This is a genomic window from Candidatus Eremiobacteraceae bacterium (assembly GCA_035295225.1).
GTDB lineage: Bacteria > Vulcanimicrobiota > Vulcanimicrobiia > Eremiobacterales > Eremiobacteraceae > JABCYQ01.
Map to the genome: position 1 here is coordinate 1 of DATGJI010000056.1, position 57,671 is coordinate 57,671.

Consider the following 57,671-nt stretch of genomic DNA (forward strand, 5'->3'; position numbering starts at 1 on the left):
CGGCAAGATCTTCGTCAACTGCGCGACGGTCTCGCCGGAGATCCACGTCGAGGTGGAACGGCTGGCCAAAGCGGCGGGTGCGCAATCACTGGAAGCGTGCATGGCGAGTTCGATCTCGCAAGCGCGCGCGGGCACGCTTTATCTCATGTGCGGCGGCGAGCAGTCTGCTTTCGAGCGCGTCAAGCCAATGCTCGAGAAGATGAGCTCGTCTCTGCGCTACGTCGGCAAAGCCGGTGAAGCCGCTAAAGTCAAAGCGCTCGTCAACATGGTCATGAACATCAACACTGCGGGTCTAGCCGAAGGATTGGGTTTGGGTGAGTCCCTCGGCCTGGATCTGACCATGCTGCGCGAGATCTTCGCGCAGACCGGTGCCAACTCACGCGTCCTCGAGACCGACGGCGAGGACATGCAGAACCACGACCATGCGTGCTATTTCTCGGCGGCGCACGCGGCAAAAGATTCCGGCATCGCGCTCGACCTCGCACACGAGGCCGGACTGTCGCTGCCGCTCGCCGAGGCCACGAAGCGACAATTCGACGCGATGCGCGCGGCAGGACTTGGCGAGCTCGACAAGTCCGGCATCGCCGAACTCACCTTCGCATCGCGCCGCTCAGCCGCTGTGAAAACGTAACCCGTTTCTTACTGCACTCCCGCTCGACCACTGGAGGTCACGATAACCCATGGCAACCGCAACTTCCACGAAGTATATCCCGATCATCAGCTCTTCGACGATGGGTCCACTCGGCGTGGCGCATCTGCCTCGTTTGTGGACAAAACTCACGCTCGGCAATGCCGGCCTCCTACCCGAGGGTCACGATTATTGCGGTCAAGGATTTGACCAGATGACGATATCGGCTCTCGGTCTCGATCGCGGCAAAGTGATCGAATACGTCAAAGCGAGCAAACCCACGTACGTTCAGTTCGAGTCTTGGATCAAAGAAAACGGCAAGACCGATGCTGAAACGATCAAGAAGCACAATGCTGCCGTGCTCGGCTACAACCACGGGGACGATACATGCAAGCGTATCCGCGAGACGATCGGCCTTGATAACGCCAACGTCAAAGACGCGGTGACGCTGAACATCCTCGAAGACCTGAACGACCTGCACCAGCACGCGACCGCCTAGGGAAACCCACAAGTGAGGGCAAGCGATGCTTGCCCTTCTACGATTGACGGGGGCGAGCGATGCTCGCCCTACTACGGCTCGGCTCTATTGAGCAGTCGTTCGATATCTGCGGTGAAACGGTCGAACGCCGTGCGATGAAGGTTGTGTCCCTGATCGGGATACTGCCGGATGAACACATTCGCGCCGCCGCGGGCTTTCAACTCACGGAGATCGTCCGGCGACATGACAGAGTCCGCCGGTCCGGCCGCGAAAACCACAAGCGGCTTCGGGTACGCTTCGGTCTGCGCGAGGATATTCCAACCGCCTTCTTCCACTCGATTGTCGGACGCAAGTCGCGCGATCGGTTCGGCCGTCATCTGCCGCACCGCGTGCATCTTGCCTTCAATATCGATCGGCGGCCAGTCGGCCAGCCGTTTCCGTAGATCCTTTGCAAGCTCGTCAAAGGGCAGAGCGAAGTCGCGTTCGGCATCGTCGAGGTATTCCGACTGCCAGGTGCCAGGCATGACGCGCAAGACGGGATCAACGGCGATCACCGCTCCGGCTCTCGATGCAGGGCCGGCAAGAATGACGATCGCTCCGCCCCATGAGTGGCCGACGAGCGCAGCGATATCTCCGTCGACGTGAGCCGCGACGGCGTCGAGATCGCGAACACCCCGTTCGAGTGTCATCGGGCTTGTGAAGGCGGCGGAGTCGCCATGGCCGCGCTGGTCGTACGCGAAGACCCTGTAGGTTCCGGTGAAATGCTCTCCGAGTCGAGCCCACGCCTTGCGCGAACTCGTCATGCCGTGCACGCACAGCAGCGCAGGCCCGCGCGTCCCCCACGATTCCAGCGTGGTGTACGCACCGTCGTCCGACGTGATGCGCTTCTCCATGCCGAGCGCGGTTCGAGTGCCGCGCGCAGGGACCTCCGCACGACCCGGGCAACTTGCGCCGGTGACTTTCGCCCAGGACGTCAGAGCCGGCCTGACCGCGTCGCCGAAAACGCTTCCTTCAAAATATTTCTACGACGAACTTGGTTCGGCGCTTTTCGAGGCGATCTGCCTTTTGCCCGAATATTATCTGACGCGGGCCGAGGACGAGATCCTCAGACGGCACGCCGGCGAAATCGTGAAATCGGTCGGCGGACCGTTCGAGATCGTAGAACTCGGAAGCGGCAGCGCGTTGAAGACGCGCCACATCATCGCAGCCACGCTTGCAGATCAACCGTCGCTGACGTATCGGCCTATAGACATCTCGACATCCGCACTCGAAGCGAGCGCAGAAGCGCTCAGCCGAGAATTCACTTCGGTGCGCGTTGACGGCATCGCAGCTGATTACTTCGAGGGCTTGAAGCGGATCTCACGTCACGGCGGGGCGCGGCGTCTCGCGCTCTTCCTGGGCTCGAACGTGGGCAACTTCGAACCGCATGTGGCGGTCGAAGTGCTGCGCGCGCTGCGCAGAGTGCTTGCACCCGGCGACGCGCTCTTGCTTGGCGCCGACCTCCGAAAGGACCCCGCGGTTCTCGAAGCGGCGTACGACGATCCGCTCGGGTTGACTGCCGCGTTCAATCTCAACCTTCTCGCTCGGATCGATAGAGAGTTGGGCGGTGAGTTCGACCTCGACCTCTTCGACCATCTGGCGCGCTACGATGAGCCTCACGGAAGAATGGAGATGCACCTCGTCAGCCGGTGCGCCCAGACCGTTCGCGTTAGCGCACTGGAGTTAGAAGTGAAGTTCGCGGAGGGCGAGGCCATTCACACGGAATCTTCGTACAAGTACGATGAACCGACGCTGCGATCGCTTGGTTCCGGCGGCGGATTCGAGCTCGTCCAAACCTGGACCGACACCGGCAAACGCTTCAGCAGCAATCTCTTCCGCGCCGTCTAATTGTGGGGCGGACCTTCATGGTCCGCCGGGCGTCCCATAACGTGCAACCAAAAGGTTGCGCTTTGATGTGAGGCGTGATACACTCATGTGCAACCAGGAGGTTGCACATGGAATCGTCCACGGATAGAATCGAGAAGCATATCTTGCTGCGCGCGCCGCAGGAGCGAGTCTGGAGCGCCATCAGCGATTCGGCGCAGTTCGGCAGTTGGTTCGGTATGGAGCTGAACGGACCGTTTGCGGCTGGCGCGCACGTGACCGGAAAGATCAAGCCGACCACTGTTGATGCTGAAGTGGCGAAGATGCAAGAGAAATACGCCGGGACACCGGTCTCCCTTTTCGTGGAGCGCTTCGAGCCCATGCGGACCTTGTCGTTCCGCTGGCACCCGTTCGCACTCGATCCGGCCGTCGATTATTCCAAAGAACCTATGACCACGGTGACGTTCACGCTCGAGCAGGCTGAAGGCGGCACGATGCTTACCGTTATTGAGTCGGGGTTCGATGCGATACCGGTCAAGCGCCGGGCAGACGCATTCGAGGCCAACGAAGAGGGTTGGAGCTTGATCCTGCAGCTTGTCGATAAGTACGTACGGCTGCACCAGTCGTGAGCGTCGCCGCGATCCTTGCGGCGCTCGGCGATGAATCGCGTCTGCAGATCATCGCAAAGCTCTGCCGAGGTGGACCGCTCTCCGTTACCAACCTCGCGGGAGGCGCAGACATTTCGCGCCAAGCGGTGACGAAACACATGCAGGCACTTCACGAAGCGGGGCTCGTACGAAGCGAGCGGCGCGGCAGGGAGCGCATTTGGCAACTGGAGCCTAAGCGACTCGAAGAAGTCCGTCGCTACCTGGCAAAAATATCAGATCAGTGGGATCACGCGCTCATTCGGCTCAAATCGTTCGTGGAATGAGTGCCAGTGGAGGGGTCGACGCAGTCCGCTGTTTTACCCGATGCGGAGGCGGCGTTCAGTCAGCCGCAGCAGGCCGTCCACGACGAGCGCGAGCGCCACGCACGCGAGCGTTCCCGCGACGGCCTTCGGCAAATTGCTCTGGTCGATGCCGGCGAGGATCAGTGTCCCTAGACCGCCGGCATCAACGAGCGCGGCGATCGAGGCGATGAAGATCACGGCAACTGCCGCCACCCGCAGACCGCCCACGATCACCGGCAGCGCAAGCGGCAGCTCGATGCGCCAGAGCACTTGCGCGCCGTTCATACCGATGCCGCGCGCGGACTCCACCACTGCCGGATCCACGCCGACGATGCCGGCGACGACGCTGTTGGTGACGATGACGATCGCGTAGACGGCCAGCCCCGTGACCGCCGGCGCAAAACCGAGACCTAACGATGGCACGAGCAGCGCGAACAGCGCAAGGCTTGGCACCGCGTAGACCGCTCCCAAGAGCGCGAGTGCCGTGGGCCGGATGGCGCGCGTGCGCGCGACCAGGATGCCGAACGGAAGCGCCACGATCAGAGCGATCGCGAGCGCGCTTCCCGCGAGCTCGACATGCTCCAACAACGCGGCGATAACAACGTCCGGATGCGAGAACAGATACGACATCGGCTTAGGCCGTGCCCGCGCCGGGGCGAGCGGCGCGCAGAATGCCGGCAACGGTGACGACACCGCGCACGTCGCCGTCGTCGCGGACGAGCAATCGTGACGCGCCGTCCAACAAGAGCGAAAGCGCATCGCCGAGTGATGCATGCGATCCCACGAACGGTCCGTCCGCCGCGCCGCCTTCGCCCGCTGACTCCAACGCGGCGCTGACGGGGATCGCGCGCAATCGCCGCACGACGTCGCCCGCGCCGATCAAGTCCGAGACGAACGGCGTCGCCGGGCGCGCGAGCATGGCAAGAGGCGCCGCGCTCTGTTCGATGCGCCCGTCACGCATGACGATCAGCACGTCGGCGAGCCGGAAGGCTTCGTCAACGTCGTGCGTCACGAAGAGCACCGTGCGAGCGCGTTTTGCGTGCAGCGCGGCGACTTCGTCTTGCAGATGCGCGCGTTCGATCGCGTCGACCGCGCCGAACGGCTCGTCCATCAAGAGAATCGGTGGATCGGCCGCAAGCGCCCGTGCCAGACCGACGCGCTGCTGCTGGCCGCCCGAGAGCGCGCGGGGCCGCAGCCTTCGGTACTCAGCCGCCGGCAGATGGACGAGTTCAAGCAGTTCGTCGACTCGCCGCCCGATCTGCGCTTCATCCTGGCCCATGAGTCTGGGCACGGTCGCTATATTCTCCGCAACGGTCATGTGCGGAAAAAGACCGACATTCTGGATGACGTAGCCCATACCGCGACGCAGGCGCACGGGGTCGATCGTTGCGGTGTCCACGCTGCCCACATAGATCTTACCGGATGACGGTTCGATCAAGCGGTTGACGGTTTTGAGGAGCGTCGTCTTTCCGCAGCCCGACGGACCGAGGATCACGGCGAATGTGCCGCCCGGTATATCGAGCGTCACGCCTCTCACCGCCGGGCGCTGCGCGCGGCCGAACGTCTTGACGACGTCGTCGAACCGTATCGCCGGAGGGGATGTGCTCAACGCGACGGCGAGAGGACGACGCGCATGTAGAAATCGCGCGCGACATCGGCGGGGTCTTCGCCGTTGCCGTCCACGCGCCAGTTCATGCGGCGCATCGCCGGATCGGTCAGCAGCGGCGCGAGCGGGTCGAGCGCGGGCGCGATGTTGGGAAACCGCTTCAGCGCGTCGAGCCGCACGACCGGCGCGACTTGATACGGCGGAAAGAACTTCCGGTCGTCGTCGAGCACGATGAGCTTGTCGGCGTCGATCTCCCCGTCCGTCGCAAAGGCCAGCGCCACGTCGACCTGACCGGCGAGCAGCGCCTTGTATTTCAATCCGAGTGCTGTGACCTTGACGTCGGCGAAATGGAAACCGCCGTACGCGCGCTGCAGTCCTGGCAGCCCGTCGGGCCGCTGCAAGAATTCGACGCCCGCCCCCAGGCGCAAATGCGGCGCAAGGCGCGCGCACTGCGAGAGCGTGCGTAAACCCGTCTTCTGCGCGAACGCCGCCGCGACCGCAAGCGCCTGCGAGTCGTTCATGCGCGCCGGCGCGAGCCACGTCATGCCATACTGCGCCTCATACGCGGCCTTCACCGCATTGAAGACTTTCGCCGGATCGCTCATCGGCGCGCGTTTGAGCTGCACGACGAGCCCGGTACCCGTATATTCCGGGTAGAGATCGATGTCGCCGCGCTGCAGCGCTTCCATAGCGATCGGGGTTGCGCCGAGATTCAGATGACGTTCAACCCGGTAACCCGCGTGCTCGAGCGCGATCGAGTAGAGCTCACCGAGCACAAGTTCCTCAGTGAAATTTTTCGAGCCGACTTTGACCGACGCTGGGCGGCTCGCGCACGAACCAGCGAAGAGCGCCATACCCGCAATCGCAGACAGCGCAGAACCTCGCGACATGACGTGGGCGGACGAGTCGTTCTTTCGCATCATGACCTCGCGACCGCGAGGCGTTCGCCCGCGGAAAAAGCCGCCGCCGCCGCGACCGCAAGCAATGCAGCTAAGAGCGATCCGACGAGCAATTCAGCGGGTTGCTCGAGTTCGAGCCCGGCCATGATGATATCGCCGAGCCCGCCGGCGCCGATGAGCGTCGCAAGCGTCGCCGACGCGACGACCTCGATCGATGCGAGACGCAGGCCTGCAAAAACGACCGGAAGCGCGAGCGGCGTCTGCACGCGCCACACGATCTGCGCATCCGACATGCCCATCCCGCGCGCGGCTTCGATCGCGTAGGGATCGACACCGCGATATGCGATGTCTGTGTTGACGAGGATGGGCGGACACGCGAGCACGATCAGCGCCGTCAACGCGCTCGCGAAGCCGAGTCCGAGCCAAGGCAGCACGAAGGCAAGCAGCGCGAGACTCGGGATGACGCGCACCGCATTGACGCCTGTGATCACCGCGCGTCCCCACGGCCTGCGCGATGCCGCAACGCCAAGCGGAAGACAGATGGCGGAGGCCGCGGCGATAGCGGCTGCGCTCAGCGCAACGTGCTGGCGCAAAGCGACAGCGATGTCCGCACGGTGCGCAAACGCGAAATCAAGCGACTGGGAGACGAGATGCACGACGCGGCCGTTCTGCGGCGCGATGGAGGCTGCCTGGTTTGGTGAGAGGGTTAGGCGGGCTCGGCCCCGTGCGAGAACGGCTGCACGCCGTACGCGCGTCCGTGCCGCTCCTGCGCGACGTAGTTGGCGATCTTCATCCGCACTTCCGGACGCAGATCCATGAAACGCAATCCGCAGCGCGTCTGATAACTGCTCTGTTGCTTCAAGACGTAGACGACTTTTGCGGCTTGCTCAAAACGCAGCGTCGGTGAAAGATTGACATTGAGCACGACGCCATCGCCCACATGGAAGACGGTCGAAGTGCGAATGCATGCTCCGGTCGAGGAGAGATCTTCCAGCAGCGCCGGCTGATCGGTCGATGTCGATCCAAGCCGCATGCGCACCGGATGGCTGATCATAAGCCGAACGGCCTGGCGCGGGGTGCCGTGCTGTCCGCCGCGGCGGCCGCTGAAGACTTGGCGGAGAGAATCCATGAGCGACATATTTCGTCAATCCGTTGACTGCGCGACTCCGGTACCAGTGCGACTCTGCAACACTGCTCCGTGTGACGTGCATCATAGATTTGGGTCCATTGGAGTGCCAATCCTATAGGGCTGGCGGGGCAGAGTTGTTCCCTCCACGTCCCTACGTTGCCGATACCCTATACAATGAGCGCGCTTCGGCGGGCGGGGATTGAGCGTCCGCCCGCTCATTCTGAACGTCTTCGGGCGTCCCGCAATTCAGGTACGGCCGACTTAGCCGAGTCTCTGACATCGCTCTTCTCGCTCGTGACGCACGCTCGCGACGAACGAGCCGTCTTATTCGTGCCCCAGTCTGCGCGCGAACCGGAGTTACGCATCGCTGCGCAAGACGGAAACGTCGTGGTCGGCTACGACGCTCTCTCCGCTGATGAGGAACACGCACTCGCGTGTTGCGTCGCCGGCATTCCATCGCCTATGGCAGGCGGATCGATACAGCCCGTGCTCGTTGATGATGTCTGCGTCGCCGCCGTCGGCATCTCGCGCGCGTCAGCGACGGACCGAGACGATGTCGCGTTTGCCTCTCGCTCTCGGCGCGCCGCCGACCAAGTCGCCGCACTGCTGGAATTACAGCGCGCGCGCACGCGCAAAGATGGCGAGACGGCGATCAACCGCTTCAACATCCAGCTGAAAGGCGTCAACGACGTCAGCGCCGCGCTCCACGGCGCCGCGGACCTCAGCGCGGTGCTTCACGACACGCTTGTCTCGACGCTTTCGATATTGGATGCTGACGGCGCGGTGCTGTGGCGCTTCGATCCGCAACGCGGCGCGCTCAGCGCCGTGACGAGCGCGGGGATCGCACCGGCGGACATGACCGCCGCAGAACGCACGATCGGCGATGCCGCCGATAGCGCGCTTCGGCGATCGCTTGCGCGAGCGGAAATCGTCATCGTCGACGACATCAAGGCGAGCGATCTCGCTCCGGGCGTGAAACGCATCGCGGCGCAACTCGAATTGAATCAAGTAGTCGCACTGCCGCTGATGGACCGCGGACGCGTCGTGGGTGCGTTGGAACTCGTCTCGCGCGTCGCGCGTCGTTTCTCGCCCACCGATCTCGAGACGATGCGACTGGTCCAGGGGCAGCTCGCGCTTGCGTTCGGACGCGCGAAGATGTTCGACGAGATCCGCGATCAAAAGTCGACGCTCGAGCAAGTGCTTGCGGGCACAGCGGACGGCGTCTACGTCACGGCGGCTGACGGCTCACTCCTCCTCTGGAATGTCGCGGCCGCTCGCATCGCAGGGGTGCCGGAAGACGAAGCGATGGCGCAGGGCTACAGCGTGGTCAGCGGCGTCGACCGGCGCGGGCGCTCGCTCGAAGAGCTCGATCGCGCGGCCTTCGATGCAGCGTCGGCCGACAGCGCGTCGCGGCAGACGGTCCAAAATTACGAGGTCTACTTCGGCAAGACGTCACGCTGGGTCGCGGTTTCCGCGTCGCCGCTTCGCAACGCCGCGGGCGCGGTGACGGCGATGGTCCACGCGTTCCGCGACATCACGGCCGCGCGCGAAGTCGAACAGTTGAAGGCCGACTTCATCAGCACCGTAAGCCACGAACTGCGCACGCCGCTCACCTCGATCAAGGGCGCAACGGCGCTGCTCTTCGAGCAAGTGCCGGCGGATGCGAGCGGTGCGCTCGAACTGCTGCAGATGGTCCGCAACAATTCGGAGCGCCTTCTGCGGCTCATCAACGATCTCTTGGATGCGTCGAAGATCGAAGCCGGCAAGCTGACGATCCGCAAGCAGCCGTGCGACGCGACGCGCTTGCTCGAACGAGCCATAGCGGGCGTCGCCGGGTATGCCGAAGAGTACGGCGTGGCGGTGACGGCGGAATTCGCGCGCGGCTTGGCGCCGGTGGTGGTCGATCCCGACCGCGTCGAGCAGATCATGTCGAACTTGATCTCAAACGCCGTGAAGTATTCCCACCGCGGCGATGCGGTCATGGTGCGCGTGCGCTCCGATGGCCCGTTCCTGCGCGTCGATGTCATCGATACCGGCGTCGGAATACCCGCATCCGCTCTGCCCCGGCTCTTCGAGAAATTTTCGCAGGTCGATCGCGGCGGGCGCAATCGCCCGGGGACCGGTCTTGGCCTCGTCATCTCCAAGGGTTTGATCGAAGCGCACGGCGGCAGCATCTCGGTGTCGAGCACCGAAGGCGAAGGCACCACGTTTACGTTCACGCTGCCGTTCGCGAAACGGGGCGCAGACCGCGCATGAGCGCGGCCTCTCTCTATAGTATCCGTCAGCCGTGAAGAAGCGTCAGATCATCGCTATGGGCGGGGGCGGTTTCTCGTCGATGCCGGACGATCGCCGCCTCGACCGCTACGTGCTCGAGTCCACCGGACTGCCGCGGCCGAAGATCTGCTTCATCCCGACCGCAAGCGGTGACGCGCTGACCTACATCGAGCGCTTCTACAACACGTTTGGCGCGCTTGCGTGCGCGCCGACGCATCTCTCGCTCTTCGATCCGCCGCGCGCGGATCTGCGTTCGTTCATTTTCGAACACGATGCGGTGTACGTGGGCGGCGGCAACACAAAGAACATGCTCGCGCTCTGGCGCGAATGGTCGCTCGACCGGTTTCTGCGCGAAGCGTATGATTCTGGAATTGTGCTCTCGGGATTAAGCGCCGGTTCGATCTGCTGGTTCGATTCTGGCGTTACCGATTCTGTGCCCGGACCGCTCACGCCGCTTCAGTGTCTCGGCTTTCTGAGCGGAAGCAATTGTCCGCACTACGACGCCGAGCCCGAGCGCCGGCCGGCGTTTCACCGTCTTGTCTCTGAACGCGCGCTCCCCGCCGGCATCGCGACCGACGACGGCGTGGCGCTTCACTTTGTCGATGGGGTCTTGCAAACGATCGTCAGCGCGACGCCGACGGGTGCGGCGTATCGCGTTGAACCTTCGTCAAACGGCGCTGTTGAAACCCCGCTCGCCGTCCAACGCCTCCCGTAACCAATGTAGGGCGGGCCTTCATGGCCCGCCGGCGTACCGTTGTAGGGCGGGCCTTCATGGCCCGCCGGTGGACCATCAATTTAACCGGCGGTGGGGCGGCCGAGGGTTGTGATGTTGCCGGCGTTTCCGACGACGAATCTGCCGTCCAATACGAACGAGTCGTGCGCCGTACCGCGGCCGATGCGCTTATAGCGCTGCGCGCGGCCGGCTAGGCCTGCGTACGACGGCGCGGTGACATTGTTTGCGGTGATGCCGACCAGCGCCAAGGTCACTTCAGTCGGACCCGCAAGCGGATCTTCTCCGATGATCGCGAGATCCCGCGACACGTGAAGCGCAGCGATCTTCCGGTTGAAGTCTTCGAGGACGTGCCGGCCGATCTGCTCGATGCGGTCTTCGGCGCATAACGCGACGAAATTCACGCCGCCGATGTGACCGACGAACCCGTTCGCCGCATCGCTGTCGCGTGCCGCGCTGACCAGACAGTCGGCGAGCGCGCGGATGACTTCGTCGCCGCGGCCGTAGCCGTGGCGGTCGTTGTACGTGCGGAAATGGTTGATATCCACGTGGAGAAGCGCGAACGGCCGGCCGGACGCGGCGCGCCGTTCGATCTCGGCTTGGACGAGCGCTCTGCCCGGCAATCCAGTCAGCGAATTCGTGTGGCGCGAAACCGAGGCTTGGAATTCCGTCATCGTGTGCAGCAGATCGCGCACTGAGACCACGCCCGCGTAGACGTCGTTCTCCAAGACGACGATCTCATCGTAGAGCTCGGTGCGCCGGCGGTGCACGACTTTGCGCGCGACGTCGTCGATCGAATCCTTCGCGTCAACCGAGAGATACGAGTCATCCATGACGAGCCGAACGGGGCGCTTGGAATAGATGGAATAACCGAACTGATGCGAGAGCCGTTCGTAGAGTTTTGTCCGGCTCACGAGACCGACGGGCGCGCCGAACTCCGTCAACACGACGCTGTCCAGATCCGGATGGCGGTCGAAGATCTCGAGCACTTCGCTCGTATACGCGCTCGGGGGAAGTGCCGGCGCGCGCCTCGTTATGGTTCCGATCGCCAGGCGTTTGGGCGCCGGCATCGTGCGGCTGGCGATCGCGCGCTCGCGGATATACGCTGCGATCTCCTGCTTTGGTTCGACGAATGCCGCGGCCGGGCGGGCAAGCAGATACCCTTGACCGTAGTCCACGCCGATCTCGATCAGCGAAGACAACTCCTCGACGGTTTCGATTCCCTCCGCCAGCACGCGCGCATCGATGCGCCGCGCGAACATGATGATGGCAGAGACGAGCGCGTTCTTTGCGCGATCGCGGTCGATGTCGCGCACGAGCGCCATATCGAGTTTGATGAAGTGTGGCCGCACTTCGGTGACGGCGCGCAAGCTGTTGTGACCAGCGCCTGCGTCATCGATCGCCACTTTGAAGCCTTGGCGATTGTAATGGAGCAGCGTGCGTTTGAAAAGATCGAAGTCGTTGATCGCTTCTTTTTCCGTGATCTCCAAAACGATGCGCTCGCGCGCGAGGCGATGCTGGTCCATGACGTCGCGCGACAAACCCGCGTTGCGTTCTTCGAGCACGCCGGGACTGATGTTCAAGAAGAGGTAGCATCCGGCGGGCAGACTCGATGCGCTCGCGATCGCTTTGAAACGGCAGATGCGTTCGAGCTGACGTGTGAGCTTGCGAGTGCGCGCTGCTTGGAAGAGCGAGTCTGCGCTCTCGAGGTGCGTGCCGATGGGACCGCGCGAGAGCGCTTCGTATCCGAAGACGGTGCCGTCGGTCAGCGAGACGATCGGTTGGAAGACGGTGCGGATGCGGTTTTCATTGAGGAGCGCTTCGAAATCGTCTTCGTGCTCGGACGCGCCGGCCGACGACGGAAGGCGTTCTTCGGCCTGACCGAGGGGAAGCGGACCGAGTTGTTCTTCGCGGTCGCGAGCGGCAGGCGGCAATGGAGAAGTGCTGCCCATCAGACGGAGCAGCCAGCCGAAGCGATTCTTCACTTCGTCGCGCACGTCGTAAAACTGAAACCCCGTCTCCCGCAACCGGTGGCCGGCGGACTCCTGTGTGCCCGCCCATATCCTCTAAAAGTATCGGCGGATTTTGAGGCGCGCCTTAATCGGCCTGCCGAGTCGGCGGGCGTCCGAACGCCTGGAATTGGAAGTGGGACAAGGCGCCGCGGGCGATGAACCTCGCCCGGCACGGAGGCACGATTCAAGCGTGAAACAAGGAGCCTATCGGCTCACGGACCCGCTGGTCCGTGACGGCGGCGCTCTGCGCGTGGCGACGTGGGATGAAGCCCTCGATCGAGCTGCTCGCGGCTTTTCGGACGTCCTGCGTAAGTCCGGGCCAAAGGCGTTCGGCATGTTCAGCTGCTCGAAGACGACCAACGAATTCAACTTCCTCGCGCAGAAGTTCGCGCGGGCGGTCGTCGGCAGCAACAACATCGACAGCTGCAACCGCACCTGACACGCCCCTAGCGTCGCCGGTCTGGCGGCGGTGTTCGGTGCCGGAGGCGGCACCAATTCGTACCAAGAGGTCGAGGAAACCGACTGTATTTTCCTTTGGGGTTCGAACGCGCGCGAGACACACCCGATCTTCTTCCACCGCGTGCTCTCGGCGGTGCGCCGCGGTGCGAAGCTTCTCGTTGTCGATCCGCGCAAGACGGTGAGCGCGCAGTGGGCGGACACCTGGCTTGGTATCAATGTCGGCTCGGATATCGCGCTAGCAAACGCGATGGCAAACGAGATCATCCGTCTCGGTTTGGAACATCGCGATTTCATCGCAAATGCGACGACCGGATTTGAAGCGTATCGCGCGAGCGTGCAAGCCTACACGCCGGAACGCGCCGAATCCATCACCGGTATTTCCGCCGAGGTCATCCGCAGTGCGGCACGCGACTACGCGACCGCAGACAAAGCGATCATCTGCTGGACGCTTGGCATCACCGAACACCACAACGGCACGGACAACGTCCTCGCCCTCATCAACCTCGCGCTGCTCACGGGGCATGTCGGCCGCTACGGCAGCGGATTGAATCCATTGCGCGGACAGAACAACGTGCAGGGCGGCGGCGACATGGGCGCGATTCCCGATCGCTTGCCCGGATTTCAAGCGCTGAGCGACGACGATGCTCGGACGAAATTCGACAAGGCGTGGGGCGTGAAGATCCCGTCTGAACGAGGCTGGCGCCTCAACGAGATGTTCGACGCCGCCGAACGCGGCGAGCTGCGGACGCTCTACATCGTCGGCGAAAATCCCGCCGTCTCCGAAGCGGACCGCCACCGCGCGGAATCCATCCTCACATCGCTCGATCATCTCGTGGTGCAGGATATCACCTTGACGCGGACCGCTGAATTGGCGCACGTCGTCTTTCCGGCGTCGACCGGCTGGTGCGAGTCGGAGGGGACGGTGACGAACAGCGAGCGGCGCGTGCAGCGCGTGCGCAAGGCGGTGGATCCGCCGGGCAACGCGCGAGACGATATCGACATCGTCTGTGCAGTGGCGCGCCGGCTTGGCCGCGATCTCGGTTCGCCCACCGCTGAAGAACTCTGGGATGAGCTGCGCACGTTGAGCCCGATGCACGCCGGCATGTCGTACGCGCGGCTGGAGGCGCTGGACGGTCTGCGCTGGCCGTGTTACGACGAGAACCATCCGGGCGAGCAATTCTTGCACGCGCGGCTGTGGGAAAAACCGGCTCGCGGCCCGCGCGCGCCGTTCAGCGTCGTCGAGCACGAGCCGCCGTCGGACCCTGTCACGGACGAATATCCGTTGCTGCTGACCACCGGTCGCCGGCTGGACTCGTTCAATAGCGGCGTGCAAACCGGTCAGTATTCGTCGCCGCTGCGGCGCGGCGAATCGCTGGACCTCTGCCCGGAAGATGCGCGGCGCTACGGCGTCCGTGACGGCGAGCGCATTCGGGTCAGCTCGCGCCGCGGTTCCGTGGAAGTACCGGTGCGCATCGACGATACCGTGCGGCCAGGACTTGCGTTCATGACGTTTCACTTCGATACGCAGACCAACATGCTCACGATCGAGGCGAATGATCCGAAATCCGGCACCGCCGAGTTCAAGGCGACCGCGGTGAAGATAGATAAGCTCGCGACCGGCGCAGCGACCGCCGGGGAGTAAGCGTGGATCTCCATCATCTCACGGACGAGCCGACCGACGATGAGCGGGCCGCTGTCGACGCGCTGCTCGGTCCGCACCTTGAGAATGGCGTTAGCGGCCGCGAGGCGCGAAGTCGCCGCCATCTGCTCTTGCCGGCGCTGCACGCCGCCGCAGATCGCGTAGGTTGGGTGAGCCGCGGCGCGCTCGGCTACATCTGCCGGCGTTTGACCGTGCCGCCGGCTGAAGCGTTCGGCGTCGTCAGTTTCTACGATCTGCTCTCCACCGATCAGTTGCCGCCGCTTACCGTGCGCATTTGCGACGACGTCGCGTGCATGGCAGCGGGTTGCGACGCATTGATTCGCGACGTCGAGAAACGCTTTGGTCCCGAAGGTGCGGTGAATAGCGGTGCCGCGTGGCTGCGCAGCCCGTGTCTCGGACTCTGCGAACAAGCGCCGGCGGCGCTGTTCACGGCCGCGGGTTTGCAACCGCACATAAGGGCATTGGCTCCCGCCACGCTTTCTTCCATTGAAACAGTGCTTGCCAATCCCGCCGCAGTAGTTCCCGATAGACCGTGCACGTTGCCGCAAGACGGCGAACCGCAGCTGCGTCTGTTGCGCCGGATCGGGCACGGCGATCCGCTTGATCTCGCTGCGTATCGCGGCGCCGGCGGCTACAGCGCGCTGGCCCGCGCGTTCGATCTCGGACCGGACGGCGTCATCCGCGAAATCCTCGCATCGAAACTGATCGGGCGAGGCGGCGCCGCGTTTCCGGCCGGACGGAAGTGGGAAGCCGTCGCGCGCGAGCCCGAGCGCCCGCACTACGTCGTCTGCAATGCCGACGAATCAGAGCCGGGCACGTTCAAAGATCGCGTCTTGATGGAAGAAGATCCGTTCGCGATCATCGAGGCGATGACGATCGCCGCGTTCGCGATCGGCAGCGAACAAGGTTACATCTACATACGGGGCGAGTATGGACGCGCGCTCGAACGGATCGCAGCCGCGATCGCAGCTGCCCGCGACGGCGGTCTGCTCGGCGCGGATGTGATGAACCGCGGTCTGCGTTTTGACGTCGAAGTACGGCGCGGCGCGGGCGCATATATCTGCGGCGAAGAGACGGCGCTCTTCAATTCTATCGAAGGCTTTCGCGGCGAGCCGCGCAACAAGCCGCCGTTCCCGGTGCGCAAGGGATTGTTCGGCAAGCCGACCGTGATCAACAACGTCGAGACATTGGTCAACGTGCTCGACATCGTGACCGGCGGCGGCGCGGCATATGCGGCGATCGGCACGCCCGACGCGGCGGGAACAAAGCTGTTCTGCGTCTCGGGCCATGTCGCGCGCCCCGGATTGTACGAGGTCACGTTCGGCACGACGTTGCGCGCGCTCATCGATCGAGCGGGTGGCGTGCGAGGCGGCGGCACGCTCCAAGCGGTGTTGGTCGGCGGCGCGGCCGGCGCATTCGTGCTGCCCGATGAGTTAGACGCGCCGCTCACGTTCGCCGGCATGCGCGAAGTGAAAGCTACGCTCGGCTCTGGAGTCGTCATCGTCTTCGATGAAACAGTCGATCTTGCGGCCATCGTGCGGCGCATCGCGAGATTCTTCCGCCACGAATCGTGCGGACAGTGCGTGCCGTGCCGCATCGGCACCGTTCGTCAGGAAGAATCGCTCGATCGGCTCGCGCTCGCAAGCGGCACAAGCGTGGACGACGAAATGCGTCTGCTGCGCGAGATCGGCCAAGTGATGCGCGACGCGTCCATTTGCGGCCTCGGCCAGACCGCATCGAGCGCGGTCGAATCGGCGCTTGCAAAAATCCCGGTCTTCGGTGCGTGGAGACGGGCGTGAGCGTTTCGGCCGATACCGGCGTGAGCGTCTCGCTCGAGATCGACGGCGTCGCTACCACGGCGCCGGCAGGCGCCACGATTCTCGACGTCTGCCGCACCGCCGGTGTCGAAACTCCGACGCTCTGCTACTTGGAGACGCTCACGCCGGTCAATGTCTGCCGCGTGTGCGTCGTGGAGCTCGAAGGCGCACGCACCCTCGTGCCCGCGTGCTCCAGAGTGGTCGAAGACGGCATGAAGATCCGCACCGACAGCGATCGCGTGCGCGCGAGCCGGCGGATGGTGCTGGAATTCTTGGCGTCGTCGGTGGACGTGTCGCTGGCGGACGACATGCAGCGCCAGATGGAGCGCTACGGTGCAAAGGCGGAGCGATTCGGGGCTGCTGCGCGCGCAGTGAAGCAGCCGGTCAAAGTGGACAACGAGCTCTACGTCCGCGACTATTCGAAATGCATCCTCTGTTATAAATGCGTCGAAGCCTGCGGCACAGACGCTCAGAACACGTTCGCGATCGCGACGGCCGGTCGCGGGTTCGACGCGCACATCTCAACGGAGTTCGACGTCGGTTTGCCCGATTCGGCGTGCGTCTACTGCGGGAATTGCATCGGCGTCTGCCCCACCGGCGCGTTGATGTTCGTGAGCGAACACGAGATGCGCGAAGCGGGGACGTGGGACGAAGCGCGTCAGACGAAGACCGACACGATCTGCGGCTACTGCGGCGTCGGCTGCACGCTCACGGTCCACGCACAAGATGGCGAGATCGTCAAGGTTTCCTCGCCCGCGGACCACGACGTGACGCACGGTCACTTGTGCATCAAGGGCCGCTTCGGTTGGAAATTCGTCCGCAAATGATGTAGGGCGGACCTTTATGGTCCGCCTCACCAAATTTGTTCTACGCATTCTAAAAAAACGTAGAGGGGCAAGCGTTGCTTGCCCCTCTACGGAAATGGCGACGAACGACCAGTTATTTCTTCTCGAAGTACTCCGCGTTGATCTTCGTATAATCCGTCCACTGCTCCGGCACTTCGCTCTCGGCGTAGATCGCTGTGACCGGGCACGCGGCGACGCATGCGCCGCAGTCGATGCACGTCGTCGGATCGATGAAGAGCATCTTATCCTCGTCGCCGCCGTGGATGCAGTCGACAGGGCAGACGTCAACGCACGATTTGTCTTTGACGGTGATGCAGGGCTCGCAGATGACGTAGGTCACGTGGAACTGGCCTCCTTCGAGAGTCAGGACATCTTCGAGCGCCCCGATAGTGGGCCCTACCGCTCACTCCGACACGTGTCTCAAGCCGTGTCGGGCGCGCTCGCATCTATGGCTCGGATGCGGCGCGAATACAAGAGTCCCGCGACGATATCCTGACCGACGTGCCCGATCATGCATGGCACGACCGACCCGGTGGCGAGGAAGACGGTCGCATAGAGCGCGCCGGTGATAGCCGTGCCGATCACGCCGATGCGGCCTTGATAGATGTGCGCAAAACCGAACGCAACGCTTGAGAGGACGAAACCCGCGGGCAGGCTGCCGGTGATCGCTGCCACTTGGGTCAGCGCGTAGCCGCGATAGAGGAACTCTTCGCAGATCCCGGCGGTCAGCGCGACCGGCACGAACCAGACCCAATCCGACGCATCCACCGGAATCACGCGCCGCACCCGCTGCAGATATTCCGGCGAGATGCTCGTGCGTCCGAAGTTGGCGAGCGCGAAGAGCGCCGGCACCGCGAATCCGAACGCGTATTGCCACGGCTCGTGGGGCGCGCGGACGCCGACGTCTGCAACACCCATACCGTACAGTCGTAAGGCATAGAGCGCGAGCGCGGTGATCGCCCAGATCACGACGAGCGAACGCGCGTAGCGGGCGTGTTTGACGCGGCGTTCCTCCGCGCGGTCGGGATCATCGAATCGCGAGCGCCAATACGCGACAATAGGAACAGCGACAAGCAACACAGCGATCATCGCGAAGAGCGCAAGCGTCGCAGGCCGCGATGAAAACCCAAGCGAAATAAAATGCATCCGCGCCCCAACTGCCACGCATTCACCAGGCGGACCTTTCGCAAGCGCCGCCGCCCGCTCGAGGTTCGTTCGTACGTGACCATCGGAAAACGGCAAGCGGTGCTCGCGATCGTCGCAGAGCATCCGGATCGGCGCACGCCTTCCGCACTGCAAACGGAGATCGGTCGCGCGGCCGATGCTCGGTTCGCGCGCGCCGTCATCGGCGATCTTGCGGAGCGATTCGGCCGGCCCGAAGCCGCCTGTTCGTTGCTCTGGTGCGTGCCGGCCGATGCGGCCTCCGATTTTACCACCTTGACATCCGGCGCGGGCGACGTCGCGGACATCGCGGGCGGCACCATTGGTGCGCGCTGGGATCATGCCGCGCGCGCCGCATTCGCGCGCGGGTTCACCCACGTCGCGGTGATGGGACTCGACGCGCCGCACGTGCCGGCCGACGTCGTCTACGGCGCGCTTGGTCAGGTCGACCAGTACGGACTGGCGTTCGGCGCCGGAGATCGCGATACGATCTACGTGGCTGCGGTGAACAAGCCGACGCCGATCTTCGTAGACGTCGCCTTCGAAGGCGATCACGCTGCGACCGACCTCGTCGTCGCCGCGGCACAGCGTGGCCTCTCCTGCGCGCCGCTCGTCGGGAATTTTTCGGTTCGAACGGCAGACGATCTGCGCAGGCTGGCGGAGTATCTCGATCGCCACGTTCGCGTGGCCGCGCCGCGCACGAGGGCCGTCGTCGCAGAATTGATCGCGAACCGGGCGGACGCGAAGACGTGAAACGTAGGGCGCTCTCGCTGCTCAGTTTCGGACATCTCACGGTGGACGTCACCGCCGGTGCGCTCACGGCGATGCTGCCCTATCTGCAGTCGGAGTTCGCGCTCTCGTACGTGCTGCTCGCCACAATCTCCACGACGTATCAGGTCACGTCGTCGATCGCGCAGCCGATCTTCGGCATCGTCTCCGACCGCGGCGCGAAACGCTATCTCGTGCCGATGGGGGTCTTGCTTGCCGCGGGCGGATTTGCGATGCTCGGCAAGGCGCCCACCTACGGTCTCGTGCTCGCCGCGGTTGCGCTCACCGGCATCGGCTCCGCGATCTTCCATCCGGAAGCGACGAAATCGGCGCGCTTTGTCTCGGGAACGGCACGCGCTACCGGGATGTCGTATTTTTCGATCGGCGGCAATATCGGCGTGGCGCTCGGTCCGCTCGTCGTGACGGCGATCGTCGCATGGGCGGGCACCGGGGGCACGTGGATCTACATCGTGCCGGGAGTCGTGGCCACAGGCCTTGTGCTGCTCGCCGGTCCGGCGATCGGACGCGCTGAGTCAGCGCACGCCGCGGCGGCGCCGCCTGGCAGAATACGATCCGATAGGCGGCCGATGGCGTTGCTCATCGCGGTCGTCGCGCTGCGTTCGATGATCTACAGCGGCGTACTCGTCTTCGTTCCACTGTATGCTGTGCACGTGCTGCATCGGCCGACATCGTTCACCGGACCGCTGCTCTTCGCGATCTTGGCTTCGGGCGCGCTCAGCACGATCGTCGGCGGCGCCATCGCGGATCGCGTGGGCAACAAGCGCACGATGCTGACAAGCCTCGCCTTCGTGCCGCTGCTGCTCGCGACGTACATCATTTCGCCGGGCGCGATGGGCGTCACCGCGTTAGCGCTGGCCGGCGCCTGCATCATCTCGACCACGTCGATCAGCGTCGTCATGGCCCAAGACTTCATGCCCGGGCGCCTCGCGCTCGCTGCTTCGCTCGTCATCGGCTTCACGTCCGGGCTCGGCGGCCTTGGCGTCGCGCTGCTCGGCGGGCTCGCCGACCTCGCGGGGTTGCGCATCGTCCTTTGGGTGCTTGTCGGTATCGCGGTCGCCGGCACCGTTTTGACGGCGTTCTTACCGGCCGGCGCCGCACGGCGCGCGAGCGATCTGCAAGCCGCTCCGCTGCCGGAACCGGCACGCCTGCGCTGATGAGCGCCCGCCCGCGTTCCTCGGATCCGCCTTCCGAACGCAAGCTGATGCTGCTCGATGTTTACGCGCTCGTCTATCGCGCGTTCTTCGCGCTGCCGCCGCTGACGCGCTCTGACGGGACCGCCGTGAACGCGGTCTACGGTTTTGAGCGCATGCTCAATCTTGTGCTGACCAAAGAGAAGCCGACCCACGTCGGGGCGTGCTTCGATGCCGGCATCCCTCCCGAGCGTTTGGAATTGATGCCGACGTATAAGGCGAACCGCCCGGACATGCCTAACGAGCTCCGCTCGCAATTCCCGCTTGTCCGCCGCGTGCTCGACGGCTACGGCGTGAAGGTGGTCGAGATCGAAGGCGAAGAAGCCGACGACTGCATCGCCACCATCGCCGATCACGCGTCCAAGGACAGCTTTCAGTCGGTCATCGTCTCCGGCGACATGGATCTGCTCCAACTCGTGGACGAGCACTGTACGGTGCTGACGCCGAAGCGCGGCGTGAGCGATCTGGTCCGCTACGACGAAGCGGCCGTATTCGAACGCTATGGGCTACGCCCGGCGCAGCTCGCCGACTATCGCGGGCTCAAAGGTGATCCGTCCGACAATCTCTCCGGCGTGCCCGGCATCGGCGAAAAAACGGCCGCCAAGCTGATCGCGCAGTTCGGCACGCTCGACGAGCTTCTCGCGCACACGAGCGAAGTAAAGCCGGATCGCATCGGGCGCCTGCTCGCCGAAAACGCCGACCTCGCGCGGCGCTGTCGCGACGTCTCGTTAGCCAAGCGCACGCTCGACATCGAAGTCGGTTGGCAGAATTTCGAGTATGCGCCGCCCGAGCGTGAGCGCCTCATCGAGCTCTATCGCGAAATGGAATTTCGCACGCTGCTCGGCCGAACGGAATCGCTCGATGCCGCGCCGGCTCAATCCGCAGCCGGACCGGCGCGCATCGCTGCCGGACCGGCCTGGCGCACCACGCTCACGGCATCGCCCGATGAGGCGCGCAGCCATATCGCGCGCGCGGCGCTCGAGCCCGAGATCGCGATCGCTCTCGTGGGCGATGGCGGCGAACCCGACGGCATCGCGATCGCATTACCGAGTTCGAAAGAAGCGTTCATCGTGCCGGCGAGCGTGCTGAAAGCAGACGCTCCCACGCGCGCCGCGCTTGCCGATATCTTGCAGTCACCGCTGCCCGCAATCGTCGCGCTCGACGTCAAGCGGCTGTGGCGTTGGGCGGCGGATGCCGGTTTCACCTTGAACGGACTCGTATTCGACGCGAGTCTCGCATACGGTCTGCTCGACGCGGATCGTATCGGCGTGAGCTTACCTGACATCGCCGCCGCGTACGGCGTCTCCGGCGCCGCACCGGCCGCGGCGCAGAACGCTTCGTTAGAACTGTTCGGATCGGGGGAAACGGTTACCGCGGCGCAAGCGTCGGAAGCGGCCGCGATCGCCCAAGTCGCGGTGCCGCTGCGCGAGGACCTCACGAACGCCGGCATGATGCGTCTGTTCACGGAAGTCGAGATGCCGCTCGCGCCGGTCCTCGGCGCGATGGAGCGCGCCGGTTTCAGGCTCGACCTCGTGGAGCTCGATCGCATTCGGACGAAGCTCGACGCGGTCATCGACGAAACGACCGCTTCGATCCATCAGCTCGCCGGCGAATCGTTCAACATCAACTCGACAAAAGTGCTCGGCGCCATTCTCTTCGACAAGCTCGGGATAGGCGGCGGCGCGAAAAAGAAAACCGGCTGGGGAACCGGCATCGAAGTGCTCGGTCCGCTCGCTGCAGAACACGAGATCGTCCGCCGCGTGCTCGACTATCGCGAAGCGACGAAACTAAAATCCACCTACGTCGACGCGCTGCCGCTGCAGATCGATAGCGGCGGATTGCTGCATACGACGTTCGGCCAGCTCGGCGCCGCCACCGGCAGGCTGTCGAGCAACAATCCGAATCTGCAGAACATCCCCGTTCGCAGCGAGATCGGTCGCGGCATCCGGCGCGCGTTTACCGCGCCGACACGCGGCCGTATATTGCTGGCCGCGGACTATTCGCAGATCGAGCTTCGCCTCTTCGCGCATCTCGCAGACGATGCGACGCTTCTCGCCGCGTTTGCGAGCGGCGAGGACATCCATGCCTACACCGCGCGCATCGTGTTCGACGTGCCCGAAGGCGAGCCCGTACCGGCCGAGCTGCGGCGGCGCGCGAAAGCGGTGAACTTCGGCGTCCTGTACGGGATGGGTTCATTCGGCCTCGCGCAGGCGGTCGGCATCTCGCGCGGCGAGGCGCGGGAGTTCATCTCATCGTACTTCGCCCGTTTCCCCATGGTGAAGGACTACATCGCACATGCGATCAGTCAGGCGCGCGTGGACGGCTACGTCTCCACGATCATCGGGCGGCGCCGCTACTTGCCCGGTCTCAAGGCCGCCAACCCGATGCTGCGCGCGACGGCAGAACGCATCGCCACGAACGCGCCGTTGCAAGGCAGCGCCGCCGACCTCATCAAGCTCGCGATGCTGCGGATCGCGCGCGCGATCGAAAGCGCTGCGTTGCCCGCCCAACTCTTGCTCCAGGTGCACGACGAATTGATCTTCGAAGTCGAACCCGCTGCGTTGCCGCAGCTCGAGAACGCGGTGCGCGATGCGATGGAACACGCGCTCAATCTGCGCGTGCCGCTCGTCGTCGATCTCAAGTCCGGCCCCACCTGGGGCGATATCGCGTAGACGTGTAGTGCCGGAACTTCCAGAAGTCGAAACGATCGCGCGCGGTCTGCATGCGCGCGTGCGCGGCAAACGCATCGCGACCATCGGCATCTCGTGGCAGCGCACCGTCGATGCGCGCAGCCTCCCGTTGTCCGCGCTCGCGGGCAAACAGATCAACGGCGTCACCCGCATCGGGAAGTTTGTCGCCATCGAACTGAGCGGCGGCTTCACGCTCGCGGTGCATTTGCGCATGACGGGCCGGTTGCTCGTGGGCTCGCCGAATGTGCAGGTTCACGCGCACGAGCGCGCGCGCATCACGTTTCGCGACGCGAGCGTTCTCACGTTTTCTGATGCGCGCAAATTCGGGCGCATGCGTCTGCTGCGCGGCGATGCCGCTGCGCAACTCGCTGTCGGCCGCGATCCGCTTGATCCGCAACTCACTTCCAACGATTTGAAAGAAATGATGGCGGGGCGGCGCACACCGGTAAAGGTCTGGTTGCTTGACCAGCGCAGACTATCTGGTATAGGAAACATCTATGCGAGTGAAGCGCTTTTTTTCGCGGGCATCAGGCCGCGCCGCGCGGCCGGCCGCCTCACATCTGCTGAATGCGCTGGCTTGCTCAAAAGTTTGCGTCTCGTGCTTCGACGCGCGATCCGATCGGGCGGCTCAAGTCTGAACGATTACGTTGATTCTGAAGGAAAGGAGGGCAGTTTTCAGAAGCAATTCTCCGTCTATGGGCGTTCCGGCTTGCATTGTCTGCAATGCCGGGGTCCGGTACGGCGCATCGTTCTGGCCCAACGGAGCACGTTCTACTGCTCCACTTGCCAGCGATAACATCGAGATTCGTCTTCTTGTGTGTGCCGCGCATCGATCCGCTCAAGGGCGATCGACCGAGTATGTGGTCGAAATTTAGCAAAGCATAGGTGAATTCCCCATAATGGCCGATACCGAAGTCATCGAACCAGCGCAAGCACCCGACGACGAGTTCGCTCTCGAGCAGCGGCTCTACGAAGAAAGCCTCAAGACCCTCGACGAAGGCCAAGTGCTCCAAGGTCTCATCGTCGCAAAATCCAACGACGAACTCCTCGTCGACATCGGTGGAAAATCCGAAGGCGTGGTGACGTCGCGCGAATTGTCATCCGGTCTGTCGATCTCCGATCTCAAAGTCGGCGACACGCTTGAAGTGCTCGTCCACCGCATCGACGGCGATGGCGATGGCACGATGTACCTTTCCGAAAAGCGCGCACGCGCGCTGAAGACGTGGGAGAAAGTCCTCGAGGCGCACGAGCGCAACGATGCGATCAACGCCACCGTCACGCAAGTGGTCAAGGGCGGCGTCCTCGTCGATCTCGGCATGCGCGGCTTCGTGCCCGCATCGCAGATCCGCCGGCATCCGGTCGGCAATCTCGATGAGTTGGTCGGCAAGGAATTGCGGCTCAAAGTCATCGACCTCGATCACAAGCGCCGCCGCGTCGTTCTTTCGCAGCGCGTCGTGCTCGAAGAAGAACTGAATCAGAAGAAGCAAGAATTGCTTTCCACCTTGCAAGCGGGCCAAATCCGCGAAGGCACGGTCGTTCGTCTGGCCGACTTCGGCGCATTCGTGGACTTAGGCGGCATCGATGGGCTGATCCACAACAGCGAACTGTCGTGGTCGCGCATCAAGCATCCGAGCGAAGTCGTGACCATCGGCGACAAAGTCATGGTCGAGGTCATGAAGTTCGATACCGAGGCCAAGAAAGTCAGCCTGTCGGTCAAACACTCGCTTGAAGACCCGTGGAAGACGGTGCCCGATCAACTCGTCGAAGGCACGGTCGTGCCGGCCGTCTTGATCAAAGCGACGCAGAACTACTTGCTGGTCGAAGTGTTGCCCGGCGTCACGGGCATGGTGCCGAAGTCCGAGTTCGATCCGGCTACCGCGCCGGCACAAGGCGAGACCGTGCAAGTGCGCTTGCTCTCCATCAATACGGGAACGCGGCGCATCACGGCAAGTCTTGTGAAAGCGGCCGAGGGCGCGGAGAACGCCACGCTGCCGGTGGCCGAACCCGAACAACCGGAAGCGCCGACCGGCATGACGATTGGCGACGCGCTCGCGCCGTCGACCGAACCCACACCCGAGCCGTAGCAGTTCCGAAGGGGCCGACGCTAGTCGGCCCAATTTCATGGCCGTTCCGAAGGGCCCGGCAGTTCCGAAGGGGCCGACGCTAGTCGGCCCAACCTCAATTTTCGAAAGGGCCCGACTTGATGTCGGCCCACCTTCGTCATCGTCGCCCGGGCAAGCATCGCTCGCCCGTCCACGGAACGTCTGCGCCATGGTCATCGGTCTAACGGGCGGCATCGGCGCCGGAAAGAGCACGGTTGCAAATCTCTTCCGGCGTGAAGGCGCGCTCGTGATCGACACGGACGTCATCGCCCGCCAAGTCGTGGCGCCGCCAAGCCCGGTTCTCGACGCCCTCGCCGCTGAGTTCGGACAGTCGATCATCCAGCAAGACGGCACCCTCGATCGTCGCGCGTTGGCTGCGATGGTTTTCGGCGACCCGAAGCGCATCGCGCGGCTCAATGCGATCACCCATCCGGCCATTCGCGAACGCACGCTGGAGTTGATCGAAGCCGAGCCGGCCGGCTCGACCATCATCGTCGTCGTGCCGTTGCTCTTCCAATCCGGATTCGACAAGCATTGCGATCAGACGATCAGCGTGATCGCTCCCGCAGAGGAGCGTCGCAGACGTCTGATGGCACGCGATGGCTCAACCGCGGCCGACGCGGATGCGCGGATCGCCGCGCAGCTTCCCGACGAGGAATACGAACGCCGCGCCGATCTCGTGATTCGCAACACCGGAGACCTGAACGAACTCAGCCGCGATGTCGCCGCGGTCTGGTCGTCAATACGAATGTAGGGCGGACCTTTATGGTCCGCCTGGCAAAAATCGCTTGCCCCACTTATTGGAACAGGACAAATCGTTAGGCGGACGATATCCGCGGTAATGGGAATAGTTAGGGACTCAAAGGGACGTATTCGGTATCGCTGTTCGTTCTGCGGCAACGAAATCGAGCGCAAAGGCTTCGATATCTCGGCTGTTGTGCTCGTCGCGAACTGGGAAGACGAAGCGAAGAAAAGACGCCAACAATTCTTCTGTCACATGGATTGCTTCACTAAAGCCGCACCGTTCGCGGAGATTCACATCACGCGGCCGGATTTCCAAGCTCCTTAGCAGAGGCTAAACGCGCAAAACAGGGCAAGCGATGCTTGCCCTACTACGAAAATCGGCCTAAATCTGCTGGGCTGCTAAGAGCTCATCGACGGTGACGAACGTGTAGCCCTGTGCGCGCAGACGATCGATGATCACCGGCAGCGCTTCGATCGTGCGATATTGCCCGCTGTGGAGCAGCACGATCGCGCCGGGCCGCGCCTGCTTCATGACGCGCTCGACCTCGACCGTGGGCGAGATATCCTTATAATCCTCCGGGCTGTCGCTCCAAAGAATTGTGCGATAACCCATGGCCGAGGCGACCTCAATCACGCGCCGGTCGTAACGTCCGTGCGGCGGGCGGAACAGATCGATACGGTGACCGACGAACGAGGCCAAGATCGCATCGGCCTCGATGATCTGATCGGCGATCTGCGTGGTCGAGAGCCCGCTGAGCTTGATATGGTTGAACGTGTGATTGCCGACGTCGTCCCCGGATTCGATGATGCGATCCATGAGGTCGGGAAACTCTTGCGCCGAGCGACCGACACAGAAAAACGTGGCGTGGACGTGCGAGCGATCCAAGACGTGCAGTAAGAGCGGCGTGTAGAACGGATACGGTCCGTCGTCAAACGTGAGCGCGATGAGTTTGCGTTGCGTGTGAACGAGCCAGACGCGGTCGTCGGCTCCGACGTAGGAATGGAGCGTGGCGGAGCCATCCGATGCGACCGTGCGCTTGGCCAAACTGGATGCAGACGCCGGCTGCGGCAGCAAGAGCGCGAAAAGGGCGATCGCGACAACGAAGCTCGCGAACCGCTTCATCGCGGAACCTGCGGCGCGAACCAGACGCGGCCGAATGCGGCGAGGAAGAAGTCGTTGCGCAAGCCCGGCTGGCGGCGTACTTGTTCATACGTCTCGCGATCGGCGGAGACGGAGAACACCGTGTTCTCGACTGCCGTCATCTTGGAGACGGCGACCGGTACCGTGCCCCAGATGTCGACTTCCTCAACCGACGGAAAGTCGTCGAATGTGATGCGGATGAGGGTGACGGCTTCGCTTGCTATCTCAGGCTCGGTGAGGTCGCGTGCTTCGTGCGGCACGCGAGCGGAAAAGCGGATGCCGGCCGACTCGTAACCTGCCGCCGAAAAGGCGTAGACCTTCAGGACGTTATGCGACGGCAGCGCTCGATAGGTGGCTGCGAACATCGCGGATTCGAGCGCCGGATCGACGCCTTCCGTCCACGGCGCGATGCGAGCGTGGCGCGGCGCGGCGATGAGCGGCTGACCAACAGTCACCGGGCTGGCCGCCAACACTGAAGCAGGCGAGAACACCGCTAACGCAAGTGCGGCGGTGGCCCATAGCACAAAGCCGGGCGCTGTTCGTACCGGCGAAAGCGGCGACGTCATCATCTTTGATTATACCGCAGCATTATCTCCGGTCAAGGCGCCGGTCGCATACGAAGTCTTAGAGGTCTCGTCCCCTGCGCAGCACCTTCCCCGGCCTCAAACCGGTTAAACGACCCTCGCGAACGACGGCCGTGCCGTTCACAAAAACGTACCGTATGCCATCTGGATAACGGTGCGGATCTTCATACGTCGCCGTATCGGCGATCGTCGCGGGGTCGAAAAGCACGAGGTCGGCAAAAAAGCCTTCCGCCACCAGACCGCGTTCTCGTAACCCGAGTCTTCCGGCGGGCAGCCCGCAGCTCCGGCGCACCGCCTCCTCGATCGATAAGACTTTCGCTTCGCGCACGTAGTATTTGAAGACGCGTGGAAACGTGCCGAAGGCCCGCGGATGCGGCTTGCCGCGAGCCGTCACGCCTTCGAGCGCACGCACGCTTGCGTCGCTTCCGATGCATGTCTCTCGATAACCCATCACCGTCCGCAGATCGTCTTCGCACATGGTGAAGTAGATCGCCGCGACGTCAAGCGCTTCGTCGCGCAGCAAGCCGACCGCAGTTTCCGCCGGCGGCATGCCTCGTTCGGCGGCGATCGCGTCAACGGTCATCCCTTCGAAACGGCGGTTCGCATCCGAGCCGACCGACGCGATGAGCACCTCGTGCCAGCGTTCGCGATATTCGGCGTCGACGCGCCGCGTGGTAAGCGAGAAGTAGAACGGATCGGCAAGCCGGTCGGCGATCTCGCGACGCGTGCCGACGTTCACATCCGCCGGGAGGATGACGTCGAGTCCGGTGGAGGACGCTTTGTACGGATATTGATCCAGCACGACGTCGAGACCGAAGCCGCGCGCCTTCTCGACCTTCGCGAGCGTGTCGTGCACCTTACCCCAGTTGCGCTTCCCCGACGCTTTATGATGCGAGAGCTGCACCGCGACATCGGTTCGCATGCCCACATCGAGCGCTTCGTCGACGGCTTCGACGAGCCGGTCGCCCTCGCTGCGGATGTGCGATGCATAGAGCGGCGATCCGCCCTTTGCGGCAGCGGTTGCGAGCGCTGCGAGTTCGGCGATGTCGGCGAAGCTGCCGGGTTGATAGATCAAACCCGACGACACGCCGATCGCGCCGCGTTCGCACGCCGCGCGGACGAGCTCGCACTGCTGGTCGAGGGCTTCTTTCGTGAGTGGTCCGGGCAGCACACCGCCCACCGCGGACCGCGAATTTCCAAGCCCCACGAGACACGCGAAATTCATCGCCGGCGGCGCGGCTTCGAGCGCGTCCAAGAAACCGCCGAGGTCTTCCGATGTCGTTTCGATATTGAAATGCGACCGAAGCTCCGATCGGCGTTCTAGAAGTGTGGCCGGCGAGAAAGGCCCAGGTGACATCCCGCAATTGCCGCCGATCTCAAGGGTCACGCCCTGCATGATCTTGCTGTCCGCCGTCGGCAATGCGAAGAGCGCTTCGTCGGAGTGACCGTGCATGTCGATGAAGCCTGGCGACAACGCCAATCCGCGACAGTCGATGCGTTGCACGGCATCGCGGCCCACGCAGTCGCCGACGCGCGCGATTCTATCGCCGACGAGCGCGACATCGGTGGTGAAAATTGGACCACCCGTCCCATCAAGGACGAGAGCTTGTTCAAAGATGACGTCGAGCACGCTTTCAGTCTTCATATCTCGCGCGTGTGCCGCCTTGCGGAAACCGGCGTCTTGTTGTTTAGCATGCGAACAACCGGGTAAAAGACCCCCGGCAGCGCTTGGGTGGTGCCCGAGTGCCGCTTTGCACGTCGCCGCAGATCACGGGGTTAATCGTGAGCATGATCCAAAAAACACGAGAGGTCAACGGAGACATGACGGTCCGCGAGGCAGGGAAGAAAGGCGGCGACGCGGTCCGCGATAAGTACGGTCCGACGTTCTACGAAGAGATCGGCCGCAAGGGCGGCGAGAAGACGAAGGAGCGGCACGGCCCGGAATTCTACGAGAACATCGGCCAAAAGGGCGGTAACGCCGTCAAGGACAAGTACGGCCAAGGTTTTTACGAAGAGATCGGCCATAAGGGCGGTCAAAAAGTCAAACGCCTTATCGAAGAGGCTAAGCGCGCCGAACGCTAGGGGGCTTTTAAGTTTACATGACGCCGCACGCCCTCACGGATCATGCGCATCTCAAAGCGCATGATCCGCATGATATGATCGGCGCGATTTTAGGATTGCCGGAGCAGTTCGCGGAAGCAAAGCGCGTCGCGCTTGCAGCAGACTTGGGCGCGCTCAAAGGCAAACGTTTCGGATCGGTCGTCATCGCCGGGCTTGGCGGCTCCGCCATCGGCGGCGATCTGCTGCGCGCGGTGTTCGAACCGGTCTTGAAGTGTCCGGTGGTCGTGGTTCGCGATTACGACCTTCCGGGATTTGTCGGACCCGACACGCTTGTCGTCGCGTCGAGCAATTCCGGCAATACCGAAGAGACGTTGAGCGCGTACGGACAAGCGCGCAAGGCCGGTGCCTCGATCCTCGCGGCGACGACCGGCGGCAAACTCGACTCACTCACCGAGGCCGACGGCGTGCCATGCATCGCGTTGCCGGTCACAGGGCTTCAGCCGCGCGCGGCCGTCGGCTATTCGTTTGTGCCGCTCGTCGTCGCATTTTCGCGCGTCGGTCTGCTCCCGGACTCGGTGCTGGGCGACATCGACGAAGCGGTCACCGTGCTTGGGACCGTTCGCACCGAATGCGGCCCCGACATTCCGGTCGAGAGCAACCTCGCGAAGTGTCTTGCTAACGCGTGGCTCGGCAAAATCCCCTTCATCTACGGATCGCAAGGCGAGCGCGGCGTCGTCGCATACCGCTGGAAGACGCAGATCTCGGAGAACGCCAAAGCGCTTGCCGTTGCGAACGTCTTCCCCGAACTCAATCATAACGAGACCGTGGGGTGGAGCGGCACGCACGGCCAAGCCGAAGTCGAGAAGCATCTCACGGTCACGCTGCTGCGCGATTCAACCGAGCCGTCGCATATCGTCCGGCGCGTTGAGCTCACCAAAGAATTGCTCGCCGATCGTCACGTGCATATCGACGAGGTATGGGCCAAAGGTAAGAGCGCGCTCGCGCGCATGTTCTCGCTCGTCTACGTGGGCGATTTCGCGTCGTGCTACCTCGCGCTCGCCTACGGCGAGGATCCCACCCCTGTCGCCGCCATCGACTGGCTGAAAAAACAACTCGCGAAAATCTAACGGGTAACGTCTAACGTGGGCGACCCACCGAACAATAGTCCGCAAGAGGACAAACGTCGGCTAGAGGGTCGCGCCAATCTAATGGCGGCAATTGTCAGCTTAAACGTTCTCATGATGCTCTTGTGGGCTTTCGCGGGCATAGTCGTTATCTTGCTTCTAATTGCTATTGCGCTCTACGGCCGATAAAGTTCCAGCGGACGGACAGCGGCCGTTATCTACGGCACCAAGCCTCCGCCCAACACGGCGGACCATAAAGGTCCGCCCCACACGGCGGACCATAAAGGTCCGCCCAACATTGATTTGTCATGAGTGGACCTTGACCGTGGAGGAGCCGGTACGGATCGAGCCATCGTGGAAATCCACGCTGACATCGTTGCCGACGAAGTGCGCTTTCTTGTACGCGATCGTGACTGCGCCGGGGCACGTCAACGTCTGCAGCGGCTGATTCCAGTTCACGTTGTCCGCGCGGATGTCGCGCGGCTGGGCACCGGAGAGCGCCCAGACATGGACGTTGCCCGTGGCCGAGTAGTTCTGCGAGCGCGCGTCGAGTGTGACGGAGTCCGCGCTCAAGCGATATGCCGGCTTGCCTTTCTCGTAGTACGTCGCGTTGTGGACGCCGACGTACGTCGTCTGTCCGCCGTCCGTGGACGTCTGCGCCGAATCCGCGCCGAACTTCCAGCCGAGCTTTGTGCCGCGCTGTCCCTGCACTTGCAGCGACTGCATCGCGACTTGATTGCCGCCGCTGACCGGCGGCAACGTCGGCGCGAGTATTGCGCTGACGAAAAGATAGACGTATGCGACGGCCCCGAGTGCGATCGCTGTATACAGCCAGGTCCGCCACGTCGGGCGAAAACGACCCGCGCGCACGTTCACGCCGGCCCGCGTGCCGAGCGCCATCCCGTCGCCCGTACCCGCGCCGGCAGTAGGCCGATGAGCAAAGCAGCGGCAGCGAGCAACACGAGCCAGAGCGCCCCGAAGCGGTCGTACGGCGTCTCGACCGGCGCGCCGATCGGGGCGACGAGAGAGCCGGCGACGTCGAGCGGCAGCTGCGCTACGATTCGGCCACTCGGATCGATGATCCCTGAGATTCCTGTCGCGGCGGCGCGGACAACCCAACGGCCCGTCTGCACCGCGTCGACTACCGCCATATCGAAGTGCTGATAGGGACCGGCGGTGTCGCCCCACCACGCGTCGTCGGTGACGATGATGAGCGTCGACGCGCCGGCGTTCGCGGTAGCACGCGTGTACGGCGCAAATCCGGATTCGTAGCAGACGAGCAATCCGGCGGACATGCCGCTAGCCGAGAGCAAATGCGGTCCGGGTCCAGGGAAGAAATCCGATGCCTGATCCATGAGCGGCAAGTGCCGCAGCACGCGATCGAACGGCAAGTATTCGGCGAACGGCACGAGGATATGCTTGTCGTACACGCCGGCGAGTTTGCCGGCCGGCGTGAGATCCAAAACGGCGTTGTGATAGCCGCGCGGTGTCAGCTTATCGAGCGTGCCGGCAAGAATGTAGACGTGCGTGGACGCCGCATCTTGCTGCAGATCGTGGAGCAGCCACGGCTCTTGCAGAGGATACGCCGTGACGACCGTCTCCGGCCAAACGACGACGCGCGCGCGGCTTGCTGCGGCCTTACGGGTGAGCGACGTGTACAGTTCAAGCGTGTGAGCGAAGATCTCCGGACTCCACTTCACGCGCTGCGAGATGTTGCCTTGGGCGATACCGACGCGCAACTTCGCCGGCGGCAGCACGATGTGCGAACGCTGTGCATCGCCGAGTACCGTGAGCAACACGAGCACGCCGAGCGCGCAAGCACCCGCGCGTCGACCAGTGTCCGTGCCCCACAGAAGACCTGTCACCGAAGCATTGACGAGCGCAAAGATCGCGGTCAGGCCATACACGCCCGCGTATGCCGCAAGCGGCAGCAGCCACGGCAGATGCGCGCCGACAAAACCCAGCGAGCCAAACGGCACGCCCATCGTGCCGCGCGTCCGCACGAAGTCCACGAGCAACCAGGCGGCGGCTGCGGCGAACACCGCCGCCGCGCCGAAACCGCGGCGAGACATCAGAGAGATCAGCGCGGCCACAGCCGCAAATGAGAATCCTTGCCATGCGGCCATGAGCACAAGTGCGAGAAGCTTCCAAGCGCCGATATAGTCGCCGAGCGAATTTGGAACCCAATCCATCGTGATGCCGAAGTAGATCGCACCGGAGAGCCAACCCCACCAGAACGCGGACAGCAAGGGCGCTCTGGACCACAGCCAGAACATCGGCGCGGCCGCGACGAACGCGAACGGCCACCAATTCGTTTTCGGAAAAGCACACGCAAGCGCGATCGGCGCGAGAAGCGCGATCGCGATCTTCAGCGTCGCCGGCAAGGATTCGGGATTGACTCTACTCACGAGCATAACTCGCAAGTGGCGCTTCGCGGCCGCCGCTCTGGCCATCGCCGTGGCGGCCGTCGCCGCATGCGGCCGCGGCCCGGTCTTTCCGCCGACCGTCTCGGGCCCGCCCGTCGGCTCGATCACGTTCAAGTTCTACGTCGACTTGACCAACGGCAGCATCGCCCCGAGTGACGGCGCGTATATCATCGGGCTGAACATCAATCAGGGGCCGAACAACGTGTACGGATCGCCGGAACAACCCGGCTATCCCACCTTTGCCGAGGCGCAAGGGCTGACGTACGCGCACTGGGATCAAGAACTCTACTACGGCACGTGCCCGTTTGGGCAAAACGCAAACGGTTTCTGCAATCCGACGTTGCCGGCGAATCAATTCTTGTACGCGTTCAAAGCCTTCACCGGCGGCGGCTCCAACACCGTGAAGTGGTTGACGATCACGCAGAATCCGCCGAACTCGTATCTCTTCTTTCCGAACAACAGCTTCTCGAACGGATCCGGCAACGCGATGCAGATCACGATTCCGATCACGGCGCTGAACTTGCGCCCATCGCCCACGCCGATCCCCGGTTCGTCCGCGTCGCCCACGCCCGCGCCCACACCCGACAATCTCTATGTCCAGTTCTTCACCGTCGATACCAACGGCGTTCCTCAAGACCAGATGTCGTGCGGATTGAATTCCCAAGACACGATTCCGAACATCAGCCTGTCCGTCCGCAAGTCCTATACGTTTCTGGCCTGCGCCAACAAACCCGGCGGCGGTCCCTCCGATCAAAACTTGTATATCTACGGCGGCGAAATCGACGTCTTTCCGCTGCCGGGCGCTTCCTCGTCGCCATCCCCAGCACCGTCGCCGTCGCCGTCTGCTTAAGCGGCACCGCTGCACCGGTATCATTGCCCGAAGCTCTGGTTGATGATCGGGCCGCTGTTGTTGATGCCGAAGTTCACCGCCTGATTCGGGAAGGCGAGCAAGTTCAGCGAGAAGTCCACTTCCTTCAACGCCTGCCGATACGCCACGCGGATCTGATAGCAATCCTCGACGGTATGCGTCAGGAAATAAGACTGGTTTTGCAGGCCGTGTAATTTGAAGTCGTAATCGCCTTGGAATTCCAAGTAATCGTTCTTGCCGATGGGCGTAGCAAGCGAGATGTTCGTCGGCCCGTAACCCGGACGTTGCACGCCGGCGACGCCGTTCGGATCGTACGTGGTCCCTAAGCTCACGCTCGTCACCGGTGTGGGCTGCCATAAGAACTGATACGAGACCGGGCTGAGCAGCTTCTGATGGAAGTCGTAGTTGGTCGACGCGCTGAAACGATACGTGCTGCCGCTGTAGACGTTAAGCACCTCGCCGAGCTGGTCCTGACCCGACGCCGAATCGAACGACGGCATCGGCGTGTAGCCGCGCACGCTCAGCTCATCGTAGGAGAGCGTGTTGTCCGCATGCGAGCCGAAAAGCGTGCGCAATTCCACCGACTCGCCGATCGTGCCCAAGAGATCGCCTGTTCCGTACATGTCTTGGCGGATCGTTCCCGTCGCCGTGATGTCGGAATTCGGACCGAGCGGGAAGAAAGCGCTGCCGATCTGCGACGAGATGTCCAAACGCGACGTCTTGATGCCCGTCGGCCGGTAATCGAACTGGTCGTTGTAGATGCCGTCCGTCACGGTGACGGTGAGCGGCAGACGCAACGACGAGATCTGAAACGGCCGCGAGCGCAACGTCAGCTCCGGCACTTTCTGAAATCCTTGCGTGTCCGCAACCGTGCCCGGGATCGGCGTCGCGCCGGCGGTCGGCGCCGGCTGCGGGTCCGTGATCTGCTCGCCGTGCGACGTGTCGATCACGAGATCGCCGTCGAAAAGAGGCGCCGTGAAATGCGTGTCGGCGGTGAAGTTGACCTGGCGCGAGTACGAGCCGGGATTCGTATTGCCTTGAAACTGCAGGCCGATCGATTGGCTGAACGTCGGCGTGAAGTTGATGATGTGGTTGACGCTCGCGCCGAGACTGCTCGACGATCCGGTGGTTGAGACGTTGCCCACGTACGACGTCGTGCTTCTCGCTCCCGAGTGCGTCAAGTTGATGCCCGCGGTCGTGGTGGATGGGATACTCGATGCCACGACGCTCTGACCGCTGTAACTCAACTGCAGCGATCCGCTCACGTGATGTCCGAGCAATTGATCGACGTTGAGCGTGACCTGCTCCGACGACTTCTGGCCGGTCAGGCTGCGCTGGTACGCGTTGTTCTGCAGTGTATAGAAACTCGCGTAGCCGCTGCCCTTGCCGTCTTGTCGGGCGAAGTACACGTCCATTCCCAGACCAACGCCGACTTTTTGGAAATAGTCGACGTGATAGGTGCCGTAATAGTATGGGCTGCGATAGAAGCTGATGTACGTGCGCGCGAACACGCCTTCGGTCGCGTTATAGCCGAGGCGCGGCGCGATCACCGACTCCCGGTGCGCGGCGACCGCGGAGAGCGGCAGCACCACGATCCCGAGCGCCGCCACCAAAAAATTCCCGAGATAGAGCGCCGAGCTGTGCGCGACCACGCGATCGCCCGGATGGATGTCGATCTCTTTGCCCGAGATGTGGTAGGCGACGTGATCGAGCGAGCAGGTCGTGACCCAGCCGTGATGCAGCACCGAGCTGCCGTTCGCGGCCACGTCGAGTTCCTTGCCTTTGAAGTAGACGTAGCCTTGTATTGGCGCGCCTTGAAATGTGACGGCTGACGTCTGGCCGGCGACGTCGTAGAGCGCGATCGTGCTCTTGACCGTGTCGAAAGCAAGTGACGACGCGGTTGCCGTATCGCCGTCGGCGCCGACGAAATGCACGTGCCCGGTCATGCGCACGATCTTATCGCTTGCGGTATACACCGCCTGATCGCCGCTGATGTCCACGCTGTTCGTCGTGAGATGCACGTGGCCGTCGGCGGTCATGTCGCTCTTGAGGCTACCCACGACACGGTCTGCCGTTATCAGGACGACGTCGGGGGGCAGAGGCGTGGCGCCCGGTGATGCGTTCGGCGAAACGGCGAATGTTTGCGACGGTTGCGGCCCGGACTCGGGCGCGTTGCCGGTGGTCGGATATTCATCGCTGTTCGGCGCGGTGGTCGCAAAAACGGGAGGCGGCGGAGACGGCGACACCGCGGGCGTCGGAGAATTTCCTGAAGGGGCCGACGCTAGTCGGCCCGACAAAGCGGTTGTCGGGGAACTTCCTGAAGGGGCCGACGCTAGTCGGCCCGGCACGGCGGCTGTCGGGGAACTTCCTGAAGGGGCCGACGCTAGTCGGCCCGACAAAGCGGGCGTCTGGGAACTTGCTGAAGGGGCCGACGCTAGTCGGCCCGGTCCTTGATGGTCGGCCGACGAAAGCGTTTGGGCAAGCGTTGCTTGCCCTACTACCGGGCCCATCGCAAGCATGAAGCAGAGCGCCAACGCAAATGTCTTGCTGGCACCGTGCGCGATCCGGCGCAGCGTGCGTCGACGAGTCAAGAATTCGACCCTATGCCTGGGCGGCGCGCATCAGCGCCTATCTCGGAACAGCAGCGTGACCCCCACTCCGGCCATGATCGCATTCGGCAACCAGGATCCGACGAAGACCGGAACCGCTCCGTTCTTGCCAAGCGCACCGCCGATCGCCATCGCGGCATAGTACAGAATCACCGCCGCGACCGCGATCAGCGCGCCGACGCCGCGCCCGTAGCGGCCGAACATCGTCGACAGCGGCAGCGCGATGAGGATGCTGATCAAGCACGCGATCGGCATCGCGTATTTCTGCGCGAGGATCATCTCTTGGTTGCGGGTGTCCTCGCCGCTGGCCTTGAGATTCTTGATCTCATTCCGCAACTGGTTCGAGTTCTCCGCGAACGGCGAGAATGCGCCGTCGTAGAGCACGCTCGGATCGCCAAGCGGAAACTGCATCGTCTTGAACTTGCTCTGCGATGCGACGAATCCGTCGGCGCCGTACTTCGTGTAGATGCCATCTTGCAGCACGATATTGCCGTCGACCTGCTTGCCGGTCTCGGCTTGCATCGAGTCGGGGTTGGGGCTCGTGCCGATCGTCTCGATGACGACGTTGTGCATGACACCGGTGCCCGAGTCGATCGAGCCGACGTAGATCATGTGCTGGCCGTCCGGCGTGCGGATGAATTGATCCGGTTCGATGATCGGCTGCGTCGAGTGGTACATGATCTGGCGGAACGTGTCTTCGGCGTGCCGGTCGGCGTATGGCGCAAGCGACTCGTTGATGCCGAACGATGCGATCGAAAGCACGAGGCCGAGCACGTAGCACGGTAGCGCGATGCGATGCACGCTGATGCCGCTCGTGCGCATCGCCGTGACTTCGTTATCCCCGGCGAGCCTGCCGAAGCCGAGCAGAACAGCGCACAGCGTTGCGAACGGAAACGCGAGATAGAACAGCGCCGGCAGCTGGAGCACGAGATAGCGCATGACGAGCAGCGTCGGCGCGCCTTTGTTGATGACGTAGTCGGCAGCGAGGAAAAACTGGTTGATGAGCAGCAGCGGCGTGATGACCGCAAGCGCGATGAAGAACGGTCCGAGCATCTCCGCCACGAGATAGCGATCGAGGATGGAGATTCGGCTGAGAAAACCCAATCCGCCGCGCGGCTGCTCGGGCGAACGGTAGCCATGGCCGGCCGAGAGCCAGTCAAGGCGCTCGCCGGGTTCGGCGGCGTCCACTTCCACCGGTTGGCGCAAGGCGCGCATCTCGCCTCGAGATGGCGCGAGCGCGAGAAAGCGTGAAGTCACGCGGGCCACTTCCTATGTGGTTACCGGAGCGCCCGCGACGATCCGATAGCCTCGCGATACAACTCTGTTACGTTTTGAACGTAGCTCTGCGTTTCGGCATACGGCGGAATGCCACCGTACTTGTCCACCGCCCCCGGTCCAGCGTTATACGCTGCGAGCGCGAAGCTCAGATCACCGTGATAGCGCGCGAGAAGATCGTGCAAATACGCGCATCCGCCGGCCACGTTCTCCGAAGGATCGAACGCATCGCCGACGCCGTACGTCTGCGCGGTGCCCGGCATCAGCTGCATGAGGCCCATCGCGCCCGCATCAGAGACCGCCGAGGGATCGCCGCCGGATTCGACGGCGATGACGGCGCGAACGAGCGCCGGTGCCAAACGATACGTCTTCGCGTTGAGATTGATGAGTTGGGTGAGCGCAGGCCCGGGCATGGCATGCGGTCCGCCGCCATCGGGAAATAACCCATAACCGCTGCAGCCAGCAAGACACGAGGCGCTAGCGAGAGTTATCGCAACGATCGCACGGCGCAGCGCGCGCCCGTTCAAATGCATCCGCCATCCTCGAAGCCGGCGAGTTCCGCCGGCCACGTCCAGGAGTTTCTACCCTATGAATACGTATCGGCTAAAGAGGGGTTTCTCGCCATGGCCGGGGCCGCCTGCGGACGTGCGAAAGCGCCCGTCCGTTCTCACGGCCGGCTAATGAAATCGTGACGGGAACTACGTCATATCAAGCGCGGGTACGGCGGGGCGAAACCTTCTTATAGCAATCGGCGCAGTAGACGGGCTTGTCCGGCCTCGGCGAAAACGGCACCTGCGCCGCCCCTCCGCACTCCGAGCAGACCGCATCATAGAGCGTGCGTTCCGCTCCTTGAGCTCCTTCACTGCGGCCGCGCTTACGCGCTTGGCGGCAGGTCGGGCAACGCGTGGGCTCGTGTTCAAAGCCTTTTTGCGCGTAGAACTCCTGCTCGCCCACGGTGAAAACGAAGTCGGCGGAGCAATCGCGACAGTTGATCGTACGGTCCTGCAGTGCCAAAGCTCGAGATCCTCAGGGTTTTCACCAATCGAAAATAGAAAACAGGCCTGCAGCCATGGTGAACGTGGCCGCATCCGCAAAATGACTCTAACACTTCCACCATGAAAAAGCAAACGAGTCGTCGCTCCTCTGCACGCTCGTTCTAAGGAAGGTCTCGCCGCCATGTTGACCGCTCGCGCCTCATTCGTCGCTCTGATATCTGCGTGTATCGCAGCCGCTGCGTTATCCAGCGCTGCGCTCGCCGCGGCACCGGCCACCGGTATGTCGGCGCCGTCATTCGCGTTGCCGCTTGTGGGCGGCGGGAGCGTCGATCTCGCCCGGCTCCGCGGACACGTCGTCGTCGTGAATTTCTTCGCGACGTGGTGCCCGCCGTGCCGCGCCGAGACGCCGGATCTTATCGCGGCCGAGAAGCACTACGGTCCGCAAGGCGTGATCTTCCTCGGGGTCGACGATCGCGAAAGCGCGCAACTCGTCTCGGTGTGGGCGAAGAGCAACGGCGTGCATTATCGCCTCGCGCTCGACGGCGACGGAAAGATCGAAGAGAACTACGATGTGCGCGCGATCCCCACGACCTACGTGCTGGACCGCAACGGCGTCATCCGCTATCGGCAAGTCGATCAACTCGATTCTCCCACGATGACGCTTGCGCTCAACTCCGTCGTCGCGGGCCAGCCGGTGCCGGACTCGAAGACCGCAACCGCATTCTACACGACGACTTCCTCTGCGACCGCCATGGTCAACGCGTCGGTTCAGGCCGGCAAATTCGACGATGCGATCGCAAGCGGCAAGGCCGCCAACGATAAGCTCGACAAGCTTTCGAACGCCGATGATTCGGCGACCATCGACTACTTCAAGAGCACGCAATTGCGCGACGCGCTGAGCCTTGCGCTCGCCGACGCCTATGCAGGCCGCGCCGCCGCCACGAATCCGCCCGATCCGAACTTGAAGAAAGACTCGGCTCAGGCAGCGGATCTGCGCGGTCAGGCGTATACGGATCAGGAACGATATGCGGACGCGCTGCAGCAATTCGACCTCGAGATCTCGCTGGCGCCCGACGTCGTAGACGGCTATGCAAACGCCTATCTGCCGGCCTACAATCTGAAGCAATATTCGCGGGCGGTCGGCTACGCGCAGTCCGCGGCCAACATCGCGCCGGATGATCCGGAAAACTGGCTCACGCTCGCATCCGCGAACAATGGCGCGAAGAACTATCCGGCAGCGCTCACTGCGGAGAGCAAGGCGCTGACGATCGCAGCGACGGCGTACGCCGCGAATCCCACGAAGAAGGATCTGGCATACGAACTCGGCCGCGTCTGGCTGAAGACGGGCCGCACGTATCTCCTCGCGGGGAACGTGAGCGCAGCGCGGGCTGTCCTGCAGGTCGCCACCAGCACGGCGCCCGGCACGATCGTCGCGCAACAGGCCGAGGAACAGTATGTCGCGTTAAATCCGGTGCCGTGGCGCATGGCCGTGAGCGGAAGTTCGTCCACGACTTCGACCGCAACCGTGCCCGCCAAACTCTACGTCATGATCCATAATCCGTCCGCCGAGTCGCGCACGGTGCATCTGGCTGCGCTCGGCCTGCCGGCACACTGGCTGCTCTCGTTCTGCTACCAGAAGGTCTGCGACCCGTTCAAGAGCGCCGTCACGCTGGCGCCGGGCGCTTCGCAGCGGATCGAACTGCAGATGGTGCCGCTAGCCGGCGCCGGCGGCTCGTGGACGATGAGCGTGACGACCCAGGGGTCGACCGCGAGCGTCCATGTGAGCGCGAAAACCACTCGCGCCGCGGTGACCGTCACCGCCTCCTGATGTAGGGCGGACCTTTAAGGTCCGCCTCTCTCGATCGCGCCAACGTAGGGCGGACCTTTAAGGTCCGCCCCGTTTTCTTGTGGCCGAACTAGCCCGCCGGCCTGGCGGACCATAAAGGTCCGCCCTACATGCGTCCCCGCATCGAACGGGTGTGCTGTCCCTCTTTTCGCTTGCCTTCCGGCCGATAGATGGGGTATAGTGGTAAAAAATGGCTCGATGTGGGGCTTGGTGGCGCATCCATGAGCGGACTCCCGAAATTCACGGGGCGGTTCGAGCATACCCTCGACGACAAGGGTCGCTTGACCATTCCGGCGCGGTTTCGGGCCCGGCTCGGCGATCACTTCGTCTTGACGATAGCGCCGCCCGAACCATGTCTTGCCATGTATCCGGAGTCTGCTTGGTCTGAGTTCTGCGCGAAGCTCGAGGCCGCTGCGCGCAAAGACGACCAGTATCGGAGTTTCGTGCGGCATCTCTTCGCTCACACCGAGGAAGTGTCGCTCGACTCGCAAGGACGCCTGATCGTGCCCGCTCCGCTTCGCGAGTACGGAAAGGTGGAGCGCGACGTGATCCTGGTCGGCGCACTGACGCGGATCGAGCTTTGGCCGGCAGAGGGCTGGAAGGCGGCGAGCAAACCGCCGGACGGCATGGCCAAATTGATGACGGAGCTTGGCCTCTACTGATCACGCATCCGTCATGCTCGAGGAGAGCATGGCGATGCTGCTGCCGGCCGGAGAAAGCCGGCGACCGGTGTTCGTCGACGCCACGTTCGGCGGCGGCGGGCACACTGAAGCGCTGCTACAGCGGTCGCGCGAGTGCCGCGTGATCGCGCTCGATGCCGATCCGGCGGCGGTAGAGCGAGCGAGAGAACTCGAGAAGAGATTTCCAGGGCGCCTGGATGCGGTGCATGCGAACTTCGGCCGGCTCGGCGATGTTCTCGACGAGCAGGCGGTACGGCAAGCGGACGGGATAATGTACGATCTCGGACTCTCTTCGATGCAGCTGGCTGATGAAAGCCGCGGATTTTCTTTTGCCGGAACCGAGCCGCTCGACATGCGGCTCGATAGCGCATCGAACGGCAAGACCGCCGCACAGATCGTGAACTCGATGCCCGAGCCGGAACTCGCCGATCTCATCTTCCAATACGGCGACGAACGCCATGCGCGGCGCATCGCGCGCCACATCGTGCGGCGCCGTGAGCGTTCGCCGTTACGCACGACGTCCGATCTCGTCGCCGCCATTCTCTCGGCGCAACCGCGAGACGCGAGTCGCGAACGGCGCCGCGTGCACCCGGCGACGCGCACCTTTCAAGCGCTGCGCATCGCCGTCAACGATGAGCTCGGCAATCTCGAGCGCAGCCTCGATGCAGCCGCAACGCGCGTCCGGGCCGGCGGCCGCATCGTCGTCATCAGTTTTCATTCAGGCGAAGATCGCATCGTGAAATCGAAGTTTCGCGCATGGCACAAAGCCGGCCGCTGCGAGCTGCTGACGCGTAAACCGCTCAGCCCCGACCAAAAGGAGCTTGCCGAAAATCCGCGGTCGCGCAGTGCAAAACTGCGCGCTGCGAGCATGATCGGCGATGCGCAGGAGGCGCAGACGATATGAGCATGACGGCTCGGGCATACGCGCAGCCCAAGGAATCGCCCGCAGCGCCTGCGCCGCGCCGCAGAGCACGCCGCAGTGCCAGTCGCGCCGTGCCATCGACGCTGCGCACGAGCGTGCTCGTGGGCGTGCCGCTCGCGCTGATCATCGCGTACGTGGGATTGACCGCGCAGCTCGCTGCGCAAACGTATAGATTATCCACCGATCGCGCGCAAGAAGCCAAACTCATGCTGGCCAACAACGAGCTACGCGCGCAAGTCGGCCAGCTTGAGAGCCTCGGCCGGCTCGAAGCTGCGGCGGCCAAACTGCACATGACGGTTCCGAATTCCGTCTCCGTCCTCATGATGCCGGGCGCGCCGAGACCGGAGCCGCAGAACACAGCGCTTGCCTTCGTAGCGCGTCTCTTGCACGTCAGGTGAAGGAAAAGGAACGCCGCCGTCTCCGCACGCGCGCGAGCGTTCTATTCTGGCTCATCCTCCTCGTGGCCGGGCTGCTCGGCGCGCGGCTGTACAAAGTGCAGATCAACGAGAGCGCGGCGCTCGCGGCAGATGCCGGCGATCAGCAACGGTCCACCTTCCCGATCAGCGGACGGCGCGGCGATGTCGTCGATCGCTTCGGCGTCGCGTTTGCCACGAGTCTGCCGGCGAGCGCGATCTACGCGCAGCCGGCCCAAGTCAAGAACGCCGATCACGCGGCCAGGCTGCTCGCCCCGCTGCTCGGCTATTCCGTGACCGATATTGAGTCGGTGCTGCACGAGAACGCTTCTTATATCTACATCGCGCGCAACGTGCCGCAGTCCGTTGCCGATCGCGTAGACCGGTTAGGATTGGCGGGCATCGGGCGGTCCGACGAAGCGCTTGGATTGCGCGTCGAACCGCAAGGCCGCGTGGGAAGCACGCTCGTCGGCTTTACCGGCGTGGACAGCCAAGGTCTCGCGGGTGTCGAAGTCGCGTTCAACGACGTGCTCGAAGGCAAAGCCGGCCAAGTCATGGAGGCGACCGACAACAACGGCCGGCCGATCCCGTTCGGTGCGCGCGTCGTCCAGCCGGCGGTCGTCGGCGATACGGTCGTTTTGACGATCGATCGTATGCTCGAGTACGAAGCCGAGGAGATCTTGCGCGCGACAGCCGAGCGCTATCACGCCGCCGACGGGTCAGCGATCATCATGCGCGCGCAGACCGGTGAGATTCTCGCGCTCGCCAACTATCCGAACTTCGATCCCAACCGTTTTGCGAATTCGCCGCCGTCCACGTGGCGCGACCGAGCGATCACCGATCCGTTCGAACCGGGCTCGACCTTCAAAGCCATCACTGCCGCCGCGGCGCTCGACAGCGGCAAGATGACGGTGGATGACACGTTCCCCGCGCGCGACGAGATCGAAGTCGGCAATCGGATCATCCACAACGCCGACGACGGCATGATGGCGTCGGGCCACCGCTACGAGACGATCGACGACATCGTGACGTTCTCGCATAACGTCGGCGCCGCGCAGATCGCGATGCGCGTCGGTCCGCAGACGATGTATTCGTACATCAAGAAGTTCGGGTTGGACGATCCGACGGGCGTCGATCTCCCCGGCGAAAGCGGCGGCATTCTCGGGTCGCCGGAAGACTGGTATGGCTCGCGGCTCGCAACGATCGGCTTCGGACAAGGCGTCTCGGTGACGGCGCTACAGATGGCGACGGCGTATGCCGCGATCGCAAACGGCGGCGTGCTGATGAAGCCGCTCATCGTGCATGCGATCGTCGGACCCGATGGCCGGATCGTGAAGTCGTTCAGCCCGCAGGTAGTCCGGCGCGTGATCAAGCCAGAGACATCGGCTGCGCTGATGACGATCTTGCGCGACGTGGTACGGCGCGGCACCGCCACCGCCGCGAAGATGCCCGGCTACGAACTTGCCGGCAAGACCGGTACTGCCCAGATGGTGATCGACGGTTCGTACGTTCCCGGCGCCTACACCGCGTCGTTCGCCGGCATCATTCCGGCCGACAAACCGGAATACGTCATCTTTGTGAAACTCGATCGGCCGCAGGGCGAATACTATGGAAGCATCGTGGCGCTTCCCGCGTTCCGCGACCTTGCTGGGCGCGTGTTCTGGCGCGAGAGCGTCGTGCCGCGCGGCGACCTCGGCACCATCACGGATCCCGAACGCGCGGGCGGTCAGGCGGTCGGCGAACCCGGCCTGCTAGGGAACAACGGAAGGCAGCAGTAAATGGCTCCGGTGATGCCGGTGCCGTTGCGGCAACTGCTTTCCGGAGTGGACGGCGTCCGGATCCGCGGCAAAGCCGAGATTCCCATCTCTTCGATCTCCGTCGATTCCCGGCGCATCGAACCCGGCGCGCTCTTTGTCTGCTTGCAAGGCGCGCACTCCGACGGGCATGCGCACGCCGCGCAAGCTGTCGCCGCCGGCGCGAGCGCCGTCCTCGCGATGACTGAAGGGCCCAACAGCCCAGAAGGGGCCGACGCTAGTCGGCCCACCATTGCGATCGCTTCGGACATCCCGATCGCGTTCGTTCCGGACACACTCGCCGCGCTCTCCTCGGTAGCGGCCGAATTGTACGGTCACCCTTCGGACGACCTCACCGTCATCGGCGTCACCGGCACAAACGGTAAGACGACGACCACGCGTTTTCTCGAAGCGATCATGGCCGCGGCGGGCACTCCGTTCGGTCTCATCGGCACGCTCGGCGCGCGCCTGATGGGCGCGTTTGAGACCTCACTGGCCAACACGACGCCGTACGCGCACGAGTTACAGCGCTTGCTCGCTGCGTTTCGCGACTCCGGCGCGCGCGGCGCGATCATGGAAGTGTCGAGCCATGCGCTCGTGCAGCATCGCGTGGACGATGTCGATTTCGATGTCGCCGTGCTGACCAACATCACGCAAGATCATCTCGATTTCCACAAGACTTTTGATGCGTATAGAGCGGCAAAAGCGCGTCTCTTCGAGGGCGTGACTCGAGGCGGTCGAAAAAGCCCCGGTGTGCGCGTCATCAACCTCGATGATCCCGAAGGCCGTCGGCTCGCGATGACCAGCGGCCGCACCTTGACCTACGCCGTGGAAAACACCGATGCGGTGCTAACCGCGACGGACATCGCGATCGAGCGCGACGGCTCGACGTTTTCCGTTCCCTCTCTGCGGCCGGCCCCGTTTTCTGTTCGTCTGCCCGGCCCGTTCAATGTCGCCAATGCGCTGGCGGCAATCGCCACCGCCTGCGCTTTGGATGTCGACGTCGAGGCCATCGCCGACGGCATCGAAAGCGTGACCGACGTGCCGGGGCGCATGTCGCGCGTCGACGCCCGCGAGCTCGGCGTCTACGTGGACTACGCCCACACGCCGGACGCGCTGCGCAACGTGCTGACCGCGGCGCGGGCGCTTACGAATGGGCAACTCATCTGCGTCTTCGGCTGCGGCGGCGATCGCGACGCTGCGAAGCGGCCGCTCATGGGTGCGATCGCTCGCGAGCTGTCGGATCGCGTCATCGTGACCGACGACAATCCGCGCAGCGAAGACCCATCTTTGATTCGAGAAGCGATCGTCGCCGGCATGCGCGACATCCGCGGCGGAGAGTTCGAGGTGATTGCCGATCGGGCCGCGGCGATCGATCGCGCGATCGAGTCGGCGCGCGATGGCGATGCGGTCATCATCGCGGGCAAGGGCCACGAACCTTACCAACTGATCGGCGACCTCGTGCTGCCCTTCTCCGATGCCTCGGTCGCGCGCGAAGCGCTTGAGAGGCGCGGCCGGTGAGCATGCTCTCGTTCGCGGATTTCGCCAAAGCCGCGCGTTCGACGTGGCGCGGACCAGCGATCGATCTCAACGCGCCGTTTCGTCCGAGCACCGATTCACGCACGCTCGCGCTCGGTGAAGTTTTTGTCGCGCTTCGCGGTCCATCGTTTGACGGCAACGCATTTGCAAAGGCGGCGTTGGCGCGCGGCTGCCGCGCGCTGGTCCTCGACGATGCGGCCGCGGTGCCCAACCCGAGCCCGGTTCCCTACATGGTCGTCAAGGATGCCAAGAGAGCGTATCTCGCCGGTGCAGCCGCCGCGCGCCGCGCTTCCGATGCAGAAGTCATCGGGATTACGGGCAGCAATGGGAAGACGACGACGAAGGAAATGGCCTCGCAGTTACTCGCGCCGCACTTCCGCACGCTTGCGACGCCGCAGAACGAGAACAACGAGCTCGGTGTGGCTAAGATTTGTTATCTGCTCGGCGACGATGTGGATGTCGCGGTCGTCGAGATGGGCGCGCGGCATCCCGGCGAGATCGCGCAACTCGTTGACATCGCAGCGCCCGATATCGGCATACTGACCAACATCGGCGAGGCGCACCTCGAATATTTCAAGGACCGCGAAGAACTCGCGCGCACGAAGTTCGCGCTCTTCCGCGACGCTCTTCCCGTCTGCAATGCCGACGACGAGTGGTCGCGGAAACTCGCCGCGGAGTATGGTCTCGAGATCGAAGCGCTTTGGATTCGTATCGCCGGCGATCATGAAGCGCCCGGTGATACGCTTGAGGCTGACCATCCGAAAAACGGGCTCGTCGATGTGACATACTTGTCGCACCACGCGGCGTCGGCAGAATGGCATCTCGCCGGTGAGCATCACTTGCGCGATGCACTTCTCGCCGCCGGCGCAGCGATTGGGTACGGCGTACCGTTCGAAGACGCAATCGCGGGCTTTGGCGCGTTGCATCTCCCAGAGGGCCGCTTCGAACAGCACGTGTTGCCGTCGGGTGCGACGTGCGTCTACGATGCCTACAACGCGAATCCGACATCGGTTGCCCAGGCGCTTCGGGCGTTCGCCGACGTTCCGGCGCGCCGGCGCTACGCCGTGCTCGGCAGCATGGCAGAACTCGGTCCAGAAGTGGAAGCAATGCATCGCGCGACCGGCGCGGCTGCGGCACGCGCCTCACTAGATGCCTTGTACTGCGGTGGCCCCTATGCGCGCGCATTGATCGAGGGTGCGCAGACGGCGGGCATGCCCGCCGCGTCTGTTCATTCCTTTGAGTCGAATGCGGAGATCGCCGACCTGCTCGCGAACACGCTCCGATCAGGTGACGCTGTGCTGCTCAAGGGTTCGCGCGTGCAACGCATGGAGGAAATACTGCAGGCGCTCTTGGCCGGCGAGAAGCGCGCGTCATGAACCGGCGCACATTCATCGTCTCACCGCCCGGGCTGCCGCCGCGCATCGTCGCCATCCCGGTTCGGACGCCGCTCGTACGCAAGGGCGACGATCTGCCGGCGCTCGTCGCGCTATGCGTTCGCGGCATCGCGTCGAGCGATGATGTCGTCTGCGTCTCCGAGACTGCTGTGGCTATCGCACAAGGAAGATCCGTCGCCGCAGAGTTTGTGCGCCCGACGCTGCTTGCGCGGCTGCTCGCGGAACGCGCGGGGCCCTATGCCACGGTGAATCAGCCGGAATCGATGCAACTCGTGATGGACAACGTGGGCGCGTGGAAAGTGTTGTATGCGTCCGCCGCGTCGGCCGCCGGCAAGCTTATCGGGCGCCACGGAGATTTCTATCGCATCCTCGGATCAGCGGTGGCCGAGATCGATGGTTACACCGGCACGATGCCGCCCTACGAGCGGCACATCGTGTTCGGTCCCGAGCGGCCTGGCGAAGCGGCCGTCGCGATCGCGAACGCGTGCAGCGCGCACGTCGTCATCGTGGACGTCAACGATCTCGCGAGAGTGAATATCCTCGGCGCAAGCGCCGGCGTTAACTCTGACGCGGTCACCGCATGTCTGCGCGAAAATCCGCATGGCAACAGCGATCAACAAACGCCGATCGTCGTGCTCAAGTACCGACCGCAACCTGCGTCGGCGCCGCGGTCACCGCTGCTCTCGTGATGCAGAGCAATAACGTCCACCTCGCGTTCGCTAGAGTCATACAAGGCAGCACGCACCCATTGTGGGTCATAGCAGCAAGCGCGCACCCGTCGTGGGTTTATGAAGCGTTCCTCGGCGGCATACTCATCGCGGTTATCTTCATTCCAATCCTCATCGCCTGGCAGCGCGGGCGTGCGCTGGGCCAGATGATCTACGAAGACGGCCCGAAATCGCACGTTACGAAACAGGGTACTCCCACGATGGGTGGTCTCGTGTTCCTTATCGCCGCCGCCGCCGCGCTGCTCCTCGCGTTGTTCAAACACGATCCTGACGAGGTCGCGCTCAGCTTACTAGCGATCGGCGCCGGCTGTATCGGAGCCGTCGACGACCTGCTCATCATTATCAAGAAACGACCGCTTGGACTCAAGGCGCGCTGGAAGTTTCTCTTGCTTGCAATCGTCGGCGCGATCTTCGCCTGGCATTATTCGTACGGGCAAGGTAACGATCCACTCCGTTTTGTGGGCATGGGCCCTTGGTGGGCCGAAGCGCAGCATTTTTTTGGCCTGCACTTTTCGATGCCACCCGCGCTTTTTTTCATCCTGGCGACACTCGCCGTCGTCGGCGCGGCAAACGCCGTCAACCTCGCCGACGGCTTGGATGGGCTGGCGGCAGGGGCGGCGCTGCCGGTGCTCTTCGCCCTCATCGTGGCCGACCTATTGAACGCACCGATGGCTGCGGTGGCCGGCGCATGCATCGGATTTCTGTGGTTCAATCGCTATCCGGCCAGAATATTCATGGGAGACACCGGGTCGCTCTTGCTTGGCGCGCTCATCGCCGGCGCCGCGATCCAGAGCGGCTGGCTGCTTGTGTTGCCCTTGCTCGGCATCGTGTTCGTCGTCGAAGCACTTTCAGTGATCGCGCAGGTGGTGTCGTTTAAGCTCACGGGTAAACGCATTTTCAAGATGAGCCCGTTGCATCACCATTTCGAATTGTCAGGCTGGCCGGAGAAGCGCGTGACGCGAACGTTCGTCGCGATCTCTTGGCTTGCGATGCTCGCCGTCGGCGCGGCTATGGCGCTCACCTGATGCGGCGCGAGGCAACAGAGCGTCGATGACGAACACCCGTTCGAACATGTTCGACGCAACGGATTCCGTCATCGTCATCGGAGTCGGCCGCAGCGGTTTGGCCACGGCTGAAGTGTTGCGCGCCCGCGGCGCCTCGGTCGTCGCCTTCGACGACAAGCCGCCGGAAAAGCTGAACCGCGAGCGCGACGTCTTGGCCAAACTGGGCGTTCCGCTGCTCGCCTCCGGCGAGCTCGCCAAAGCCATCGGCGCTGCCACGGGCGCCGTGCTCTCACCCGGCGTGCCGCTCAACCATCCGGCCGTGCTCGCGATTTCCAGAGCGGGCGTGCCGGTCTACTCCGAGATCGAAGTAGCCTACCGGCTCTGCGATGCGCCGATCATCGCAGTCACCGGCAGCAAGGGAAAGTCCACCACGACCGCGCTCATCGGTCATCTGCTGCGCGCCGACGGCCGCAAAGTGCATGTTGGCGGCAACATTGGCGATCCGCTGATCACGAAAACCGTCGCCGCCGGTCACGACGATTGGGTGGTCGCGGAAGTCTCCAGCTTCCAGCTCGAGTCCATCCGCGAATTCAGACCGCGCATCAGCGTGCTGCTCAACTTGTCGCCGGATCATCTCGATCGCTATCCGTCCATGGAAGAATATGGCGAAGCCAAGTATCGCATCTTCGCCAATCAGGGCGACGGCGACGTCTTCGTCGGCAACATGGACGATGAGACCGGTGCGCGCCTGCGCGCCGGCGTGCGCACGATTCCGTGCAAGACGCTCTGGTTCTCGCTCTCCGGCCAGCAGGGCGCCGACGCGTTCTATCGCGACGGCATGCTGCACTGGCGCGGCGACGGCGTACGGCCCGACGGCGAACTCATAGCCGCACGAGAACTGCACCTGCGCGGCGCGCATAATATCGAGAATGCGCTCGCCGCGTCGCTTGCAGCGCTCGCCGCCGGAGCGAGCGTCAGGGCGGTCCGCGATGGGCTGCGCTCGTTTCTTCCTTTACCACACCGTTTGCAGCCGATCGCGAACGCGGACGGCATCTCGTGGATCGATGACAGCAAGGCCACCAATCCCGACGCGGTCGTCAAAGCGATCGACGCGTTCGACGAACCGATCGTCCTCATCGCCGGCGGCAAACCGAAGAACACGGAATTCGGTTCGATGTGCAGCGCGATATCGAAACGCGTGAAGGCCGCCGTGCTCATCGGCGAGTCGGCGCAGTTGATCGGGCGCGCGCTGCGCGGTCCGCTTGTGGCCTATGCGAAATCCATGGACGAAGCGGTCGAAGCGGCATTCGGACTTGCGAAGTCAGGCGACGTCGTGCTGCTCTCTCCGGGTTGCGCATCGTTTGATATGTTCGACAGCGCCGAACAGCGCGGCGAAAAATTTGCCGCCGCTGTAAAGGGCCGTGTCGAGGGCAACGGAGTGCGCGCGGGATGATGCAGCGGCGGGCGGCTGACCCGTACCTGCTCGCCGTGGTCGGTGCGCTCGTCGCCATCGGCGCGATCATGGTTTTCTCGGCATCATCGGTGGAAGGCATGACCGACTTCCACGACCCGGCCTACTTCCTCAAGCGCGATCTTCTCTGGCTTGTTCTCGGCGGCGCGGCGGCGTGGGTCGGGATGAAGATGGACTACGGCAGTCTGCGCAAAGCCGCGCCGTGGCTGTTCGGCATCGCAGTGGCGCTGCTCGCGCTCGTGCTCGTTCCCGGCTTTGGCGCTATGGAGGGCGGCGCGCAACGATGGTTCGCGTTCAAATCGTTCTCGTTCGAACCATCGGAATTCGCAAAGCTCGCGGTCGTGATCATGCTCGCCAAGATCTTCGCCGACCGCGAAGACGGCGCGCTCTCGTTCAATCGCGCAGGCTTTCCGGCGCTGATCTGCGTGGGGATCTGTTTCGGTCTCGTCATCCGCGAGCCGGATTTCGGCACTGCATCGCTCTTCGTCATCACGGCTACGGTGATGCTCTACGTCGCGGGCGCGAAGATCACGCATCTCTTGACCATGATGGCCCTCGGCATCCCCACACTGCTGCTCTTCGTCTACTCAAGCCCGTATCGCCGCGATCGGTTCACCGCGTTCTTGCACCCGTGGAACGACCCGCAGGGCACGGGTTACCACATCATCCAGTCGCTGCTCGCGCTCGGATCGGGCGGTTGGCACGGACTCGGGTTGGGCGAGAGCCGTCAGAAATTCGGCTATCTGCCCGAGCAGTACACCGATTTCATCTACGCGATCATCGGCGAGGAATTGGGCTTCATCGGCGCGGCGATCGTGCTCGCGCTCTTCCTCGCGCTCGCGTATCGCGGCGTGCGGATCGCGATGAAGTCGGACGATCGCTTCGGATTCTACCTCGCTATCGGCATCACCGCGTCGATCGTGCTGCAGGCGCTCGTCAATATCGGCGTCGTCACCTCGACGTGGCCGGTCACCGGCGTGCCGCTGCCGTTCATCTCCTACGGCGGCACGTCGCTCTTCATCAGTCTGTTCGGCGTCGGCATTATCGCCGGCGTTTCGCGCGGTCGGTCGCGGGCGGCATTGGCCGCCGACACGAAAGCGCGTGAGGACGACGATGCGTATTTTGCTCGCGGGAGGCGGCACCGGCGGTCATCTGTACCCCGCGTTGTCACTCGCCAGAGCGCTCTCCGGCGCGCCCGCTGATCCAGGCCGGTGCAAACCCGGCGAGACGATACCGCAGATCGAGCTGCAGCTCGACCTCGAAACGCGCGAAGGCGCGCCGTCGATCCTGCTCGTCTCAAGCCATGCCGAGCTCGACGCGGGCGTGTTGGCCGAGACGCGGATCGCTACCGCGCGCGTCGCCAGCGGACCGATTTCACGCTCGTCATTGATCGCTGCCGCGGGCGGCTTGGCCGCGAATTCGGTCGGCGTCATGCAGGCGCTGCCGATCGTGGCGCGCTTCAAACCCGACGTGGTCATCGCGACCGGCGGCTATGCCAGCGTTCCGGTCGTCGCCGCCGCGGCGACGTTGCGCACCGCGCGCCGGCTGCCGAAAGTCAAGATAGCGATCGTCGAGCCAAACGCAATGCCCGGCCTGGCGAACCGCACGCTTGCGAAAGTGGCGGACGAAGTCTGGGGCACGTATGCGGAGACGGGTCCATATTTCCCCGGAAAATTCGTGCGCATCGGCACACCGATCCGGCCCGAGTTCTACGCGCCGCCCCCAAAGGCCGACGCCCGGCGGCGCCTGAACCTCGACCCCGACCGCCGCACGCTGCTCGTCTTCGGCGGCAGCCAAGGTTCGCGCCGGATCAATGTCGCCGTCAGCGCCATGGCGGCGCGCCGGCGCCTCCCGACGGACTGGCAAGTGCTGCACGTGGCGGGCAAGCGCGACTTCGAATGGATGGCGGCCGAGCGCCGATCCGAGCCAAACGACAACCGTTACGTCGTGCTTCCATACTTAGACGACATGGCGCTTGGTTTTGCCGCGGCCGATGCGATCGTCTCGCGCGCCGGCGCCTCCACGCTCGCGGAGATAGCGATCTCGGGCATCGCGTCCATCCTCGTGCCGTATCCGCACGCAGCCGAAGACCATCAGACCAAGAATGCGGCGGCGTTTGTCTCACGCGGCGCCGCGCTCGTCATCGCCGACGAGCGGCTCGACGCCGACGCGCTCTATTGGGCGCTCGTCGAACTGCTCGACGACGACAAGCGCGAGACCATGGCCGCCGCGGCGCGAGGTTTGTCGCAACCGCGTGCACTGCATCACATGGTCGAACGCATCCTCACGGGAGGCATAGGCAGCCGGTGAAACTAACAAAAGTGAGCGGATGAAAGACTACCGGCACGTACATTTTGTGGGCATCGGCGGCGTCGGCATGAGCGCCGTCGCGCGCGTGCTGCTCGCCATGGGCATCTCCGTCTCCGGCTCCGATCTCAAGACCAACTCCACGCTCGACAAATTGAAGGCGCTCGGCGCGCACGTGACGCTCGGGCACGGCTCCGACAACGTGGCAGGCGCAGACGCGGTCGTTATCTCATCGGCGATCCCGCCGGACAATCCGGAAGTCATCGCAGCGCAGCGCGCCGGCACGCCCGTGATGCAGCGCGCAGAGATGCTTGCCGAGATCATGGCCGACAAGCGCGGGGTTGCGGTCTCCGGCACGCACGGCAAGACGACGACCACGTCGATGATCTCGGCCGTGCTCGACGCCGGTGGATTCGCGCCCACAGTTTTGATCGGCGGCGAGGTCAACGATCTCGGCGCAAATGCGCGCTTGGGTTCGGGCGACGTGGTGGTCGCCGAAGCCGACGAGAGCGACGCGTCGTTCTTACGGCTGACGCCGTGGTGCGCCGTCATCACGAACATCGAGAACGATCACCTCGGCTACTACCGCGACATCGAACATCTCATCGAAACGTTTCTCGCGTTTGCGCGGCGCGTGCCGCCCGAAGGCCGCATCATCGCATCGGCGGACTGCACCGTGGTCGCCGAAGTGCTCCGGCGTCTGCATGCGGAACCGCAACTCTACGGCGATGCCAAGATCATCACGGTCGGGTTCGACGTGCGCGCCGACGTTCGCGCGTACGACGCACAGCTGGCCGATTTCGGCTCGCGCTTTTCCGTACGGGCGGGCGACGTCGAGTTGGGCGAAGCGGTCATGCGCGTGCCCGGCAGGATCAACGTCTTCAATGCGTTGTGCGCGGTGGCGGTCGGCCTGGAATTCGACGTGCCGTTCGACAAGATCGCGCTTGCGCTCGGCCGCTTCCGCGGCGTGGCGCGGCGCTTCCAAGTGCTCTATGAGAGCCCCGACGTGCGCGTTGTGGACGACTACGCTCATCACCCGACAGCCGTGCAAGAGACGATCGCCGCCGCGCGCGCCTATTGGCCCGGCCGCATCGTCGTCGCGTTCCAGCCGCACCGCTACAGCCGGACCGCCTATCTCATCCGCGATTTCGCGCGCGCGCTGGCCAGCGCCGATCTCGTGATCGTGAGCGATATCTATGCCGCCGGCGAAGTGCCGTTGCCCGGCGTGCGCGCCGAGTCCATCGTGGAGTGCGTGCGCGAGATCGACCGCGATAAACCCGTCATGCATCTGCCCAAGTGCGCGGACGTGCTGGCATATCTGCAGCGCTCCGTGCGCAACGGCGATCTCGTGCTCACGCTTGGGGCCGGCGATATCGGCGGCGTCGCGCACGAGCTGGCGGCGGGTCTGTCCGCTTCCGATGCCGGCGTCGCGCCGTCGCGGTGACCACGCGAGCATCACTGCAGGGTAAAGCGCCAAATGCCGATCAGCGCGGCGCGCTTGCGGCGCTGCTCGACGGCGACATCGCGTTCGACTATCCGCTCGCCGCGCGCACGTCGATGCGCGTCGGGGGCAGCGCGAGCGCGTATGCAGAAGTCAAACAAGTCGGGCGGCTCGTCGCCGCGCTGAGTTTTTGCGCGAGCGAGCGCATCCCGTGGAGCGTGATCGGCCTCGGCTCCAACCTGCTCGTGCCGGACGAAGGTTTCCCCGGCCTGATCGTGCGTTTGGCCGGCGACTTTGTGCGGATAGCAATTGAGGGCACCCGCATCCGCGCGGGCGGCGCTGTGCCGATCGTGTCGCTCTGCCGCGATGCGGCCAATGCCGGGTTGGCAGGCGCCGAAGCATTGGTCGGTATCCCGGGCACCGTGGGCGGTGCGGTGCGCATGAACGCAGGCACCGACGTGGAGATCGGCGATCTCGTCGACCGGGTCGAAGTGGTGATCGCGGGCGAGAAGGCGCAGACCTTCACGCGGCCGGAGTTCGCGTACCGCCGCTCCACTTTGGACTCGCGCGCGGTGGTCTGTGCGGCCGAACTCGAGTTCACTCACGGTGATCCCAAAGAGTTGAAGGAAGAATTGCGCCGGCGCATCGACCACCGCCGGGCCACCCAGCCTATAGAATTGCCCAACTCCGGCAGCATCTACCGCAATCCGCCAGGCGATTTCGCCGCGCGGCTGATCGAGGCGGCGGGCTGCAAAGGTTGGCGCGTGGGCGGCGCCGTCGTGAGCGAGAAGCACGCGAATTTCATCGTCAACGCGGGCGGAGCGACGTGCGCCGACGTGCTGGCGCTGATCGAGCGCGTCCGCGCGCACGTGCTCGAATCCCAGGGCGTGTCACTAGAGCTCGAAGTCCACCTACTCTGATTTCTCCGCGTGGAGATAGAAGGGGCTATCTGAAGGGGCCGACGCTCGTCGGCCCTCTATGCGTTTGGCTTGCGCGCCTCAAATAAATAGCGCGCGCGCAGCACGAATCCAGGCAGGCTCGCGTGCGTCACAAGGTCGTCGAAAGAGAAAACGGCCGCATTTTCTGACTCGCGCGAGGTAACCGTGCGAGCATCGGTATCGACGAGAAACACGACCAAGCTTCCCGCCGCGAGATACACTCGGATTTTCTCCTCGACATCGCTCGCTTTATCGCCGGGAGAGAGTACCTCAACCACGACATCGGGGGAGATGAGCGGGTAATCTGTCTCCTCCAGGACGTCGTGCGGCAGCCGCGCGTACGAAAGCCACGCCACGTCCGGCACAAGCGGCCGGCGTACTTCGCCAGGCGGCGCGATACGAAATTCCCATTCAGTTCCGACCACGCCGCAGTCGTTCGTCTGCGCCCACGCATCGAGCGCCGCAAAAAAACGGCCCTGGGCGCGGGCGTGCTTGCGCCGCGGACTCACCTTTTGAAGAGCCCGCCCGTTGATCCACTCCGACGCCGGTTTTGTCTCCGGCAGTGTGATTTCTCGCATCGGCTTTGGTCAATTGCGAGTCTATCACGTCCGCGCGGCCATGGGCAACGAGCGGAAGGCGGCCGACTGGAGACCACTTCGCTTTGTAGGCATCAGCACACGCGTTCGCAAATACGACGTTCCGTTGAGTAAGCCGACTATCGCTGTGCTTATGGGCGGAAGCTCTGCCGAGCGCGAGATCAGTCTTCAAACCGGCATGGGCGTTTCCGCGACGCTCGAAGGCCTCGGGTATATCACCTATTCTTTGGAATACGATGACACGTTTGTCGACCGATTGCGCGAACGGCGGCCCGACGCGGTCTTCATCGCGCTGCACGGCGGCTCGGGCGAAGACGGCTCCGTTCAAGCGATTCTGGATTGGATGCGCCTGCCCTACCAGGGTTCCGGCGTGCGCGCGAGCGCAGTCGCGATGGACAAAGAGATGACCAAAGCGCTCATGCTCGCAAACGGCATCCCGACTCCGGTTTTTAGCGTCTTCGAAGCGAGCGCGCCGCTTCCGACGTCGCCTCCGTCCGAGCTCGGCTGTCCGTGCGTGGTAAAGCCGTCTGCGCAAGGATCGTCGGTGGGCGTAAGCATCGTGAGCGAGAGCGCCGATTGGGCCGACGCGATCGCCGGCGCCTCGAAGTTCGGTGGGCGAATTCTGGTCGAGCAATACATCCCCGGCCGCGAATTCACCGCGGCGATCTTGGAAGAACAACCGCTTCCGATCGTTGAGATCATCCCCAATGACGATTCGTATTCGTACGCCGCGAAATACACGCCCGGCGGCAGCACGCACAAGGTGCCTGCGCAGGTCGACGCAAGCCTCGCGATGTCGATGCAAGACTACGCAATGCGGCTGCACAGTGCGGTCGGCGCACGCGACTACTCGCGCACCGATTTCTTGCTCGACGAGCACAGTGGTATCTTCGCGCTCGAATGCAACACGCTGCCGGGCCTCACCGCGTTCAGCTTGTTCCCGGAAGCCGCCGCAGCCGCCGGCATCAGCTACGCGGCGCTGGTGGAACGTCTTGTCCGCTCGGCGCTCGCGCGTACGGCGGTGGCCGGATGATCCGAGAATCCCGGGCCGCGCTACGATACGCGCTCTTCGATCTTGACGGCACGCTGATCGATTCCACCGACCTCATCATCACCTCGTACGAACACACCTACCGCGCGCACGGACGTCTGGTCAACGGCGAGCAGATCCGCGCAGCGCTCGGCATGCCGCTGCAGGATACGCTTGCGCAGCATTTCCGCGGCAGCGAGTTGCGCGAAGCGATGAGCACGTATCTCGAATACAATCTCGCGCGGCACGATGAGGCGGTGCGCCAAATGGCCGGCGTCGCCGAACTCGTGCGGCGACTGCGCAACGGCGGCCTGCGGCTCGGCGTCGTGACGTCGAAGTTGCGCGAATCCGCGCGCCGCGGACTGACGCTGTGCAACTTGGACGGCGTGTTCGAAGTGATCGTCGCGAAAGAAGATACCGCGCGCCACAAGCCTGAGTCCGACCCGTTGCTGTATGCGCTC

At 63.8% G+C, this 57,671-nt stretch carries 54 protein-coding genes (1 of these 54 running past the window's edge); 35 read left to right on the plus strand and 19 right to left on the minus strand.

From position 1 onward, the window contains the following. The coding region (locus VKT51_10870) for an NAD-binding protein (GenBank protein HLJ84665.1) at positions 1-631 on the plus strand (631 nt) is incomplete at its 5' end. Positions 632-680: 49 nt separating this feature from the next. Further along, positions 681-1,127, plus strand: a complete 447-nt coding sequence (locus VKT51_10875) for a hypothetical protein (protein HLJ84666.1) — start codon at positions 681-683, stop codon at positions 1,125-1,127. Positions 1,128-1,198: 71 nt separating this feature from the next. Here the strand turns inward: VKT51_10875 and VKT51_10880 are convergent, their stop codons facing one another. Continuing rightward, positions 1,199-1,999, minus strand: a complete 801-nt coding sequence (locus tag VKT51_10880; protein HLJ84667.1) for an alpha/beta hydrolase — start codon at positions 1,997-1,999, stop codon at positions 1,199-1,201. A gap of 61 nt (positions 2,000-2,060) precedes the next feature. Here VKT51_10880 and egtD point away from each other — a divergent pair, with 61 nt between their 5' ends. The 3 genes from egtD (at position 2,061) to VKT51_10895 (ending at position 3,900) form a co-directional block, all read left to right on the plus strand. Then, positions 2,061-2,993 (plus strand): L-histidine N(alpha)-methyltransferase, encoded by a 933-nt coding sequence (egtD, locus tag VKT51_10885; protein HLJ84668.1) that lies wholly within the window; start codon positions 2,061-2,063, stop codon positions 2,991-2,993. 107 nt (positions 2,994-3,100) lie between these two features. Beyond that, positions 3,101-3,598 (plus strand): SRPBCC family protein, encoded by a 498-nt coding sequence (locus VKT51_10890; GenBank protein ID HLJ84669.1) that lies wholly within the window; start codon positions 3,101-3,103, stop codon positions 3,596-3,598. Continuing rightward, a complete protein-coding gene (locus tag VKT51_10895; GenBank protein ID HLJ84670.1) occupies positions 3,595-3,900 on the plus strand; it encodes a metalloregulator ArsR/SmtB family transcription factor in 306 nt (101 codons plus the stop codon). The genes VKT51_10890 and VKT51_10895 overlap by 4 nt, the downstream gene beginning before the upstream one ends. A gap of 33 nt (positions 3,901-3,933) precedes the next feature. Here the strand turns inward: VKT51_10895 and VKT51_10900 are convergent, their stop codons facing one another. The 5 genes from VKT51_10900 to VKT51_10920 are packed head-to-tail and all read right to left on the minus strand — an operon-like array spanning position 3,934 to position 7,552. After that, positions 3,934-4,548, minus strand: coding sequence for an ABC transporter permease (locus VKT51_10900; protein HLJ84671.1), 615 nt, complete (start codon positions 4,546-4,548; stop codon positions 3,934-3,936). A 4-nt stretch (positions 4,549-4,552) separates the two neighbouring features. Further along, positions 4,553-5,527, minus strand: coding sequence for an ABC transporter ATP-binding protein (locus tag VKT51_10905; GenBank protein HLJ84672.1), 975 nt, complete (start codon positions 5,525-5,527; stop codon positions 4,553-4,555). Then, a complete protein-coding gene (locus VKT51_10910; protein HLJ84673.1) occupies positions 5,524-6,447 on the minus strand; it encodes a glycine betaine ABC transporter substrate-binding protein in 924 nt (307 codons plus the stop codon). The genes VKT51_10905 and VKT51_10910 overlap by 4 nt, the downstream gene beginning before the upstream one ends. Then, positions 6,444-7,079 carry an ABC transporter permease gene (locus VKT51_10915; GenBank protein HLJ84674.1) on the minus strand — a complete coding sequence of 212 codons (636 nt, stop codon included), beginning with the start codon at positions 7,077-7,079 and terminating at the stop codon, positions 6,444-6,446. The genes VKT51_10910 and VKT51_10915 overlap by 4 nt, the downstream gene beginning before the upstream one ends. A gap of 50 nt (positions 7,080-7,129) precedes the next feature. Then, positions 7,130-7,552 (minus strand): PilZ domain-containing protein, encoded by a 423-nt coding sequence (locus VKT51_10920; protein ID HLJ84675.1) that lies wholly within the window; start codon positions 7,550-7,552, stop codon positions 7,130-7,132. A 294-nt stretch (positions 7,553-7,846) separates the two neighbouring features. Between VKT51_10920 and VKT51_10925 the strand changes: the two genes are divergently transcribed. Next, positions 7,847-9,808 carry an ATP-binding protein gene (locus VKT51_10925; GenBank protein ID HLJ84676.1) on the plus strand — a complete coding sequence of 654 codons (1,962 nt, stop codon included), beginning with the start codon at positions 7,847-7,849 and terminating at the stop codon, positions 9,806-9,808. Between the two features lie 31 nt (positions 9,809-9,839). Next, positions 9,840-10,541, plus strand: a complete 702-nt coding sequence (locus VKT51_10930; GenBank protein HLJ84677.1) for a peptidase E — start codon at positions 9,840-9,842, stop codon at positions 10,539-10,541. Positions 10,542-10,621: 80 nt separating this feature from the next. On the opposite strand, the gene VKT51_10935 is transcribed toward VKT51_10930, so the two are convergent. Then, positions 10,622-12,541: a bifunctional diguanylate cyclase/phosphodiesterase gene (locus VKT51_10935; GenBank protein ID HLJ84678.1), complete on the minus strand. Its 1,920-nt coding sequence runs from the start codon at positions 12,539-12,541 to the stop codon at positions 10,622-10,624. Positions 12,542-12,758: 217 nt separating this feature from the next. On the opposite strand from VKT51_10935, the gene fdhF reads away from it, so the two are divergent. The 3 genes from fdhF to VKT51_10950 are packed head-to-tail and all read left to right on the plus strand — an operon-like array spanning position 12,759 to position 17,331. Continuing rightward, positions 12,759-14,669 carry a formate dehydrogenase subunit alpha gene (gene fdhF, locus VKT51_10940; GenBank protein HLJ84679.1) on the plus strand — a complete coding sequence of 637 codons (1,911 nt, stop codon included), beginning with the start codon at positions 12,759-12,761 and terminating at the stop codon, positions 14,667-14,669. 2 nt (positions 14,670-14,671) lie between these two features. Continuing rightward, a complete protein-coding gene (locus VKT51_10945) occupies positions 14,672-16,486 on the plus strand; it encodes an NADH-ubiquinone oxidoreductase-F iron-sulfur binding region domain-containing protein (GenBank protein HLJ84680.1) in 1,815 nt (604 codons plus the stop codon). Next, complete coding sequence (locus tag VKT51_10950) at positions 16,483-17,331, plus strand: 2Fe-2S iron-sulfur cluster-binding protein (GenBank protein ID HLJ84681.1); 849 nt, start codon at positions 16,483-16,485, stop codon at positions 17,329-17,331. Before VKT51_10945 ends, VKT51_10950 begins: the two co-directional genes overlap by 4 nt. A gap of 112 nt (positions 17,332-17,443) precedes the next feature. Here VKT51_10950 and VKT51_10955 read toward each other — a convergent pair whose 3' ends face one another. Beyond that, positions 17,444-17,689 carry a ferredoxin family protein gene (locus tag VKT51_10955; protein ID HLJ84682.1) on the minus strand — a complete coding sequence of 82 codons (246 nt, stop codon included), beginning with the start codon at positions 17,687-17,689 and terminating at the stop codon, positions 17,444-17,446. A gap of 80 nt (positions 17,690-17,769) precedes the next feature. After that, entirely contained in the window at positions 17,770-18,591 is an 822-nt protein-coding gene (locus VKT51_10960; protein HLJ84683.1) for a CPBP family intramembrane glutamic endopeptidase, read from the minus strand. Here VKT51_10960 and VKT51_10965 point away from each other — a divergent pair. The 6 genes from VKT51_10965 (at position 18,571) to coaE (ending at position 26,035) form a co-directional block, all read left to right on the plus strand. Then, entirely contained in the window at positions 18,571-19,263 is a 693-nt protein-coding gene (locus VKT51_10965) for a DUF2064 domain-containing protein (protein ID HLJ84684.1), read from the plus strand. The genes VKT51_10960 and VKT51_10965 overlap by 21 nt on opposite strands. Then, a complete protein-coding gene (locus VKT51_10970) occupies positions 19,260-20,453 on the plus strand; it encodes an MFS transporter (protein HLJ84685.1) in 1,194 nt (397 codons plus the stop codon). The genes VKT51_10965 and VKT51_10970 overlap by 4 nt, the downstream gene beginning before the upstream one ends. Before the next feature lie 47 nt (positions 20,454-20,500). Then, on the plus strand, positions 20,501-23,161 hold the full coding sequence (gene polA / locus VKT51_10975) for a DNA polymerase I (protein HLJ84686.1): 2,661 nt from the start codon (positions 20,501-20,503) through the stop codon (positions 23,159-23,161). A 7-nt stretch (positions 23,162-23,168) separates the two neighbouring features. Further along, on the plus strand, positions 23,169-23,975 hold the full coding sequence (mutM, locus tag VKT51_10980) for a bifunctional DNA-formamidopyrimidine glycosylase/DNA-(apurinic or apyrimidinic site) lyase (GenBank protein HLJ84687.1): 807 nt from the start codon (positions 23,169-23,171) through the stop codon (positions 23,973-23,975). A gap of 103 nt (positions 23,976-24,078) precedes the next feature. Next, on the plus strand, positions 24,079-25,263 hold the full coding sequence (locus VKT51_10985; GenBank protein ID HLJ84688.1) for a S1 RNA-binding domain-containing protein: 1,185 nt from the start codon (positions 24,079-24,081) through the stop codon (positions 25,261-25,263). Between the two features lie 187 nt (positions 25,264-25,450). Continuing rightward, complete coding sequence (coaE, locus tag VKT51_10990; protein HLJ84689.1) at positions 25,451-26,035, plus strand: dephospho-CoA kinase; 585 nt, start codon at positions 25,451-25,453, stop codon at positions 26,033-26,035. Positions 26,036-26,140: 105 nt separating this feature from the next. Here coaE and VKT51_10995 read toward each other — a convergent pair whose 3' ends face one another. From VKT51_10995 to VKT51_11010, 4 genes are all read right to left on the minus strand, one after another. Then, on the minus strand, positions 26,141-26,341 hold the full coding sequence (locus VKT51_10995) for a hypothetical protein (protein HLJ84690.1): 201 nt from the start codon (positions 26,339-26,341) through the stop codon (positions 26,141-26,143). Between the two features lie 66 nt (positions 26,342-26,407). Continuing rightward, positions 26,408-27,148, minus strand: coding sequence for a polysaccharide deacetylase family protein (locus VKT51_11000; GenBank protein HLJ84691.1), 741 nt, complete (start codon positions 27,146-27,148; stop codon positions 26,408-26,410). Further along, positions 27,145-27,732 (minus strand): hypothetical protein, encoded by a 588-nt coding sequence (locus tag VKT51_11005; GenBank protein ID HLJ84692.1) that lies wholly within the window; start codon positions 27,730-27,732, stop codon positions 27,145-27,147. Before VKT51_11005 ends, VKT51_11000 begins: the two co-directional genes overlap by 4 nt. Positions 27,733-27,790: 58 nt before the next feature. After that, on the minus strand, positions 27,791-29,395 hold the full coding sequence (locus VKT51_11010; protein ID HLJ84693.1) for a D-aminoacylase: 1,605 nt from the start codon (positions 29,393-29,395) through the stop codon (positions 27,791-27,793). Between the two features lie 143 nt (positions 29,396-29,538). Here VKT51_11010 and VKT51_11015 point away from each other — a divergent pair, with 143 nt between their 5' ends. Then, a complete protein-coding gene (locus tag VKT51_11015; protein ID HLJ84694.1) occupies positions 29,539-29,832 on the plus strand; it encodes a hypothetical protein in 294 nt (97 codons plus the stop codon). 17 nt (positions 29,833-29,849) lie between these two features. Then, the gene (locus VKT51_11020) at positions 29,850-30,938 is read left to right on the plus strand and encodes a bifunctional phosphoglucose/phosphomannose isomerase (protein ID HLJ84695.1); all 1,089 of its coding nucleotides are present in this window, start codon (positions 29,850-29,852) and stop codon (positions 30,936-30,938) included. 303 nt (positions 30,939-31,241) lie between these two features. Here the strand turns inward: VKT51_11020 and VKT51_11025 are convergent, their stop codons facing one another. Continuing rightward, positions 31,242-31,835 (minus strand): hypothetical protein, encoded by a 594-nt coding sequence (locus tag VKT51_11025; protein HLJ84696.1) that lies wholly within the window; start codon positions 31,833-31,835, stop codon positions 31,242-31,244. Further along, positions 31,808-33,343, minus strand: coding sequence for an apolipoprotein N-acyltransferase (gene lnt / locus VKT51_11030; GenBank protein HLJ84697.1), 1,536 nt, complete (start codon positions 33,341-33,343; stop codon positions 31,808-31,810). Before lnt ends, VKT51_11025 begins: the two co-directional genes overlap by 28 nt. Here lnt and VKT51_11035 point away from each other — a divergent pair. Further along, a complete protein-coding gene (locus tag VKT51_11035; protein ID HLJ84698.1) occupies positions 33,330-34,211 on the plus strand; it encodes a hypothetical protein in 882 nt (293 codons plus the stop codon). The genes lnt and VKT51_11035 overlap by 14 nt on opposite strands. Positions 34,212-34,231: 20 nt before the next feature. On the opposite strand, the gene VKT51_11040 is transcribed toward VKT51_11035, so the two are convergent. The 3 genes from VKT51_11040 to VKT51_11050 all read right to left on the minus strand — a co-directional run bounded on the left by VKT51_11040 (position 34,232) and on the right by VKT51_11050 (position 38,646). Beyond that, positions 34,232-36,475 carry a hypothetical protein gene (locus tag VKT51_11040; protein HLJ84699.1) on the minus strand — a complete coding sequence of 748 codons (2,244 nt, stop codon included), beginning with the start codon at positions 36,473-36,475 and terminating at the stop codon, positions 34,232-34,234. A 375-nt stretch (positions 36,476-36,850) separates the two neighbouring features. Next, the gene (locus VKT51_11045) at positions 36,851-38,095 is read right to left on the minus strand and encodes an LptF/LptG family permease (GenBank protein HLJ84700.1); all 1,245 of its coding nucleotides are present in this window, start codon (positions 38,093-38,095) and stop codon (positions 36,851-36,853) included. Positions 38,096-38,115: 20 nt separating this feature from the next. Then, positions 38,116-38,646, minus strand: coding sequence for a lytic transglycosylase domain-containing protein (locus tag VKT51_11050; GenBank protein HLJ84701.1), 531 nt, complete (start codon positions 38,644-38,646; stop codon positions 38,116-38,118). 643 nt (positions 38,647-39,289) lie between these two features. Here VKT51_11050 and VKT51_11055 point away from each other — a divergent pair. The 14 genes from VKT51_11055 (at position 39,290) to murB (ending at position 55,566) form a co-directional block, all read left to right on the plus strand. Beyond that, positions 39,290-40,936, plus strand: a complete 1,647-nt coding sequence (locus tag VKT51_11055) for a redoxin family protein (protein HLJ84702.1) — start codon at positions 39,290-39,292, stop codon at positions 40,934-40,936. A 239-nt stretch (positions 40,937-41,175) separates the two neighbouring features. Continuing rightward, positions 41,176-41,616, plus strand: coding sequence for a division/cell wall cluster transcriptional repressor MraZ (mraZ, locus tag VKT51_11060; protein HLJ84703.1), 441 nt, complete (start codon positions 41,176-41,178; stop codon positions 41,614-41,616). Continuing rightward, entirely contained in the window at positions 41,603-42,538 is a 936-nt protein-coding gene (gene rsmH, locus VKT51_11065) for a 16S rRNA (cytosine(1402)-N(4))-methyltransferase RsmH (protein HLJ84704.1), read from the plus strand. The genes mraZ and rsmH overlap by 14 nt, the downstream gene beginning before the upstream one ends. 2 nt (positions 42,539-42,540) lie before the next feature. After that, positions 42,541-42,954 carry a hypothetical protein gene (locus VKT51_11070; protein HLJ84705.1) on the plus strand — a complete coding sequence of 138 codons (414 nt, stop codon included), beginning with the start codon at positions 42,541-42,543 and terminating at the stop codon, positions 42,952-42,954. Further along, positions 42,951-44,747 carry a penicillin-binding protein 2 gene (locus VKT51_11075; GenBank protein ID HLJ84706.1) on the plus strand — a complete coding sequence of 599 codons (1,797 nt, stop codon included), beginning with the start codon at positions 42,951-42,953 and terminating at the stop codon, positions 44,745-44,747. Before VKT51_11070 ends, VKT51_11075 begins: the two co-directional genes overlap by 4 nt. Further along, entirely contained in the window at positions 44,748-46,283 is a 1,536-nt protein-coding gene (locus tag VKT51_11080) for a UDP-N-acetylmuramoyl-L-alanyl-D-glutamate--2,6-diaminopimelate ligase (GenBank protein HLJ84707.1), read from the plus strand. A 2-nt stretch (positions 46,284-46,285) separates the two neighbouring features. After that, the gene (gene murF / locus VKT51_11085; GenBank protein HLJ84708.1) at positions 46,286-47,677 is read left to right on the plus strand and encodes a UDP-N-acetylmuramoyl-tripeptide--D-alanyl-D-alanine ligase; all 1,392 of its coding nucleotides are present in this window, start codon (positions 46,286-46,288) and stop codon (positions 47,675-47,677) included. After that, positions 47,674-48,384: a coenzyme F420-0:L-glutamate ligase gene (locus VKT51_11090; protein HLJ84709.1), complete on the plus strand. Its 711-nt coding sequence runs from the start codon at positions 47,674-47,676 to the stop codon at positions 48,382-48,384. Before murF ends, VKT51_11090 begins: the two co-directional genes overlap by 4 nt. Then, positions 48,384-49,448 carry a phospho-N-acetylmuramoyl-pentapeptide-transferase gene (gene mraY, locus VKT51_11095; GenBank protein ID HLJ84710.1) on the plus strand — a complete coding sequence of 355 codons (1,065 nt, stop codon included), beginning with the start codon at positions 48,384-48,386 and terminating at the stop codon, positions 49,446-49,448. The genes VKT51_11090 and mraY overlap by 1 nt, the downstream gene beginning before the upstream one ends. A 25-nt stretch (positions 49,449-49,473) precedes the next feature. Beyond that, complete coding sequence (murD, locus tag VKT51_11100) at positions 49,474-50,880, plus strand: UDP-N-acetylmuramoyl-L-alanine--D-glutamate ligase (GenBank protein HLJ84711.1); 1,407 nt, start codon at positions 49,474-49,476, stop codon at positions 50,878-50,880. Continuing rightward, positions 50,877-52,100 carry a putative lipid II flippase FtsW gene (gene ftsW, locus VKT51_11105; GenBank protein ID HLJ84712.1) on the plus strand — a complete coding sequence of 408 codons (1,224 nt, stop codon included), beginning with the start codon at positions 50,877-50,879 and terminating at the stop codon, positions 52,098-52,100. The genes murD and ftsW overlap by 4 nt, the downstream gene beginning before the upstream one ends. Continuing rightward, positions 52,012-53,208 carry a UDP-N-acetylglucosamine--N-acetylmuramyl-(pentapeptide) pyrophosphoryl-undecaprenol N-acetylglucosamine transferase gene (locus VKT51_11110; GenBank protein HLJ84713.1) on the plus strand — a complete coding sequence of 399 codons (1,197 nt, stop codon included), beginning with the start codon at positions 52,012-52,014 and terminating at the stop codon, positions 53,206-53,208. Before ftsW ends, VKT51_11110 begins: the two co-directional genes overlap by 89 nt. A gap of 19 nt (positions 53,209-53,227) precedes the next feature. Continuing rightward, positions 53,228-54,649, plus strand: coding sequence for a UDP-N-acetylmuramate--L-alanine ligase (gene murC, locus VKT51_11115; protein ID HLJ84714.1), 1,422 nt, complete (start codon positions 53,228-53,230; stop codon positions 54,647-54,649). Then, positions 54,646-55,566 (plus strand): UDP-N-acetylmuramate dehydrogenase, encoded by a 921-nt coding sequence (gene murB / locus VKT51_11120; GenBank protein ID HLJ84715.1) that lies wholly within the window; start codon positions 54,646-54,648, stop codon positions 55,564-55,566. Before murC ends, murB begins: the two co-directional genes overlap by 4 nt. Before the next feature lie 56 nt (positions 55,567-55,622). On the opposite strand, the gene VKT51_11125 is transcribed toward murB, so the two are convergent. Further along, positions 55,623-56,162 (minus strand): Uma2 family endonuclease, encoded by a 540-nt coding sequence (locus VKT51_11125; protein HLJ84716.1) that lies wholly within the window; start codon positions 56,160-56,162, stop codon positions 55,623-55,625. Positions 56,163-56,286: 124 nt separating this feature from the next. On the opposite strand from VKT51_11125, the gene VKT51_11130 reads away from it, so the two are divergent. Both VKT51_11130 and VKT51_11135 read left to right on the plus strand, forming a co-directional pair. Then, positions 56,287-57,213, plus strand: coding sequence for a D-alanine--D-alanine ligase (locus VKT51_11130; protein HLJ84717.1), 927 nt, complete (start codon positions 56,287-56,289; stop codon positions 57,211-57,213). Continuing rightward, positions 57,210-57,671 carry the 5' portion of an HAD-IA family hydrolase gene (locus VKT51_11135; protein HLJ84718.1) on the plus strand. 246 nt of this gene lie beyond the right edge of the window, so 462 of the gene's 708 nt are visible here — the first part of the coding sequence; its start codon is at positions 57,210-57,212; its stop codon lies off the right edge, out of view. Before VKT51_11130 ends, VKT51_11135 begins: the two co-directional genes overlap by 4 nt.

What these genes read in the sequence shown, in the direction of transcription:
- VKT51_10875 (HLJ84666.1), top strand. Translation starts at nt 681, where the DNA reads ATGGCAACCGCAACTTCCACGAAGTATATCCCGATCATCAGCTCTTCG.
- VKT51_10880 (HLJ84667.1), bottom strand. Translation starts at nt 1,999, where the DNA reads ATGGAGAAGCGCATCACGTCGGACGACGGTGCGTACACCACGCTGGAA.
- VKT51_10890 (HLJ84669.1), top strand. Translation starts at nt 3,101, where the DNA reads ATGGAATCGTCCACGGATAGAATCGAGAAGCATATCTTGCTGCGCGCG.
- VKT51_10900 (HLJ84671.1), bottom strand. Translation starts at nt 4,548, where the DNA reads ATGTCGTATCTGTTCTCGCATCCGGACGTTGTTATCGCCGCGTTGTTG.
- VKT51_10910 (HLJ84673.1), bottom strand. Translation starts at nt 6,447, where the DNA reads ATGATGCGAAAGAACGACTCGTCCGCCCACGTCATGTCGCGAGGTTCT.
- VKT51_10920 (HLJ84675.1), bottom strand. Translation starts at nt 7,552, where the DNA reads ATGGATTCTCTCCGCCAAGTCTTCAGCGGCCGCCGCGGCGGACAGCAC.
- polA (HLJ84686.1), top strand. Translation starts at nt 20,501, where the DNA reads ATGCTGCTCGATGTTTACGCGCTCGTCTATCGCGCGTTCTTCGCGCTG.
- VKT51_10985 (HLJ84688.1), top strand. Translation starts at nt 24,079, where the DNA reads ATGGCCGATACCGAAGTCATCGAACCAGCGCAAGCACCCGACGACGAG.
- coaE (HLJ84689.1), top strand. Translation starts at nt 25,451, where the DNA reads ATGGTCATCGGTCTAACGGGCGGCATCGGCGCCGGAAAGAGCACGGTT.
- VKT51_11000 (HLJ84691.1), bottom strand. Translation starts at nt 27,148, where the DNA reads ATGAAGCGGTTCGCGAGCTTCGTTGTCGCGATCGCCCTTTTCGCGCTC.
- VKT51_11005 (HLJ84692.1), bottom strand. Translation starts at nt 27,732, where the DNA reads ATGACGTCGCCGCTTTCGCCGGTACGAACAGCGCCCGGCTTTGTGCTA.
- VKT51_11010 (HLJ84693.1), bottom strand. Translation starts at nt 29,395, where the DNA reads ATGAAGACTGAAAGCGTGCTCGACGTCATCTTTGAACAAGCTCTCGTC.
- VKT51_11015 (HLJ84694.1), top strand. Translation starts at nt 29,539, where the DNA reads ATGATCCAAAAAACACGAGAGGTCAACGGAGACATGACGGTCCGCGAG.
- VKT51_11020 (HLJ84695.1), top strand. Translation starts at nt 29,850, where the DNA reads ATGACGCCGCACGCCCTCACGGATCATGCGCATCTCAAAGCGCATGAT.
- VKT51_11025 (HLJ84696.1), bottom strand. Translation starts at nt 31,835, where the DNA reads ATGGCGCTCGGCACGCGGGCCGGCGTGAACGTGCGCGCGGGTCGTTTT.
- VKT51_11050 (HLJ84701.1), bottom strand. Translation starts at nt 38,646, where the DNA reads ATGCATTTGAACGGGCGCGCGCTGCGCCGTGCGATCGTTGCGATAACT.
- VKT51_11055 (HLJ84702.1), top strand. Translation starts at nt 39,290, where the DNA reads ATGTTGACCGCTCGCGCCTCATTCGTCGCTCTGATATCTGCGTGTATC.
- mraZ (HLJ84703.1), top strand. Translation starts at nt 41,176, where the DNA reads ATGAGCGGACTCCCGAAATTCACGGGGCGGTTCGAGCATACCCTCGAC.
- VKT51_11070 (HLJ84705.1), top strand. Translation starts at nt 42,541, where the DNA reads ATGACGGCTCGGGCATACGCGCAGCCCAAGGAATCGCCCGCAGCGCCT.
- VKT51_11080 (HLJ84707.1), top strand. Translation starts at nt 44,748, where the DNA reads ATGGCTCCGGTGATGCCGGTGCCGTTGCGGCAACTGCTTTCCGGAGTG.
- murF (HLJ84708.1), top strand. Translation starts at nt 46,286, where the DNA reads ATGCTCTCGTTCGCGGATTTCGCCAAAGCCGCGCGTTCGACGTGGCGC.
- VKT51_11090 (HLJ84709.1), top strand. Translation starts at nt 47,674, where the DNA reads ATGAACCGGCGCACATTCATCGTCTCACCGCCCGGGCTGCCGCCGCGC.
- mraY (HLJ84710.1), top strand. Translation starts at nt 48,384, where the DNA reads ATGCAGAGCAATAACGTCCACCTCGCGTTCGCTAGAGTCATACAAGGC.
- murD (HLJ84711.1), top strand. Translation starts at nt 49,474, where the DNA reads ATGACGAACACCCGTTCGAACATGTTCGACGCAACGGATTCCGTCATC.
- ftsW (HLJ84712.1), top strand. Translation starts at nt 50,877, where the DNA reads ATGATGCAGCGGCGGGCGGCTGACCCGTACCTGCTCGCCGTGGTCGGT.
- VKT51_11110 (HLJ84713.1), top strand. Translation starts at nt 52,012, where the DNA reads ATGCGTATTTTGCTCGCGGGAGGCGGCACCGGCGGTCATCTGTACCCC.
- murC (HLJ84714.1), top strand. Translation starts at nt 53,228, where the DNA reads ATGAAAGACTACCGGCACGTACATTTTGTGGGCATCGGCGGCGTCGGC.
- VKT51_11125 (HLJ84716.1), bottom strand. Translation starts at nt 56,162, where the DNA reads ATGCGAGAAATCACACTGCCGGAGACAAAACCGGCGTCGGAGTGGATC.